Annotated in this window: 51 protein-coding genes and 3 pseudogenes (1 of these 54 running past the window's edge); 21 read left to right on the top strand and 33 right to left on the bottom strand. The window is 73.8% G+C overall.

Features of this window, described 5'->3' with window-relative positions; translation table 11 throughout:
* The 15 genes from AB0M97_RS02075 to AB0M97_RS02005 all read right to left on the bottom strand — a co-directional run.
* Positions 1 to 255, bottom strand: the 5' end (the start) of a protein-coding gene (locus AB0M97_RS02075) for a sirohydrochlorin chelatase (RefSeq protein WP_365958755.1). The gene continues 483 nt to the left of window position 1, outside the view; only the first 255 of its 738 coding nucleotides appear in the window; the start codon lies at positions 253 to 255; the stop codon falls past the left edge of the window.
* Positions 256 to 263: 8 nt separating this feature from the next.
* Complete coding sequence (locus tag AB0M97_RS02070; RefSeq protein ID WP_365958754.1) at positions 264 to 1160, bottom strand: ABC transporter permease; 897 nt, start codon at positions 1158 to 1160, stop codon at positions 264 to 266.
* Positions 1147 to 1935 carry an ABC transporter ATP-binding protein gene (locus tag AB0M97_RS02065; protein WP_365958753.1) on the bottom strand — a complete coding sequence of 263 codons (789 nt, stop codon included), beginning with the start codon at positions 1933 to 1935 and terminating at the stop codon, positions 1147 to 1149. The genes AB0M97_RS02070 and AB0M97_RS02065 overlap by 14 nt, the downstream gene beginning before the upstream one ends.
* A 36-nt stretch (positions 1936 to 1971) precedes the next feature.
* Positions 1972 to 3075 (bottom strand): aliphatic sulfonate ABC transporter substrate-binding protein, encoded by a 1104-nt coding sequence (locus tag AB0M97_RS02060; protein WP_365958752.1) that lies wholly within the window; start codon positions 3073 to 3075, stop codon positions 1972 to 1974.
* Positions 3076 to 3325: 250 nt separating this feature from the next.
* Positions 3326 to 4660, bottom strand: coding sequence for a GTP-binding protein (locus AB0M97_RS02055; RefSeq protein ID WP_365958751.1), 1335 nt, complete (start codon positions 4658 to 4660; stop codon positions 3326 to 3328).
* A 2-nt stretch (positions 4661 to 4662) separates the two neighbouring features.
* A complete protein-coding gene (gene cysD / locus AB0M97_RS02050) occupies positions 4663 to 5601 on the bottom strand; it encodes a sulfate adenylyltransferase subunit CysD (RefSeq protein ID WP_365958750.1) in 939 nt (312 codons plus the stop codon).
* Positions 5598 to 6134 carry an adenylyl-sulfate kinase gene (gene cysC, locus AB0M97_RS02045; protein WP_365959023.1) on the bottom strand — a complete coding sequence of 179 codons (537 nt, stop codon included), beginning with the start codon at positions 6132 to 6134 and terminating at the stop codon, positions 5598 to 5600. The genes cysD and cysC overlap by 4 nt, the downstream gene beginning before the upstream one ends.
* Positions 6135 to 6157: 23 nt before the next feature.
* Positions 6158 to 6868: a phosphoadenylyl-sulfate reductase gene (locus AB0M97_RS02040; RefSeq protein ID WP_365958749.1), complete on the bottom strand. Its 711-nt coding sequence runs from the start codon at positions 6866 to 6868 to the stop codon at positions 6158 to 6160.
* Positions 6865 to 7047, bottom strand: a complete 183-nt coding sequence (locus AB0M97_RS02035) for a hypothetical protein (RefSeq protein ID WP_365958748.1) — start codon at positions 7045 to 7047, stop codon at positions 6865 to 6867. The genes AB0M97_RS02040 and AB0M97_RS02035 overlap by 4 nt, the downstream gene beginning before the upstream one ends.
* Entirely contained in the window at positions 7044 to 8741 is a 1698-nt protein-coding gene (locus AB0M97_RS02030) for a nitrite/sulfite reductase (RefSeq protein WP_365958747.1), read from the bottom strand. The genes AB0M97_RS02035 and AB0M97_RS02030 overlap by 4 nt, the downstream gene beginning before the upstream one ends.
* 150 nt (positions 8742 to 8891) lie before the next feature.
* Positions 8892 to 8975, bottom strand: coding sequence for a putative leader peptide (locus tag AB0M97_RS02025; RefSeq protein ID WP_310591794.1), 84 nt, complete (start codon positions 8973 to 8975; stop codon positions 8892 to 8894).
* 127 nt (positions 8976 to 9102) lie between these two features.
* Positions 9103 to 9675 (bottom strand): GNAT family N-acetyltransferase, encoded by a 573-nt coding sequence (locus AB0M97_RS02020; RefSeq protein ID WP_365958746.1) that lies wholly within the window; start codon positions 9673 to 9675, stop codon positions 9103 to 9105.
* Between the two features lie 156 nt (positions 9676 to 9831).
* A complete protein-coding gene (locus AB0M97_RS02015; protein ID WP_365958745.1) occupies positions 9832 to 11139 on the bottom strand; it encodes a hypothetical protein in 1308 nt (435 codons plus the stop codon).
* 405 nt (positions 11140 to 11544) lie between these two features.
* The gene (locus tag AB0M97_RS02010) at positions 11545 to 12834 is read right to left on the bottom strand and encodes a GAF domain-containing protein (protein ID WP_365958744.1); all 1290 of its coding nucleotides are present in this window, start codon (positions 12832 to 12834) and stop codon (positions 11545 to 11547) included.
* A 344-nt stretch (positions 12835 to 13178) separates the two neighbouring features.
* Positions 13179 to 14813, bottom strand: coding sequence for an acyl-CoA dehydrogenase family protein (locus AB0M97_RS02005; RefSeq protein ID WP_365958743.1), 1635 nt, complete (start codon positions 14811 to 14813; stop codon positions 13179 to 13181).
* A gap of 145 nt (positions 14814 to 14958) precedes the next feature.
* Here AB0M97_RS02005 and AB0M97_RS02000 point away from each other — a divergent pair, with 145 nt between their 5' ends.
* Positions 14959 to 16095 carry a YihY/virulence factor BrkB family protein gene (locus tag AB0M97_RS02000; protein ID WP_365958742.1) on the top strand — a complete coding sequence of 379 codons (1137 nt, stop codon included), beginning with the start codon at positions 14959 to 14961 and terminating at the stop codon, positions 16093 to 16095.
* A 99-nt stretch (positions 16096 to 16194) separates the two neighbouring features.
* Here the strand turns inward: AB0M97_RS02000 and AB0M97_RS01995 are convergent, their stop codons facing one another.
* Positions 16195 to 17037, bottom strand: a complete 843-nt coding sequence (locus AB0M97_RS01995) for an NAD(P)H-binding protein (RefSeq protein WP_365958741.1) — start codon at positions 17035 to 17037, stop codon at positions 16195 to 16197.
* A gap of 82 nt (positions 17038 to 17119) precedes the next feature.
* Between AB0M97_RS01995 and AB0M97_RS01990 the strand changes: the two genes are divergently transcribed.
* A complete protein-coding gene (locus AB0M97_RS01990) occupies positions 17120 to 18049 on the top strand; it encodes an AraC family transcriptional regulator (protein WP_365958740.1) in 930 nt (309 codons plus the stop codon).
* Positions 18050 to 18110: 61 nt separating this feature from the next.
* Positions 18111 to 18797 (top strand): helix-turn-helix domain-containing protein, encoded by a 687-nt coding sequence (locus tag AB0M97_RS01985; RefSeq protein ID WP_365958739.1) that lies wholly within the window; start codon positions 18111 to 18113, stop codon positions 18795 to 18797.
* On the opposite strand, the gene AB0M97_RS01980 is transcribed toward AB0M97_RS01985, so the two are convergent.
* Positions 18780 to 19181, bottom strand: a complete 402-nt coding sequence (locus AB0M97_RS01980) for a VOC family protein (RefSeq protein ID WP_365958738.1) — start codon at positions 19179 to 19181, stop codon at positions 18780 to 18782. The two genes, AB0M97_RS01985 and AB0M97_RS01980, sit on opposite strands and share 18 nt — an antisense overlap.
* 205 nt (positions 19182 to 19386) lie before the next feature.
* Positions 19387 to 19893, bottom strand: a pseudogene (locus AB0M97_RS01975) (VOC family protein); the annotation flags it as partial.
* A gap of 117 nt (positions 19894 to 20010) precedes the next feature.
* On the opposite strand from AB0M97_RS01975, the gene AB0M97_RS01970 reads away from it, so the two are divergent.
* Positions 20011 to 20655: a ThuA domain-containing protein gene (locus AB0M97_RS01970; protein ID WP_365958737.1), complete on the top strand. Its 645-nt coding sequence runs from the start codon at positions 20011 to 20013 to the stop codon at positions 20653 to 20655.
* A 37-nt stretch (positions 20656 to 20692) separates the two neighbouring features.
* Here the strand turns inward: AB0M97_RS01970 and AB0M97_RS01965 are convergent, their stop codons facing one another.
* On the bottom strand, positions 20693 to 21208 hold the full coding sequence (locus AB0M97_RS01965; RefSeq protein WP_365958736.1) for a DUF3515 family protein: 516 nt from the start codon (positions 21206 to 21208) through the stop codon (positions 20693 to 20695).
* 86 nt (positions 21209 to 21294) lie between these two features.
* Positions 21295 to 21930: a helix-turn-helix domain-containing protein gene (locus tag AB0M97_RS01960; RefSeq protein WP_365958735.1), complete on the bottom strand. Its 636-nt coding sequence runs from the start codon at positions 21928 to 21930 to the stop codon at positions 21295 to 21297.
* Positions 21931 to 22055: 125 nt separating this feature from the next.
* On the opposite strand from AB0M97_RS01960, the gene AB0M97_RS01955 reads away from it, so the two are divergent.
* Entirely contained in the window at positions 22056 to 23444 is a 1389-nt protein-coding gene (locus tag AB0M97_RS01955) for an MFS transporter (protein ID WP_365958734.1), read from the top strand.
* A gap of 25 nt (positions 23445 to 23469) precedes the next feature.
* Positions 23470 to 23574 (top strand): hypothetical protein, encoded by a 105-nt coding sequence (locus AB0M97_RS01950; protein ID WP_365958732.1) that lies wholly within the window; start codon positions 23470 to 23472, stop codon positions 23572 to 23574.
* A 50-nt stretch (positions 23575 to 23624) separates the two neighbouring features.
* On the opposite strand, the gene AB0M97_RS01945 is transcribed toward AB0M97_RS01950, so the two are convergent.
* Positions 23625 to 24662, bottom strand: coding sequence for a substrate-binding domain-containing protein (locus tag AB0M97_RS01945; protein ID WP_365958731.1), 1038 nt, complete (start codon positions 24660 to 24662; stop codon positions 23625 to 23627).
* A gap of 298 nt (positions 24663 to 24960) precedes the next feature.
* A complete protein-coding gene (gene mmuM / locus AB0M97_RS01940) occupies positions 24961 to 25899 on the bottom strand; it encodes a homocysteine S-methyltransferase (protein ID WP_365959022.1) in 939 nt (312 codons plus the stop codon).
* Between the two features lie 193 nt (positions 25900 to 26092).
* On the opposite strand from mmuM, the gene AB0M97_RS01935 reads away from it, so the two are divergent.
* The 4 genes from AB0M97_RS01935 to AB0M97_RS01920 all read left to right on the top strand — a co-directional run bounded on the left by AB0M97_RS01935 (position 26093) and on the right by AB0M97_RS01920 (position 30121).
* Complete coding sequence (locus AB0M97_RS01935; protein WP_365958730.1) at positions 26093 to 27226, top strand: glycoside hydrolase family 43 protein; 1134 nt, start codon at positions 26093 to 26095, stop codon at positions 27224 to 27226.
* 1 nt (position 27227) lies between these two features.
* Positions 27228 to 28637 (top strand): RICIN domain-containing protein, encoded by a 1410-nt coding sequence (locus tag AB0M97_RS01930; RefSeq protein WP_365958729.1) that lies wholly within the window; start codon positions 27228 to 27230, stop codon positions 28635 to 28637.
* 166 nt (positions 28638 to 28803) lie between these two features.
* Positions 28804 to 29847 (top strand): rhamnogalacturonan acetylesterase, encoded by a 1044-nt coding sequence (locus AB0M97_RS01925; RefSeq protein WP_365958728.1) that lies wholly within the window; start codon positions 28804 to 28806, stop codon positions 29845 to 29847.
* Between the two features lie 82 nt (positions 29848 to 29929).
* Entirely contained in the window at positions 29930 to 30121 is a 192-nt protein-coding gene (locus tag AB0M97_RS01920; RefSeq protein ID WP_365958727.1) for a hypothetical protein, read from the top strand.
* A 149-nt stretch (positions 30122 to 30270) separates the two neighbouring features.
* Here the strand turns inward: AB0M97_RS01920 and AB0M97_RS01915 are convergent, their stop codons facing one another.
* The gene (locus AB0M97_RS01915) at positions 30271 to 30846 is read right to left on the bottom strand and encodes a WHG domain-containing protein (protein WP_365958726.1); all 576 of its coding nucleotides are present in this window, start codon (positions 30844 to 30846) and stop codon (positions 30271 to 30273) included.
* 634 nt (positions 30847 to 31480) lie between these two features.
* Between AB0M97_RS01915 and AB0M97_RS01910 the strand changes: the two genes are divergently transcribed.
* Both AB0M97_RS01910 and AB0M97_RS01905 read left to right on the top strand, forming a co-directional pair.
* A complete protein-coding gene (locus AB0M97_RS01910; protein WP_365958725.1) occupies positions 31481 to 33190 on the top strand; it encodes a PHP domain-containing protein in 1710 nt (569 codons plus the stop codon).
* A complete protein-coding gene (locus AB0M97_RS01905; RefSeq protein ID WP_365958724.1) occupies positions 33187 to 33699 on the top strand; it encodes a hypothetical protein in 513 nt (170 codons plus the stop codon). Before AB0M97_RS01910 ends, AB0M97_RS01905 begins: the two co-directional genes overlap by 4 nt.
* A 46-nt stretch (positions 33700 to 33745) precedes the next feature.
* Here AB0M97_RS01905 and AB0M97_RS01900 read toward each other — a convergent pair whose 3' ends face one another.
* The 3 genes and pseudogenes from AB0M97_RS01900 to AB0M97_RS01890 all read right to left on the bottom strand — a co-directional run bounded on the left by AB0M97_RS01900 (position 33746) and on the right by AB0M97_RS01890 (position 38416).
* Positions 33746 to 36622: a glycoside hydrolase family 2 TIM barrel-domain containing protein gene (locus AB0M97_RS01900; RefSeq protein ID WP_365958723.1), complete on the bottom strand. Its 2877-nt coding sequence runs from the start codon at positions 36620 to 36622 to the stop codon at positions 33746 to 33748.
* Positions 36623 to 36968: 346 nt separating this feature from the next.
* Positions 36969 to 37157, bottom strand: a pseudogene (locus AB0M97_RS01895) (transcriptional regulator); the annotation flags it as partial.
* 5 nt (positions 37158 to 37162) lie between these two features.
* On the bottom strand, positions 37163 to 38416 hold the full coding sequence (locus AB0M97_RS01890; RefSeq protein ID WP_365958722.1) for an FAD-binding protein: 1254 nt from the start codon (positions 38414 to 38416) through the stop codon (positions 37163 to 37165).
* A gap of 214 nt (positions 38417 to 38630) precedes the next feature.
* Between AB0M97_RS01890 and AB0M97_RS01885 the strand changes: the two genes are divergently transcribed.
* Positions 38631 to 39950, top strand: a complete 1320-nt coding sequence (locus tag AB0M97_RS01885) for a radical SAM protein (RefSeq protein ID WP_365958721.1) — start codon at positions 38631 to 38633, stop codon at positions 39948 to 39950.
* 384 nt (positions 39951 to 40334) lie between these two features.
* On the opposite strand, the gene AB0M97_RS01880 is transcribed toward AB0M97_RS01885, so the two are convergent.
* Together AB0M97_RS01880 and AB0M97_RS01875 are read right to left on the bottom strand one after the other, a co-directional pair.
* Positions 40335 to 40637: a hypothetical protein gene (locus tag AB0M97_RS01880; RefSeq protein ID WP_365959039.1), complete on the bottom strand. Its 303-nt coding sequence runs from the start codon at positions 40635 to 40637 to the stop codon at positions 40335 to 40337.
* A 206-nt stretch (positions 40638 to 40843) separates the two neighbouring features.
* Positions 40844 to 41281, bottom strand: a complete 438-nt coding sequence (locus AB0M97_RS01875) for a hypothetical protein (RefSeq protein WP_365959038.1) — start codon at positions 41279 to 41281, stop codon at positions 40844 to 40846.
* Between the two features lie 45 nt (positions 41282 to 41326).
* Between AB0M97_RS01875 and AB0M97_RS01870 the strand changes: the two are divergent.
* A pseudogene (locus tag AB0M97_RS01870) lies at positions 41327 to 41575 on the top strand (cellulose binding domain-containing protein); the annotation flags it as partial.
* A 12-nt stretch (positions 41576 to 41587) separates the two neighbouring features.
* On the opposite strand, the gene AB0M97_RS01865 reads toward AB0M97_RS01870, so the two are convergent.
* Positions 41588 to 42799 (bottom strand): cysteine desulfurase-like protein, encoded by a 1212-nt coding sequence (locus AB0M97_RS01865; protein ID WP_365958720.1) that lies wholly within the window; start codon positions 42797 to 42799, stop codon positions 41588 to 41590.
* Positions 42800 to 42913: 114 nt separating this feature from the next.
* Entirely contained in the window at positions 42914 to 43591 is a 678-nt protein-coding gene (locus tag AB0M97_RS01860) for a helix-turn-helix transcriptional regulator (RefSeq protein ID WP_365958719.1), read from the bottom strand.
* A gap of 275 nt (positions 43592 to 43866) precedes the next feature.
* Here AB0M97_RS01860 and AB0M97_RS01855 point away from each other — a divergent pair, with 275 nt between their 5' ends.
* The 4 genes from AB0M97_RS01855 (at position 43867) to AB0M97_RS01840 (ending at position 48839) form a co-directional block, all read left to right on the top strand.
* Positions 43867 to 45312 (top strand): NCS2 family permease, encoded by a 1446-nt coding sequence (locus tag AB0M97_RS01855; protein ID WP_365958718.1) that lies wholly within the window; start codon positions 43867 to 43869, stop codon positions 45310 to 45312.
* A 379-nt stretch (positions 45313 to 45691) separates the two neighbouring features.
* Positions 45692 to 46771: a ribosome small subunit-dependent GTPase A gene (gene rsgA / locus AB0M97_RS01850; RefSeq protein ID WP_365958717.1), complete on the top strand. Its 1080-nt coding sequence runs from the start codon at positions 45692 to 45694 to the stop codon at positions 46769 to 46771.
* 86 nt (positions 46772 to 46857) lie between these two features.
* Complete coding sequence (locus AB0M97_RS01845; RefSeq protein WP_365958716.1) at positions 46858 to 48255, top strand: AlkA N-terminal domain-containing protein; 1398 nt, start codon at positions 46858 to 46860, stop codon at positions 48253 to 48255.
* The gene (locus AB0M97_RS01840; protein ID WP_365958715.1) at positions 48255 to 48839 is read left to right on the top strand and encodes a methylated-DNA--[protein]-cysteine S-methyltransferase; all 585 of its coding nucleotides are present in this window, start codon (positions 48255 to 48257) and stop codon (positions 48837 to 48839) included. The genes AB0M97_RS01845 and AB0M97_RS01840 overlap by 1 nt, the downstream gene beginning before the upstream one ends.
* Here AB0M97_RS01840 and AB0M97_RS01835 read toward each other — a convergent pair.
* Entirely contained in the window at positions 48787 to 49269 is a 483-nt protein-coding gene (locus tag AB0M97_RS01835; RefSeq protein ID WP_365958714.1) for a DUF456 domain-containing protein, read from the bottom strand. The genes AB0M97_RS01840 and AB0M97_RS01835 overlap by 53 nt on opposite strands.
* Before the next feature lie 143 nt (positions 49270 to 49412).
* Here AB0M97_RS01835 and AB0M97_RS01830 point away from each other — a divergent pair, with 143 nt between their 5' ends.
* Both AB0M97_RS01830 and AB0M97_RS01825 read left to right on the top strand, forming a co-directional pair.
* The gene (locus AB0M97_RS01830; RefSeq protein WP_365958713.1) at positions 49413 to 50720 is read left to right on the top strand and encodes a protein phosphatase 2C domain-containing protein; all 1308 of its coding nucleotides are present in this window, start codon (positions 49413 to 49415) and stop codon (positions 50718 to 50720) included.
* A gap of 274 nt (positions 50721 to 50994) precedes the next feature.
* The gene (locus tag AB0M97_RS01825; protein ID WP_365958712.1) at positions 50995 to 51426 is read left to right on the top strand and encodes an ATP-binding protein; all 432 of its coding nucleotides are present in this window, start codon (positions 50995 to 50997) and stop codon (positions 51424 to 51426) included.
* Positions 51427 to 51602: 176 nt separating this feature from the next.
* Here AB0M97_RS01825 and AB0M97_RS01820 read toward each other — a convergent pair whose 3' ends face one another.
* Both AB0M97_RS01820 and AB0M97_RS01815 read right to left on the bottom strand, forming a co-directional pair.
* A complete protein-coding gene (locus AB0M97_RS01820; RefSeq protein WP_365958711.1) occupies positions 51603 to 52646 on the bottom strand; it encodes a DUF2637 domain-containing protein in 1044 nt (347 codons plus the stop codon).
* Between the two features lie 347 nt (positions 52647 to 52993).
* Positions 52994 to 53842 carry a (2Fe-2S)-binding protein gene (locus AB0M97_RS01815; RefSeq protein ID WP_365958710.1) on the bottom strand — a complete coding sequence of 283 codons (849 nt, stop codon included), beginning with the start codon at positions 53840 to 53842 and terminating at the stop codon, positions 52994 to 52996.
* Between the two features lie 197 nt (positions 53843 to 54039).
* Here AB0M97_RS01815 and AB0M97_RS01810 point away from each other — a divergent pair, with 197 nt between their 5' ends.
* Entirely contained in the window at positions 54040 to 54858 is an 819-nt protein-coding gene (locus tag AB0M97_RS01810) for a GntR family transcriptional regulator (RefSeq protein ID WP_365958709.1), read from the top strand.
* Positions 54859 to 55112 lie beyond the last annotated feature (254 nt).

Here is a 55112-nt window from a genome sequence, read left to right as displayed (position 1 = left end):
GACGGCCGGGATGTCGGCCTTCGCGTGGAAGGCGCGGGTCAGCAGCAGGGGGAGCGCGACGACGTCGCGGACGCCCTGCGCGTCCAGCGACTCCAGGACGCCCCGCACGGACGGCACGTTGAAGTCGAGGAAACCGGTCTCCACCCGCAGCCCCGGACGCAGCGCCCGCACCCGCCGCACCAGGGCGTGCACGGTCGCGGCGTGCCGCGGGTCGCGGCTGCCGTGGGCGATGACCAGCAGGACCGGTTCGCTCATGACGTGCCTCAGCTCTTGACCATCAGGCCGCGGCTGCGCAGCACCCAGCGCTCCAGCGGGCTGAAGATCAGCAGGTCGATGGCGATGCCGACGATCAGGATGAGCAGGATCGCCTCGAACACCATGGCCATGTCGGAGGCGTTGCGGCCGTTCTCCAGCAACTGGCCCAGACCGACGCCGAGGTCGGGGAAGGACGCGATGATCTCGGCGGCCATCAGGGACCGCCAGGAGAACGCCCAGCCCTGCTTCAGACCGGCCACATAGCCGGGCAGCGCGGCCGGCAGGGTGATGTGCCAGGTGCCCCGCAGACCGGTGGCGCCCAGCGTGCGGCCCGCCCGCAGGAACAGCGGCGGCACCTGGTCGACACCCGACACCAGGCCGTTGGCGATGGACGGAACCGCGCCGAGCAGGATCACCGCGTACATCATCGAGTTGTTCAGGCCCAGCCAGATCACGGCCGGCGGCACCCACGCCACCGACGGCAGCGACTGCAGGCCGGACAGGATCGGTCCGATGGCCGCGCGCACGAACTTCACGCGCGCCACGATCAGGCCCAGCGGCGTGCCGATGGCCAGCGCGAACAGGAAGCCGAGCAGACCGCGCGAGACGCTCGTCCAGATGTAGCCGAGCAGCTCGCCCTGGAGCCAGGCGTCCCGGACCACGTGCCACACGTCGGCCGGGGCGGGCAGCTTCGACGGGTCGTCGACGACCTTGAAGGAGACCAGGCCCTGCCACACCACCAGCACCAGCACCAGGGCGGTGACCGGCGGCAGGACCTTCTCCTTGAGGGTCTGCCGGAACGGCTTGCGGCCCTGCTGCACCGTCTCCAGTGCGTCCAGGCCCGCCTCCAGGCCGGCGAGATCGCTCCCGCCGTCGTGCGCGGTCGTCGTGTCAGTGCTGGCCATGTCGGCGGATCTCCCCCCGCAGTTCTTCGGTGATCTCGACGGACAGCTCCGCGACCGCGGTGTCCTCGATGCGGCGCGGCTGCGGGATGCCGACGGTCCACTGGCGCGCGATGCGTCCCGGGCGGGACGACAGCAGCACCACCCGCTGCGCGAGGCGGACGGCCTCGCGCACGTTGTGCGTGACGAACAGGACGGACAGCTGCGTCTCGCGCCAGATCCGGGTCAGCTCGTCGTGCAGCACGTCGCGGGTGATCGCGTCGAGCGCCGCGAACGGCTCGTCCATCAGCAGCAGCCTGCTCTCCTGGGCGAGCGCCCGCGCCAGCGCGACCCGCTGGCGCATACCGCCGGACAGCTCGTGCACCCGCTTGCCGTACGCGCCCTTGAGCCGGACGAGTTCCAGCAGCTCCTCGGCGCGCTCGCGCCGCTCCGCCTTGGGAACGCCCCGCAGCCGCAGGGCGAGTTCGATGTTCTTGCCCGCGGTCAGCCACGGGAAGAGGGCGTGCTCCTGGAACATCAGCGCCGGCCGGCCGTCCGTCGTGATCGTGCCGGCGCTCGGCCGGTCCAGGCCCGCCACCAGGTTCAGCAGCGTGGACTTGCCGCAGCCCGAGGCCCCCAGGAGGGTGACGAACTCGCCGGGCGCGACATCGAGGGTGATGTCGTCCAGCACGAGCTGCTGCCCGGCGGGGCCCGCGAACGACTTGGATACGTGCTCGATCCGGGCGGCGTGCGTGACCGCCTCGGTGCCGTCGGCGGCCTTGGCGAGGGTCGTGGCCATGGTCGTCACCTCCTGGGGACTCATCGGGATCCGGACTCAGCCGACGCCGAGATCGGCGTCGTCGACCTTGCTTCCGCCTTCGGCCGCGAGGACCTTGTTCAAGAGGGTGAGGTCGTAGATGCCCTTCAGGTCGGGCTTCTCCAGCAGGCCCGCCTTGACGGCGTGTTCCGCCTGGGTGCCGAGCGTGGCGGCCAGCGGGTCGTCGGTGAACCGGATCGACTTCCACGCCGGGTCCAGGACCTCGGCGGGCAGCGCCTTGCCCGAGTCGATCTCCAGCTGCGCGTTGGCCACCGTCTTCGCCTCGTCCGGGTGGGCGTTGATCCACTTGTTGGTCCGCACGGAGGCCGTCAGCACGGCCTCGACCGCCTTCGGGTGCTCCTTGAGGAACTTCTGCGACACGATGATGTTCGTGATCACGAACTTCTCGTCCGGCCACAGCGTCGCCTCGTCGAGGAGGACCTTGCCGCCCTCGGCGACCAGCCTCGACGCGGTCGGCTCCGGCACCCAGGCGCCGTCGACCGACCCGGCCTTGTAGGCGTCCGGGGTGACCTTGTTGTCGCTGCGGACGACCGTGACGTCGCCCTTGCCGCTCGCCGCGTCGACCTTCCAGCCCTGCCCGGCCGCCCAGTTGAGGAACGCCACGTCCTGCGTGTTGCCGTGCTGCGGCGTGGCGATCCGCTTGCCCTCGACGTCCTTGAGGGACTTGATCTTCTCCGGGTTGACCACGAGCTTCACGCCGCCCGACGCGGAACCGCCGATGATCCTGAGGTTCTTGCCGAGGGACTTGGTGTAGCCGTTGATCGCCGGGGACGGGCCGATCCAGCCGATGTCGATGGAGCCAGCGTTGAGCGCCTCGATCTCGGAGGGCCCGGCGTTGAAGGTGGCGTACTTCGCCTCGGTGGCGCCCAGCTCCTCCTGGAAGAAGCCCTTCTGGCGGGCGACGAGGGCGGTGCCGTGGGTCAGGTTGCCGAAGTACCCGATCCTCACGGAGTCGAGGCCGTCGATCTTCTCCGCCCCGGCGGCGACCTTCGCGGTGTCGTCGTCCTTGGCCTCGGAGCCGTATCCGCAGGCGGCGAGGGTGAGAAGGGGGAGCGCGGCGATCACCGCCAGGGCGCGGCGGACGGCTTGGGTGGCAGGCACGGGAGGTGTTCCTCTCGTTGGCCCGGCGGTCACGGTCTCTCAGGTCGTGGCCGGGAGGTCGGCAGGTCGGGTTCTACGGCGGTGGGGGGTGAGGGCGCGCGAGCGGTGCGCGTACGTCAGCGCACACATCGGGCCACTCCGCCCTGCCCGCTGCCCAGAGCGCCTCCCCCAGACTTCGTCCGGGGGTACCCCCAGCCGACGCGGCCGCCCTCTTTGGCGAACGTGGAATAGACGTCGGGGGAGTTCATGGTCAGAAGTCCCACCCGTCGTCGCCCGTCTCGTCCTTGACGGGTTCCGGCGAGGCGAACGACTCTCCGACCATGCCGGCGGTCAGGGTGGTGCCGTCGTGCGGGTCGATCAGGATGAACGAGCCGGTGCGGCGGGAGTCGGCGTAGGAGTCCACGGGCAGCGGCTCGGCGGTGCGGACCTTGACCCGGCCGATGTCGTTGGCGGCGAGCTGGCCCGGGTGCGGGTGCAGGGACAGGTCGTCCAGCGTCAGCCGGGACGGGATGTCCTTGACGATCGCCTTGACCGTGCGCGTGCCGTGCTTGAGCAGCACCCGGTGGCCGACGGTGAGCGGGGCGTCCGCGACGTGGCAGACGGTCGCCTCGATGTCCTGCGTGGTCGGCGGCGCGTCCTTGCTGGGCACGATCAGGTCGCCGCGCGAGATGTCGATGTCGTCCTCCAGCAGGAGCGTCACCGACTGCGGCGTCCACGCCACGTCGACGGGCTCGCCCAGCAGGTCGATGCCGGCGATCCGCGTGGCCCGCCCGGACGGCAGGACCGTCACGGACTCGCCGACGCGGAACGTGCCCGCGGCGATCTGTCCCGCGTAGCCGCGGTAGTCGGGGTGCTCGGCGCTCTGCGGCCGGATCACGTACTGCACGGGCATCCGGGCGTGGCAGTGCGTCAGGTCGTGCGCGGCCGGCACCGTCTCCAGGTGCTCCAGCACGGTCGGCCCCGCGTACCAGTCCATGTGGGACGAGGGGTCCACGACGTTGTCGCCGGCCAGCGCCGAGATGGGGATCGCGGTGACGTCCGGGATGCCCAGCTCGGTGGCGTACGCGGTGAACTCCTCGGCGATGGCCGCGAACACCGGCTCCTGGTAGCCGACGAGGTCCATCTTGTTCACGGCGAGCACGACGTGCGGGACCCGCAGCAGCGCCGCGATGGCCGCGTGCCGGCGGGTCTGCTCCACCACGCCGTTGCGGGCGTCGACCAGGATCACCGTCAGCTCGGCGGTGGACGCACCCGTGACCATGTTCCGGGTGTACTGCACGTGGCCCGGGGTGTCGGCGAGGATGAACCGGCGGCGCGGGGTGGCGAAGTAGCGGTAGGCGACGTCGATGGTGATGCCCTGCTCGCGCTCGGCGCGCAGGCCGTCGGTGAGCAGCGCCAGGTCGGGGGTGTCCTGGCCGCGGCCTGCCGAGGCGCGCTCGACGGCCTCCAGCTGGTCCACCAGGACCGACTTGGAGTCGTGCAGCAGCCGGCCCACCAGCGTGGACTTGCCGTCGTCGACGGAGCCGGCGGTGGCGAACCGCAGCAGGGTGGTGGCCGAGAGCTCCTCGGTCGTGGTCGTGCTCATGTCTAGAAGTACCCCTCGCGCTTGCGGTCTTCCATCGCGGCCTCGGAGAGCTTGTCGTCGGCGCGGGTGGCGCCGCGCTCGGTGAGCCGGGAGGCGGCGATCTCCGTGATCACCTTCTCGATGGTGTCGGCGTCGGAGTCGACGGCGCCGGTGCAGGACATGTCGCCGACGGTGCGGTAGCGGACCTGCCGCTTCTGAACCGTCTCGCCGTCCTTCGGGCCGCCCCACTCGCCGGCCGTCAGCCACATGCCGTCCCGCCGGAAGACCTCACGCTCGTGCGCGTAGTAGATCCCGGGCAGCTCGATGTTCTCGCGGGCGATGTACTGCCACACGTCCAGCTCGGTCCAGTTGGACAGCGGGAAGACCCGGACGTGCTCACCGGGCGCGTGGCGGCCGTTGTAGAGGTTCCACAGCTCGGGGCGCTGGCGCCGCGGGTCCCACTGGGAGAACTCGTCGCGCAGCGAGAACACCCGCTCCTTCGCGCGGGCCTTCTCCTCGTCGCGGCGCCCGCCGCCGAACACCGCGTCGAACCGCTCGGCCTGGATCTTCTCCGTCAGCGGCAGGGTCTGCAGCGGGTTGCGGGTGCCGTCCGGGCGCTCCTTGAGGATGCCGCGGTCGATGTAGTCCTGCACCGACGCGACGTGCAGCCGCAGCCCGTGCCGGGCCACGGTCCGGTCGCGGTAGTCGATGACCTCGGGGAAGTTGTGCCCGGTGTCGACGTGCAGCAGCGCGAACGGCACCGGCGCCGGCGTGAACGCCTTCAGCGCCAGGTGCAGCATGACGATGGAGTCCTTGCCGCCGGAGAACAGGATCACCGGCTTCTCGAACTCGCCCGCCACCTCGCGGAAGATGTGCACCGCCTCGGACTCGAGGGCGTCGAGGTGGGAGAGCGCGTACGGGCTGCCCGTCTCCTCGGAGATGCTCGCGACGGTCGTCGTCATGCCAGTCCCCTTTCACTGAGCAGGGCATGGACCGCCGCGGCGGACTCCTGGACGGTCTGGTGCTGCGACTCGATGCGCAGATCGGGCGACTCGGGTTCCTCGTACGGGTCGTCGACCCCGGTGAGCCCCGTCAGCTCACCCGCGGCCTGCTTGGCGTACAGGCCCTTCACGTCCCGCTCGCTGCACACCTCGACCGGGGTCGCCACGTGCACCTCCAGGTAGCCGGTGCCGTTGGCCTGGTGACGCTTGCGGACCGCCTCGCGGCTGTCGGCGTACGGCGCGATCACCGGGACCAGGACCGTGACGCCGTTGCGGGCGAGCAGTTCGGCGACGAAGCCGATGCGCTGCACGTTGGTGTGCCGGTCCTCGCGGCTGAAGCCGAGGCCCGCCGAGATGAACTCGCGGATCTCGTCGCCGTCGAGCACCTCGACGCGGCGGCCCTCCTCGCGCAGCCGCCCGGCCAGCTCGTACGCGATGGTGGTCTTGCCGGCGCTCGGCAGACCCGTGAGCCAGACGGTGGCTCCGGTCGTCACGTCGGTCTCCTGAATCGTCGTCGTCATCCGTGCAGCCCGCACTCGGTCTTGGCGCGGCCCGCCCAGCGGCCGGCGCGCGCGTCCTCGCCCGCCAGGACCCGGCGGGTGCAGGGGGCGCAGCCGACGGAGGCGTAGCCGTCCGTCAGCAGGGGGTTGGTGAGCACGCCGTGCTCGGTGACGTAGGCGTCCACGTCGTCCTGCGTCCAGCGGGCGATGGGGGAGATCTTGACCTTCTGCCGCTTGTCGTCCCAGCCGACGACCGGGGTGTTCGCCCGGGTCTCGGACTCGTCGCGGCGCAGGCCGGTCGCCCAGGCGAGGTAGCCCTTCAGGCCCTCCTCCAGCGGCCGCACCTTGCGCAGCTTGCAGCACAGGTCGGGGTCGCGGTCGTGCAGCTTCGGGCCGTACTCGGCGTCCTGCTCGGCGACCGTCTGGCGCGGGGTGAGCGTGATGACGTTGACGTCCATCACGGCGTCGACCGCGTCCCGGGTGCCGATGGTCTCCTCGAAGTGGTAGCCGGTGTCGAGGAACACCACGTCGACGCCGGGCATCGCGCGGGAGGCCAGGTGGGCGACCACCGCGTCCTCCATCGAGGACGTCACGCAGAACCGCTTGCCGAACGTCCTGGCCGCCCACTGGAGGATCTCCAGCGCGGAGGCGTCCTCCAGGTCGCGGCCCGCCTGCTCGGCCAGCGCCTTGAGCTCCTCGGCCGTGCGTTCTTCCTGAGTCACCGTCATATCCGCTGTGCCCCTCCCGAGTCGGGTCGCCGAAGTCCCTGGGCCAGCAGCCCGCGGAACGTCAACTGAAAGGCTCGATTGCACGCCGCGCATTCCCAGGCGCCGTGGCCCTCCGCGCCGGGACGCAGGTCCTCGTCGCCGCAGTAGGGGCAGTAGAAGGGCGCCGCACGCTCGCTCATGACAGCGACTCCTCGCCGGCCCGCGCCGCCCAGGCGGCGAACCGCTCGCCCTCTTCGCGCTCCGCCTGGAACCTCTTGAGCACGCGCTCCACGTAGTCCGGCAGGCCCTCGGCGGTGACCTTCAGACCGCGCACCTTGCGGCCGAAGCCGGCCTCCAGGCCGAGCGCGCCGCCCAGGTGCACCTGGTAGCCCTCGACCTGCTCGCCCCGGTCGTTGACGACCAGCTGGCCCTTGAGACCGATGTCCGCCACCTGGATACGGGCGCAGGCGTTCGGGCAGCCGTTGAGGTTGATGGTGATCGGCTCGTCGAAGTCCGGGATGCGGCGTTCGAGTTCGTCGATGAGCGAGGAGCCGCGCGCCTTCGTCTCGACGATGGCGAGCTTGCAGTACTCGATGCCGGTGCAGGCCATCGTGCCGCGTCGGAACGGGGACGGCCGGGCGGTGAGGTCCAGCGCCTCCAGGGCCTCGACCAGCGACTCGACCTGCGGCTCCTCGACGTCGAGGATGATCATCTTCTGCTCGACGGTGGTCCGCACCCGGCCCGAGCCGTGCGCCTCCGCGAGGTCGGCGATCTTCGTCAGGGTGGTGCCGTCGACGCGGCCGACGCGCGGGGCGAAGCCGACGTAGAAGCGGCCGTCGCGCTGGCGGTGCACGCCGACGTGGTCGCGCCAGCGCTCCACGGGCTGCGCGGGCGCCGGTCCGTCGGTCAGCTTCCGCTTGAGGTACTCGTCCTCCAGCACCTGGCGGAACTTCTCCGGGCCCCAGTCGGCGACCAGGAACTTCAGCCGGGCGCGGGTGCGCAGCCGCCGGTAGCCGTAGTCGCGGAAGATGGCGACGACGCCCTCGTGGACGTCCGGGACCTCGTCCAGCGGCACCCAGGCGCCGAGCCGCACGCCGATCTTGGGGTTGGTGGACAGGCCGCCGCCGACCCACACGTCGAAGCCGGGGCCGTGCTCGGGGTGGACCACGCCGACGAACGCGACGTCGTTGATCTCGTGCGCCACGTCCAGCAGCGGCGAGCCGGAGACCGCCGTCTTGAACTTGCGCGGCAGGTTCGAGTAGGCCGGGTTGCCGATGACCCGGCGGTGGATCTCCTCGATGGCCGGGGTGCCGTCGATGATCTCGTCCTCGGCGATGCCGGCCACCGGCGAACCGATGATCACGCGGGGCGTGTCCCCGCAGGCCTCGGTGGTGGACAGGCCGACCGCCTCCAGGCGGTTCCAGATCTCGGGCACGTCCTCGATCCGGATCCAGTGGTACTGGACGTTCTGCCGGTCGGTGATGTCGGCGGTGCCGCGCGCGAACTCCTGCGAGATCTCGCCGATCACGCGCAGCTGCCGGGTGGTGAGCCGGCCGCCGTCGATCCGGACGCGCAGCATGAAGTACTTGTCGTCCAGCTCCTCCGGCTCCAGTACGGCCGTCTTGCCGCCGTCGATGCCGGGCTTGCGCTGGGTGTAGAGCCCCCACCAGCGCATGCGGCCGCGCAGGTCGTTCGGGTCGATCGAGTCGAATCCGCGCTTGGAGTAGATCGTCTCAATGCGTGTCCGCACATTGAGACCGTCGTCGTCCTTCTTGAACTGCTCGTTGCCGTTGAGCGGGGTGAAGTGCCCCGCGGCCCACTGACCCTCACCGCGGTGACGGCTCACCTTGCGGCGGGGAGTCGCGGCGGCAGGGTTCTGCGGGGTGGCGGCCATGGTGGATACGTCCTTCGGGACAGCGGGGAAAGAGGCTGTGACCTGCGCACGGGCGCGCATGGGCACAGGTGCGCTTCCTTGCGCGGGGATGAGGCGGAAAGAACTGTCGGCGCTGCTGGAACCCGTGACCCGAAGGGCCGGGGCGGTGCGTCAGCGCGCCGGACAGATGGCGCTGGACATGCGGCCGAGGTCGACGTGCCGCCGACTCACCAAGGCGATCCCAGTTCCAGACATGACGGAAGCGTGTCACGGCGATCTGGACACAGTCCAGCTTCGTCCGACATTCGGACATCCTTGTCTCGAACAATGAGACATGGGTGTTGTTGGTCACATGCGGTGCGAGCGGTCTTGTCGGCGCAGGTCAGGCCGGGTAGGCGCCCGGCCACGGGCCCGGACTGGGACCGTCCGCTTCTTCTTCGACCTTGGTGTCGAACAGCTTGAAGCCGCGGCGCTGGTAGTTCGCCATCGCGTGCTCGCCGTCCTTGCTGCACGTGTGCAGCCACACCCGCTTCGTCGCCGCCAGCCCCGGCCAGCGGTCCGCCAGGTCCCACGCGCGCGCGGTGCCGTACGACAGCAGGTGCCCGCCGATGCGGCGGCCCCGGAAGGCGGGGATCAGGCCGAAGTAGACGATCTCCACGGCACCGTCGTCCTGCGCCTCCAGCTCCACGTACCCGGCGGGCGTGCCGCGGTCATAGGCCACCCATGTCTCGACGCCGGGCCGGTCCAGGTACTCCTGCCACCGCGCGTACGTCCAGCCCAGCCGGTCGATCCAGCGGATGTCGCCGCCGACCGACGCGTACAGGAAGCGGCTGAACTCGGGGGAGGGCACCTCGGCGCGCACGATCCGCACGTCGCTCTCGGGCGCCGGGGCCGGCAGGAGGTCACGGGGGGTGGTCTGCTCCAGGGACCAGGTGGTCACGGCGATGTTGGTCATGCCGGCCAGGGAATCATCCCGCTCGGGAATCTGTCGATCGGGGACCTCGGTGCACGCGGGCAGAGGGGTCCGGCTGGTCCCGTGGTTCGACGGCGTGCGAGGGGCAGGGGGTCCGGCTGGTCCCGTGGCTCGGCGAGCGAGGGCCGAGGGGTCCCGCTAGTCCCCTGGCTCGGCGAGCGAGGCCAGTGGGACCGCGAACAGGGTGCGGGACGACTGGGACCAGACCTCGCCCGTCGCCGTCCAGTGGGAGAGGGAGGCGGCCGGGCCGCTCCAGCAGCGGCGGGTCCGGTCCGTGCCGCAGCGGGTCGGGGCCGCGCCCCCGGTGTCCTGGCGCCACAGCGCGCCGTGGCCCTCCCCGGTGCCGGCCGGGCGGCCCAGGTACCAGGCGGCACGGTACGACAGCACGCTCTGCACGCCGGTCACCTTGCTCTCGTACGCCTCACCGGCCCGCACGTGCCCGGCCGCGTCGGTGTCCAGCAGTCCGGCGCGGGCCGGGTCGCTGCTGAACGGGTAGCGCCACAGCCGGGTGCGGCCGTCGCCGTCCGAGGGGACCCAGTCGCTCACCGCCAGGCTGTCCGGGGCGGTGCTGCGGTCCAGGGAGACACTGCCGGGCCGCGGGGCGCCGCCCCCGCCGGCCGGCCGGTAGGAGGCGACCGGCGTCATCACGTACCGGCAGCCGTGCGCGGACCGGCCGCCGGCGGCCCCGACCACGGCGCCGGGGGCGGTCCGCCGGATGCGGTCCACGTCGTACACGTACAGCGCGGTGCGGTCCGCGCGGCCCGCGGTGACGAGCAGCTTGTCCTGGTACCAGACCATCCCGGTCACCGGCGAGCCGAGGCCTCGCAGGTCCCGCCCGTCGTGGGAGGGGACGGCGAGGAGCACCCAGGTGTAGGCGAGGCGCTCGGGGTCGCCCGCGTCGACGAAGGCGACGCGGGCCGGGCCGTCGGCCGCCGGGGTGCCCCGGTCGGGGTCGCGGCCCGCGGGCGCCTCCCGGCTCCAGGCCGACAGGATCACGCGGTGGGCGCCCCAGCGGCCGTCGTCGTCGGCGTCCCCGGAGGTGGTGACCGCGCCCGGCCGCCAGCCCGCCGTGTCGGCGCCGTCCCAGCAGTAGGCGCGGGTGGCCGCCGGGGACACGGGCAGGGCCGCCCGCTCCCGGGCCGTGCAGCGGGCCCGGTCGCGCAGCGTGCGGTCGGCGTCGGCGAGGACGGTGGCCACGCCGACGGGGCGGCCCAGCGCGGCGGCGAGGCGGTCGGAAGCGGGTGCCGCCGGATGCTCCGTGAGCCGCAGCCTGCCGGTCTCGGCCGCCGAGGTGAGCGGCTTCAGGGCGCCGGGATCGCCGGCCACCGTGGCCTGCGAGGCGCTGATCATGGTCGCCGCGGCCGTCAGCGCGAGCGCGGCACCCGCCAGGGCACCGCGCAGCACCCGGCCGCGTCTGCGCCGGCGGTGTCTGCCGCGTTGCTTCATGCCGTCCTCCCGAGCCGGGTCAACTGCGCCGGGTGCTCCACCAGTTGGTCGAGGAGCAGATGGTGTGACCCGAAGACGGATGCTACGGCAGACGGCGCCGGTCGGGGACGAGACCCGGCAAATGCGCGGCGGGGCGGGGAGTGGCGGGCCGGGGTGCCGTGGCGGCGGGTGCGCGGGGGTGCGCCGGGCGTGAGGGGTCCGGGAGGTGCGGGGGACACGGGGGTGCGCCCGGCGGATGAGGTGCGAGGGTTGCGGGGGTGCGCCCGGCGCGCGAGGTCCGCGGGTGCGGGGTGGGCGGGGTGCCGGCGCGTGGGGCGCGAGGGCGGCTTCCGCCCGGAGCCCGCCGATCGCCCACGGCCCCCGCCCGCCGGACCGCCGGGCCCTCGGACGCCGGCGCCCGCCGGCTCACGGCCGCGTCACCGGCACCCGATGCCGTTCCACCCCCGGTGCCGTCGAGTGCGGCAGCAAATCGGTCAGGTCGTCCGGGAACAGGATCTCGACCTCGGCCGCGTCGCAGAAACGATACGGCCGATGCTCCAGAAACCCCCCGAGATACCGCCTGACCCGCGACATCTCGGCCCGCACCGTCACCCTGCGGGCCGGGTCGCCGAACATGTCCCCGGCGAGTTCCGACGCGCTGCGCCCCGCCGGATGCACCGCCAGCAGGAACAGCAACTCGGCGTGCCGGGGGCTCAGTTCGTGACGGAAGGAGCCCGCGCCGCCCACCACCTCCAGCGACCGGCGGCGCGGCCCGCGCAGGTCCAGCACGATCCGGGTGACCCCGTGCCGCACCGGCCGGTCCTCGACCCGCACCAGCCAGCCCCCGCCCATCGGCTCCACCGAGCACAGCCCCAGCGCCGGCAGCCACCGCATGCCCGCCGTCAGCGACTTGGGCAGCGCGACCCGGTCCGTGTACGGCATCCCGGTCACCGCCGCCGTCCAGCCGTCCCGGTCCACGACCAGCGCACGCCCCCCGATGCGGGCCAGCGCCGGAGCCGCCACCGCCCGCAGTCGCTCCAGCGAACGCGTGTGCATGTCCCGCAGCCGCGCCTCGGCGAGCTTGGCCACCGAGTCGACCCAGGCGAGCGTGGCCGGGTGCATGGTGTCCAGAGGCCCGCTCACGTCCACCACGCCGAGCAGCCGGCCGTCCCGCGGATCGGTGATGGGCGCGCCGGCACAGGTCCAGCCGGTCTGCGAGCGGGAGAAGTGCTCGGAGGCGAAGACCTGGACCGGGCGCCGGATCGCCGCGACAGTGCCCACGCCGTTGGTGCCGACGACGTCCTCCCGCCAGTCCGCGCCCACCTCGAAGCCGATCCCGTCGGCCTTGCGCAGCACCGGCGCGCTGCCCTCCCGCCACAGCACCCGGCCGTCCGCGTCGGCCACCACCATGATGTGCCGGGTGACGTCCGCGATCGACACCAGGCCCTCGCGCAGTACGGGCATCACATGGCGCAGCTCGGAGACCTCGCGCCGCCGCCGCACCTCGTCCGCGTCCAGCGGCGCGGCTCTCGACTCGCGCTCCGGGTCGAGGCCGCCGCGCAGCATCCGCTTCCAGGACTGCCCGATCACCGGGCGCGGCGGCAGCGGGGTCGGCCGGCCGGAGAGCGCCGCGGAGCGGATCTCGCTGAGTACCCGCGCCGCGCGCGTCGCGTCGACGACGGCCAGTTGGGTCACGTCCATCGGCGAGAGCGCCACTGGTCCTCCCGGTGGTAGTGCGAGGAAGAACGGCACGGAAGAGGGAGGGCGAGCCTGCCCCGGCTCCTGACTGCCGACTGCTGACTGTTTGTCTCATAGTGCCGTCCGGTGCGAACGGACGGGTCCACTCCGCTCACAGTGACCGGCAAGTTGCAACCCCCCGCAACCCTGGTGGGACCCCCTCACGGTGGTTGAAACTTGAGCGACGTCGCCCCGGGCGGCGCGCATGGCCTGAGAAGGCCGGTGCGGCGGGGGTGGTGCCGTGTCGGCGCAGCACCACCCCCGCGTCGCACCCGTACGGCGGCCCCGCGCAGGGCCCGCCGGGACCGTGCCTGCGGCCGGCTCTACGCCTCCGGCCGGGCCCGCTCCACCACGGACGCCAGGTCCAGGGTGTGCGGCAGTGTCCCGAAGGCCGCTCCGCCGTCGCCGCCCAGCCGCGCCGCGCAGAACGCGTCGGCGACCTCCGGCGGCGCGAACCGCACCAGCAGCGAGCCCTGCAGCACCAGCGCGAGCCGCTCCGCGAGCCGCCGCCCCCGCGCCTCGACACCCTCCAGGTCGGCGAGTTCCGTCAGCAGGTCCTTGATCGCCCGGTCCAGGCGGTGGTCCGCGCCACGCGCCAGGCCCACCTCCCGCAGATACGCGTCGAGGGCGCCGGGCTCCCGGCCGAGCGCCCGCAGCACGTCCAGTGCCTGCACGTTCCCGGCGCCCTCCCAGATCGAGTTCAGCGGCGACTCCCGCACCAGCCGCGGCAGCCCCGACTCCTCGACGTACCCGTTGCCGCCCAGGCACTCCGCGGCCTCGACCGCGACCGGGGCGCAGCGCTTGGTCACCCAGTACTTCGCGGCCGGGAGCGCCAGCCGCAAGAACGCCCGCTCCTGCTCACCGCCGTCGTCGTACGCGGCGGCCAGCCGCAGCGCGAGCGTGGTGGCCGCCTCCGACTCCAGCGCCAGGTCGGCGAGCACATTGCGCATCAGCGGCTTGTCGACGAGCCTCCCGCCGAACGCCTCCCGGTACGTGCAGTGGTGCACCGCCTGCGCGACGGCCTGCCGCATCAGGCCCGCCGAGCCCAGCACACAGTCCAGGCGGGTCGCCGCCACCATCCCGATGATGGTGCGCACCCCGCGCCCCTCCTCGCCGACCCGGCGCGCCCAGGTGCCGTCGAACTCGACCTCCGCGGAGGCGTTCGACCGGTTGCCCAGCTTGTCCTTCAGGCGCTGGATCAGGAACACGTTGCGCGAGCCGTGCTCCAGCACCCGCGGCACCAGGAAGCACGTCGGCCCGCCCGCCGCCCGCGCCAGCACCAGGAACGCGTCCGACATGGGCGCCGAGCAGAACCACTTGTGCCCCGTCAGCTCGTACGTGCCGTCCTCGGCGAGCGGCCGGGCGGCCGTCGTGCCGGCCCGGACGTCGCTGCCGCCCTGCTTCTCCGTCATGGCCATCCCGAACAGGGCACCCGCCTTCTGCCGGGCCGGCCTCAGCTCCCGCTCGTAGATCGTGGACGTCAGCCGCGGCTCCCACTGCGCGGCGAGCGCCGGGTCGGTGCGCAGCGCGGGCACCGCCGCGTGCGTCATCGACAGGGGGCAGCCGCTGCCGGCCTCGGCCTGCGTCCACACCAGGAACCCGGCGGCGCGCCGCACATGCCCGCCCGGCCGGGTCCACGCCGAGGTCAGGCCCGCCGACACGCCCTTGCCGAGCAGCCGGTGCCACGCGGGGTGGAAGTCGACCTCATCGAGCCGGTTGCCGTACCGGTCGTGGGTGCGCAGCACGGGCGGGTTCTCGTTGGCCTGCGTGGCCCACTCCTGCAACTGCGCCGACCCCGCCGACCGGCCCAGCGCCGACAGCTCGCCGCGCGCCTCGTCCAGGAGCGCCGGGTCCAGATGCCGTTCGACCGCCGCCGCCAGGGCCCGGTCGGCGGTGAAAACGTCGTATCCGACCAGCGGTGGAGCCTGGTTGGTCACGCTGTGGGTGCTGCCTGACATGTCTGCGAACCTACCCCTCGGCACGGCGGAGGTCACCAGAGTGACACGACGGGCCGGGCGGGGCGGACGGCGGTGGGGCGACCGGGGCGGACGGAGGCGGGCCCGGTGGATGAGCGGGGCCGCGCGCGGCGGATACCTTTAGTGCGTGCAGCCAGCAAGCGACACCCCCGACGGGCCCTCCGGGCGACTCCATCGCGCCCGCGCGCTCTACCGGAACGTCTCCAAGCGCCGGACCGCCTGGCTGCTGCTCAAGGACACCGTCAACTCCTGCATCGAGTACCGCATCCTGGGCCTGGCGGCCGAGGCCGCGTTCTTCACGCTGCTGTCCGTGCCGCCCCTGCTGCTGAGCATGATCGGCCTGCTCGGCTACGTCGACGCCTGGACCGGCGCCGACACCATCGAGAGCCTCCAGAAGAACCTCCTCGACGCCGCCCGCACCGTGCTGTCCGACCGGGGCGTCGCGCAGATCGCCGAGCCGATCCTGCACGACGTGATGAAGGGCGGCCGGCCCGACATCATCTCCCTGGGCTTCCTGTTCGCCCTGTGGTCCGGCTCGCGGGCCGTGAACGTCTTCATCGACACCATCACCGTCATGTACGGCCTCGACGGCGTCCGGGGCATCGTCAAGACCCGCCTGCTGGCCTTCCTGCTGTTCGTCGTGGCGCTGCTGATCGGCTCCGTCGCGCTGCCGCTGATGGTCGCCGGGCCCGACGCGGTCGTGCGGATCGTGCCCTGGTCGACGACCGTCGTGCAGATCCTGTACTGGCCCGTGGTGATCCTGCTGTCGATCGCCTTCCTGACCACGCTCTACCACGTGTCCGTGCCGGTGCGCTCCCCGTGGATCGAGGACGTGCCCGGCGCGCTCGTCGCCCTCGGCATGTGGGTGCTGGGCAGCTTCCTGCTGCGCATCTACCTCACCAGCACCGTCGAGGGCCCCACCATCTACGGCTCGCTCGCCGCGCCCGTCGCCGTGCTGCTGTGGATCGGCGTGTCCGCGTTCGCCGTGCTCGTCGGGGCCGCCGTCAACGCCGCGATCGACCGGGTGTGGCCGGCCGCCGCCACCGCGGCCGCCCGCGAGGCGAACGAACGGCTGCGGCAGGCGCAGGTCGCCGAGTACGTGGCACGGACGGCGGCCGGCGGAGAGGCCGACCCGGACATGCCGTCCGAGTTCCCCGAACGCTGGTCCCGCTTCCTGCCCCCCGAGGACGTCACGGCCCGCCTGCGCACCCACGCCAAGAGCGCCCCGCGACAGGGGGAGGGGCCGCCGCCCGAGGAGAAGTGAGGAAGCGCCGGGTGCGCTGCCGCACGGCAAGCGGGGACGCGGCGCCGGCCGGCGAGAAGCCTCCCGCGCCGCGGCCCCGCGAGCCGGCGCCCCGCCGTCTCACACCTTCCACGTGCCCCGCGCCGCCGCGTCCCGGGCGAACTCCGTGAAGTCCCTCGGCGGGCGGCCGAGCACCCGCTCGACGCCGTCCGACACGTACGCGTTGCGGCCGTCCAGCAGCGACGCGAACAGCTCGACCAGGAACGCCGCCTCCCCGTCCGGCACCCCGAGCGACGTCAGCACCTCCCCGTACGCACGCGGCGGCACCGGCCGGTACACCAGCGCGCGGCCCGCCGCCGCGCCGATCTCCGCGACCGCCGCGCCCCAGGTCAGCAGCCGCGGCCCGGACACCTCGACGTTCCGCCCGGCGTACGCGCCGTCTCCCAGCACCGCCACCACGACGTCCGCGATGTCCCGCGCGTCCACGAACGGCTCCGGCACCTCACCGCCCGGGAACACCAGCTCCCCGCCCAGCCGCAGCCCTTCCACCAGCGGGCCCTCGCTGAAGTTCTGCGCGAACCACGACGCCCGCACCACCGTCCAGTCCGCGCCCGACGCGCGCAGCGCCTCCTCGGTGGGCAGCGCCCGGTCCTGCCCCCGCGCCGACAGCAGCACCAGCCGCCGCACACCGACACCGGCCGCCGCCCGCGCCAGCTCGCCCACCTCCTCGGCCGCGCCCGGGGCGCCGACGTCCGAGGGGTGCACCAGATAGGCGGCGTCCGCGCCGCGCAGCACGTCCGCCCACGTCGAACGGTCCCGCCAGTCGAACCCCGTACGCCGCGACGCACCCCGCACGGTCATCCCCGCCGCGCGCGCCGCCTCGGCCACCCGCCGCCCGGTACGCCCCGAAGCGCCCGTCACCACAACCGTCATGTCCCGCGTGCTCTGCTCGTTCTCCGTCATGGCAGCGAGTCAACTGCCGCGCCGGGCCCCGGAACCATCGCCGAGCGGCTCATCCCCATACGCCCGCGTCTACGCTTGGCCCATGGATCCACTCGCGGGCCTGCTGGAAGGCCCCCGCGCGCGGGGCGCGTTCATGATCCGGGCCTGCTTCGACCCGCCGTGGGCGGTCCGCGTCGAGGACCGGGCGCCGCTGTCGGTGATGCTCATGGTCCGCGGCGACGCCTGGATCCTGCCCGAGACGGGCGAGCCGGTGCGGCTGCGGGCCGGTGACCTCACCGTCGCGCGCGGCCCCGGCGCCTACACCTGCGCCGACCACCCGGACACCGAGCCGCAGGCGCTGATCCTGCCGGGCGGCGAGTGCAGCTACCCCGACGGCCGCTCGCTCAACGGCTCCATGGACCTCGGCGTGCGCACCTGGGGCGACCGGCTCGACGGCGGCACCGTCGTGCTCATCGGCACGTACCTCATGCGCGGCGAGATCGGCGGCCGGCTGCTCGACGCGCTGCCGCCGCTGCTCACGCTCACCTCCGACACCTGGGACTGCCCGTTCACGCCGCTGCTCGCGGCGGAGATCGTGCGCGACGAACCCGGCCAGGAGGTCGTCCTCGACCGGCTGCTCGACCTGCTGGTCATCGCCGCGCTGCGCGCCTGGTTCGCCCGGCCCGAGGCGGCGGCGCCCGCCTGGTACGTCGCCCTCGCCGACCCGGTCGTCGGCCGGGCGCTGCGCCTGATCCAGGACGACCCCGCCCACCCCTGGACGGTCGCCGCGCTCGCCGCCAAGGCCGGGGTGTCCCGCGCCGCGCTGGCCCGCCGCTTCACCGCGCTGGTGGGCAGGCCGCCGGTGACGTACCTCATCGGCTGGCGCCTCGCCCTCGCCGCCGACCGGCTCCGCGGCACCGAGGACACCGTCGCCGCCGTCGCCCGCCAGGTCGGCTACAGCACCGCGTTCGCCCTGTCGACCGCGTTCAAACGCGTGTACGGGGTGAGCCCGCAGGTGTATCGGGCGGGATGACGCCAGGCGTCCGCCGAGGAGCGCTGGCGGGACCGGCCGCGGGCGGCGTAACCTGGCTGGCGTGTACGTGGAACGGGCGGCCCGGCTGGCCGACGCGGTCGTGTGGAGCACCACCCCGGCCGGTCCTGGGCGCGTCCTGCCCGACGGCTGCATGGACCTGCTGTGGCGCGAGGGCACCCTGCTGGTCGCCGGTCCCGACACCCGCGCCCACGTCACCGGCGGCCCGCCCGCCGCCTGGGCCGGCGTCCGCTTCTTCCCCGGCACCGCGCCCGCCCTCCTTGGCGTGCCCGCCCACGAGCTGCGCGACCGGCGCGTCCCCCTCGCCGACCTGTGGCCGGCGCCCCTCGTACGGCGCCTGACCGCGCAGGTCGACGCGGCCGGCGACCCGGCGGCCGGCCTGGAGGACCTCGCGCTGCGCCGGGCCGCCGAGACCGGGGCCGGCGCGCCCGACGCGCTGCTGCGGCACCTGGTGACCGGCCTCGCCGCGGGCCGCCCCGTGGGCGCGGTCGCCGGCGAACTCGGCCTCACCGCACGCCAGCTGCACCGCCGCGCGCTGACCGCCTTCGGCTACGGCCCCAAGACGCTGGCCCGCGTGCTGCGCCTGCAACGCGCCCTCGCGCTGGCCCGGTCCGGTGTGCCCCTCGCGGCGACGGCCGCCCGCGCCGGATTCGCCGACCAGGCCCATCTGACGCGCGACGTGCGGGACTTGACGGGGCTCACGCCGAGCGAGCTACTGGGCCGCCGGTAGCGGCGCGAACAGGTCCACGCCGTTGCCGTCGGGGTCCAGCAGCACGGCGTACCGCTGCCCCCACACGGCGTCCCACGGCTTGAGCTCCCCGTGACAGCCGGCGCCCACCAACTCCTCGTACAGCGCGTCCACTTCGCCCGGGCCGTCGCAGCGCAGGGCCAGCGAGGTGCGACCGCCGTCGGCGGGCGGCTGCCAGCCGGGGTGGAAGGACCGCACGGTCTCCTCGGTGTCCAGCAACAGCCGCAGCCCGCCCGGTAGTTCGGCCTCGGCGTGCGGCAGCCGCTCGGCGCCCTCCGGGAAGGCGAACCCGAGCCTGCGGTAGAAGGTGACGGAAGCGGCCATGTCGGAGACGACCAGGCCCACGGCATCGAATCGTGCACTCATGCGGCCACCGTAGGCAGCACCGCCGCGGCCGGTCTTGAAGGAATCGGACGCCACTCCCTGCCGGGGGCGGGGGGATGCGCCGAGAGGCCCGGGCGAAGGTCACCGGCCCCCGGCGCGTCCCCACGGTGCAGGCGGGACCGGCCGGGCCGGTGGTCAGCGGCGGGCCGACGCCGAGCGCGGACAGCGGGGGACGGACCCGGTCCGGTGGGGGCGCGCTCGCGGACAGGGACCTCGGCGGTGTGACGGGCGGCCCCGTCGCCGGGTGGGCGGAGGCGCCCCGGTCGATGCGGAGCGGCACAAGACCCGAGGGGTGCGAGCCGTCCGTCAGCCGCCACCGCGGCAGCGTGCCGTCCGGCCGGCGGCGGCTCGTCGGCCGCACCTCGCCCCGATCGTGCCCCAGCGCCCGTGCCGCCGCGCCCGCCGCGCCCGGGTCCGGTGGGCGTGCCGCCCAGGTCAGCGTCCGCGGCGCGGTCGGCCCGTCCACCCCGAAGGGACGGGGCCCCGGCGGAGCGGGCTGCTGCGGGTCCGGGCCGATGACCCCCAGACAGCGGTCGCCGCCCGGACCGGCCAGGTGGTCGCGGGTGCCGAGCCCGACGTGCGCGCCATCCGGCACGGGCCCGACCCCCGTACGGCGGGCGAAACCGGCGACCGTCGCAGCCAGGTCCGGGATCCCGAGGACGGGACGGTCCAGCAGCGCGGTAACCGTCTCCATCGCCGCCGAGGCCACGCAGCCCGGGTGCGCCCACGGAGCGCTCGCTCCGAGCCGCCGAAAGATTTCGGCATGATCCACTCCCTGGGCCAGGCCGCGTCACCGGCATAGGCTCGGCGCATGGCGCCTCGACTCCTCGTCTTCACCCGCACCACGGACTACCGGCACGACTCCATCCCGGCCGCCGTCGCCGCCCTGCGCACCCTCGGCGACTTCGACGTCACCGCCACCGAGGACCCCGCGGTCCTCGAAGCGTCCCTGGACGACTTCGCCGCCGTCGTCTTCCTCTCCACCAGCGGCGAGGTGCTGACCCCGGCGGGCCGCGACCGGCTCGCCGCGTACGTCGAGGCGGGCGGCGGCTTCGTCGGTGTGCACGCCGCCGCCTGCACCGAGTACGACTGGCCCTACTACGGCGAACTGCTCGGCGCCCGCTTCGACCGCCACCCCGCCCTCCAGCCCGGCAGGGCCGTCGTGGAGGACCGGGACCACCCGGCGACCCGGCACCTGCCGGCCGTCTGGCACTTCACCGACGAGTGGTACGACTTCCGCACCAACCCGCGCCCCGCGGTACGCGTCCTCGTCAGCGCCGACGAGACGTCGTACGAGGGCGGCGGCATGGGCGAGGACCACCCCCTCGCCTGGTGCCGCGAACAGGGCCGGGGCCGGGTCTTCTACACGGCCCTGGGCCACACCCCGGAGGCGTACCGGGATCCGGACTTCCGGTCCCACCTGCTGGGCGGCATCACCTGGGCCGCACGCCTCTAGACCGGGGACAGGGGCCGGGGTACGGCTGCGGCAGCGCCTACAGGGCGTCCTGGAGGCCGACGCACCGCCGCTTCTGCGGGAGCCAGTCGACGGCGCGGTTCAGCTCGGTCAGGATGCCGCCCACCTCGGAGCGCGGACCCGTGTACGTGAACTCGACGGCGGGGGAGCGGCCGTAGGTCCTCAGGACGCTCACGCCGTCCTCCTTCAGGCGCGTCTCGTCCAGCACCCAGTCGACGCCGTTGGCCGTGACGCACAGATTGACGTTCGGGGGGAGTTCCTCGGCGCCGCAGCGCAGCACGGCCGCCCGGCCGCCCCAGGAGGCGACGGCTTCCCCGATCGCCCAGTCGCGCGACATGCCCGGTATGTCGTCGGGGGCGCGCGAGACGACCTTCTCGCACCGGGGGTCGCCGGCGTGCGGGGCGGCGGAGATCCGGTGGGCGTCGACGAACAGCAGACCGGCGACCGCCGCGGCCACGGCCACGGCGAGGGCGATCCACGTGCCGAGGCCGGGCCTCCTGCGCCACCTGCTCGTTTCAGGGCTTCCGGCCTGCATGTTCCGATCCGCTGTCGAGGAAGTCCGTGCCGCCCGTCACCGGCTGCCGTGCCCGGCCGGGCGACTGCCAGCCTAGCTGTTGCGGGTCATGACGCTGGTGGCGGAGGGTTCGGGGCGGTCGGCGGGGCGGGATCGGTCGTGGGCGGTCTGGCCCGGACGACGGCTTGGTCTCCTCGCGGACCGAACAGGTGCAGGATCTCCACGGCGGTGGTGTCCGCGGGGCCGAACCAGTGCGGCTCGGTGGTGTCGAACTCGGCCACTTCGCCGGGCCGCAGCGTGAAGTCCTGCGCCCCGAGGATGAGGCGCAGCCGACCGGCGAGGACGTAGAGCCATTCGTAGCCCTCGTGGGTGACCAGTTCAGGCCGGCGCGGTGCCAGCACCTGCTTGAAGACCTGCACGCGGCCCGGGTACTGCGTCAGGGGCACCAGGACGCTGCCGCGCCCCTTGTTCAAGGGCCGCAGGTGCACCCGAGGGTCACCGCTGGCCGGCGCCGCCACCAGCTGGTCGAGTGCGACGCGGTGCGCCCGTGCCAGCGGGATGAGCAGGTCCAGAGTCGGGCGCCGCCTGCCCGATTCCACCCGGGACAGCGTGCTGACGGAGATCCCGGTCGTGGTGGCGAGTGCCTCGAGTGTGAGTCCCCGTTCCCGGCGCAGCCTGCGCAGCCGGGGCCCGATGCCGTCGAGGATCTGCTCCAGCTCCGCGTCCCCGGATTCTGTGTTCATGGACCCAGTTTTGCAGTGTTCGCAAAACTGCTGGGCCGCGGCCGTGACTCGGCGCGAGCCTTGCCGGGCATTGTTCCCGGACATCAGAGGTAGACGTGACCGCGACGACACACCCTGTTCACCCCATGCTCAGTGCGCGCAGACGCTGGACGGTACTGGCCGTCTGCTGCCTGAGCATGTTCCTGGTGGGCCTGGACACCACCATCGTCAACGTGGGTCTGCCGGCGATCGGGCGCGGCCTGGACGTCGAAACGCGCGGTCTCGAATGGATCGTGGACGCCTACACCCTCGTCCTGGCCAGTCTCCTGATCTCCTCCGGCGCACTGGCGGACCGCTTCGGACGCCGCCGGGTCTTCCAGTGCGGGCTGGCCGTGTTCGGCGCGGCCTCACTGGTCTGCGCGCTCGCCCCGTCGGCCGGCGTACTCGTCGCGGCCCGCGCCCTGCAGGGCATCGGCGCCTCGATGCTCAGCCCCGTGGCGCTCGCGATCGTGGTGAACGCGATGCCCGACCCGAAGGAACGGGCGCAGGCGATCGGCATCTGGGCGTCGGTGTTCGGACTGAGCATGGCCGCCGGACCCGTCACGGGCGGCGCGCTGCTCGCCTGGCTCGACTGGCGGGCGCTGTTCTGGATCAACGCCCCCGTCATCGCGGCCGCTCTGCTGCTCAGCGCGGTGTTCGTGCCGGAGTCCCGGGCACCGCGGGCCCGGCGGCTCGACCTGCCCGGCCAGGTCCTGCTGACCGTGGTCCTCGCCGTCGTGGTCGGCGTCCTGATCGAAGGGCCGCGCATCGGCTGGACGTCGCCCGCGGCGCTGGCCGGATACGCATGCGCTGCCGTGGCGGCAGCCGCATTCGTGCGGGTCGAGTCCCGCCGACGTGAGCCGCTCATGGATCTGCGGCTCTTCGGGCGCCCGGCCTTCAGCGGTGCCGTCGTGGGCGCGGTGGCGGTCTTCGTCGCCCTGAACATGACGCTGCTGCTGAACACCCTCTACCTGCAGCACACCCGGGAATGGACGCCGCTGGCCGCCGGCCTGGCGACCTTGCCCCTGGCCGTCGGAGCGATCGTCTGCGCCCCCTGGTCCGGCCGCATGGTCGGCCGCACGGGGCCGCGGCTGCCGCTGCTCCTGGCCGGCGGGTTCATCACGGTCGGCGCTCTGTGCCTGGTCCGGCTCACCCCGCACACGAGCGTGCCCCTGCTGTTGGCCGCGTACTCACTCATCGGCATCGGGTTCGGCTTCGCCAACGCCCCGATCACCAACACCGCGGTCAATGGACTGCCACCCGCCCGTGCCGGCGTGGCCGGGGCGATCACCTCCACCGCACGGCAACTCGGCGCCGCCGTCGGCATCGCTCTCGCCGGCGGCCTGGTCACGGCCACCAGCCCGACGGGGCTCGCACACGCGTCCCGCCCGGGCTGGATCCTGGTCGCCGCCTGCGGCGTACTGCTCTTCCTCGTCGCCCACACCTCACGGGCGAAGGGAGCCTCCACGGGCCCCGCCCCCTCGCCAGCGCGGTGAGCCGCGTGACACACCCTCGCAGTGGGTGAACCGCTACCGCGGACGCGGCGAGATCGGCCCCCTGGACCGCTCCTCGACGCCGAGAACAGGCCCCCGGCAGCTCAACCACGTCGTCGGCGTCATGGCCTAGGGCACCTGGCTCCGCCCCGGAAACGCCCTGGCTCCGCCCCGGGACGCCTCTCAGGGGCGGGCCGTGCTCGCCCGTTCCACCAGCCGGGTCGACAGCTCGGTCCGGGTGCCCTCCGGCCGGTCGCCGTCCATCATCCGGACCAGCAGCCGCAGCGCCGTGGCCGCCATCTCCGCCAGCGGCTGGCGCACCGTGGTCAGGGCCGGGCGCACCCAGCGGGCCTCGGGCAGATCGTCGAAACCCACCACACTCATGTCGTCCGGCACCCGCAGGCCCCGCTCGGCCAGCGCCTCGTACACCCCCAGCGCCATCCGGTCCGAGCAGGCGAACACGGCCGTCGGCGGCTCCGGCAGATCGAGCAGCTCCAGCGTCCGGCGCCGCGCCACGGACCCGTCGAACCCGGCGTGCCGCACGTACTCCGGGCGGTGCCGCACGCCCGCCGCGGCCAGCGCCGAGCGGTACCCCGCGACCCGCGCGCTGCTGCACATCCTGCGCCGGTGCCCGGCGAGCACGGCGATCCGCTCGTGCCCCAGCGCCAGCAGATGCTCCGTCGCCGTCACCCCGCCCTGCCAGTTCGCCGCGCCCACCGACACCACGCCCGCCGGCGGCTCCACGACGGGATCGATCATCACGAACGGGATGCGGTGCTGCTCCAGCCACGCGTACTGCGACTGGCTCAGCTCGGCCAGCGTGAACAGTACCCCGGACGAACCGCGCGCCACCAGCTTGTCCAGCCAGCCCCGCTCCGGCCGCCCGCCCCGGGTCCGGCCCAGGCCCGCGCAGACCACGACCTCCAGCCCCGCGTCGTACGCCGCCTCCTCCACGCCGTGCAGCACCGCGCCCGACCAGGAGGTCTCCAGTGAGTGCACGACGAGATCGACGAGCCGGGGCGCCTTCGCCAGGTCGAACCGGGGGCGGCGCACGTAGCCGAGCCGCTCCAGCGCCTCCGCGACCCGGCGGCGGGTCGCGGGCGCGACGTCCTCCCGGCCGTTGACCACCTTGGACGCGGTGGGCACGGACACGCCCGCCTCGCGCGCCACGACCGCGAGGGTCGGCCCCGCCGCCATGCTCGCACTCCCCGTACGGACCATCGGGAAACCACCTCTCCGGCCCGCCCGAGGGCCTGGGGAGAAACAGAGCCGCCACTGACGCCGCAGACGCCAGGAACGACTGGGACGGACAGACGATAGAAAGCGCTTCCTAATGTAGGTGGGCGGAAACCCGGCGGGAAGACGGGGAGCGCCACGTGGATCCACCGGAACGCGGCGGGCAACACTGCCGGAACCGCAACGGCGTGGGCGAAGGAGGCCGGCGGGGACGTTGCGGCGGCCTTGAGGGCGGGGTCGGGTGCGGGCGGCCGGGCGGGCGCCGGTGAGTGCCTGGCGCCCGTTACGCGCCGCACCCCCCGTCTCCTGCCCTCACCGTCCGCGCGATCCCCGCGACGGTCTCCGGCCCCACCCGGCAGCAACCGCCGATCAGGCGGGCCCCGGAGGCGTGCCAGGCCCTGACCCGGTCAGGGGTGAAGGTGGTGCGGCCGGTCCAGGCGCGGGCCGCGGGGTCCCAGGTCTCACCGCTGTTGGGGTAGGCCACGACCGACTTGCCGGTGACGCGGGCCGCGGTCTCGATCGCGGCCCGCGCGTCCTCGGGCGCGCAGCAGTTGACGCCGACCGCGATCACCTCGTCCGCGTCGGCGGCCAGGCCGAAGGCCTCCTCCAGCGGCTGCCCGGCGCGGGTGCGGTCCCCGGCGACGCTGTACGACAGCCAGGCCGGCACCCCCACCCCGCGCACCGCCCGCAGCAGCGCCGCGGCCTCGTCCGCGTCGGGCACCGTCTCCAGGGCGAGGACGTCGGGCCCGGCGGCGGCCAGCGTCTCGACGCGGGGGCGGTGGAAGCGCTCCAGCTCGGCGACGGTCAGGCCGTACCGGCCCCGGTACTCGGAGCCGTCCGCGAGCATCGCCCCGTACGGGCCGACCGAGGCGGCCACCCACAAGGGCCGCGTGGCGCCGCCCGACCGGGCCCGGCGGGCGGCCTCGCGGGCCGACTCGACGCTGAGGGTGAGGAGTCCGGCGGCGTGGGCGCGGTCGATGCCGCGGCGCGCGAAGCCCTCGTACGTGGCCTGGTAGCTGGCGGTGATCGCCACGTCCGCGCCCGCCGCGAAGTAGGCCAGGTGCGCCTCGGTGATCGCCTCGGGCCGCTCGGCGAGCAGCCGGGCCGACCACAGGTCGTCACTGAGATCGTGCCCGGCCGACTCCAGCTGGTTGGACATCCCGCCGTCGAGGACGACCGTCCCCGTGGTGAGGGCTTGAAGGAGGGAGGGCGTGCCGGTCATGCGCCGACGGTAGTCCACGACGGCCGCGGGGACGGCGGCCCGCCCCCGCCCCGCACGCCCGCCTCGGCGCACCCCGTTGACCTCCTCCCGCCCCGGCCGTACCTTTTCGGCGTTCGTCATGTCAGATGTTGTCCGAAATAACGGACGTGGAGATGGTGAACGGGTCCGCACGCCCCCACGAGAGGCAGGCCGCATGAGCCGCGAGCACGATCTGCCCCAAGTCCCCGAAATCCCCGAAGGCCGCGAAGTCCCCAGCCGCAGAACGCTGTTGAAGGGTGCCGCGGCCGCCGGCGCCCTGGCCGCCGTCCCCGGAGCCGCCCAGGCGGCGTCCCCGTCCCCGAAAGCAGCCCCGTACGTGAACCCGCTCGTCCGCAACCGCGCCGACCCGCACATCCACCGCCACACCGACGGCTTCTACTACTACACGGCGACCGCCCCCGAGTACGACCGGATCGTGCTGCGCCGCTCCCGCACCCTGAACGGCCTCGCCACCGCCGGGGAGTCCGTCATCTGGCGCAAGCACGCCACGGGCGCCATGGGCGCCCACATCTGGGCGCCGGAGATCCACCGCGTCGACGGCAAGTGGTACATCTACTTCGCCGCCGCGCCCGCCGAGGACGTCTGGGCCATCCGCATATGGGTGCTGGAGAACGCCAACGCCAACCCCTTCCACGGGCGTTGGGTGGAAAAGGGCCAGGTCAGGACGGCATGGGAGACCTTCTCCCTCGACGCCACCACCTTCACCCACCGCGGCACCCGCTACCTCGCCTGGGCCCAGCACGAGCCCGGCATGGACAACAACACCGCCCTGTGGCTGTCGAGGATGGCGAACCCCTGGACCCTGACCGGCCCCCAGGTGCGGCTGTCGACACCGGAGTACGCCTGGGAGTGCGTGGGCTACAAGGTGAACGAGGGCGCGTCGGTCATCGCCCGCAACGGCCGCCTCTTCATGTCGTACTCGGCGAGCGCCACCGACGCCAACTACTGCCTCGGCCTGCTCACGGCCGACGCCGGCAGCGACATCATGAACCCCGCCAACTGGTCCAAGTCGCCCACCCCGGTCTTCACCAGCAACGACACGACCAGGCAGTACGGCCCCGGCCACAACTGCTTCACCGTCGCCGAGGACGGCCGCACCGACGTCCTCGTCTACCACGCCCGCCAGTACAAGGAGATCAACGGCGACCCGCTGCACGACCCGAACCGTCACACGCGCGTGCAGACACTCGGCTGGAAGCCCGACGGCACCCCGGACTTCGGCGTCCCCGTCGCCGACACGGCACCCGTGGGCACGCCGTCCGCCGGCGCGGCGGAAGGGGGCGTGTGACATGAGGCGTGCCCATGCGTTACTGCTCGCCCTGTGCCTGGCCCTGTCCGGCGCCCTCGCCGGTGCGGGCCCGGCCCAGGCGGCGCCCCAGACGGTCACCAGCGGCACACAGTTCACGGACACCTCGGGCAACCCGGTCCACGCGCACGGCGGCGGCATCCTCAAGGCCGGCTCGTACTACTACTGGTTCGGCGAGCACCGCAACGCCGACAACACCTTCCGCTACGTCGACGCCTACCGCTCCACCGACCTCAAGAACTGGGAGTTCCGCAACCACGTCCTCACCGAGTCGAGCGCGCCCGAGCTGGCCACCGCCAACATCGAGCGCCCGAAAGTGATGTACAACGCGTCCACCGGCAAGTTCGTCATGTGGATGCACAAGGAGAACGGCACCGACTACAGCGAGGCCCGCGCCGCCGTCGCCGTCTCCGACACCGTCGACGGGAACTACGCCTACCGGGGCAGCTTCCGGCCGCTCGGGCAGCACATGTCCCGCGACATCACGGTGTTCACCGACACCGACGGCGCCGGCTACATGGTGTCCGCCGCCCGCGAGAACTACGACCTGCACATCTACCGGCTCACCGCCGACTACACCGGCGTGGCGAGCCTGGTCGCCAACCCCTGGCCGGGCGGCCACCGCGAGGCACCGGCCCTCTTCAAGCGCGACGGCGTCTACTTCATGCTGACCTCGGGGGCCACCGGCTGGAACCCCAACCAGCAGCAGTACGCCACGGCCACCTCGCTCGCCGGCCCCTGGTCGGCGATGCGGAACACCGGCGACTCCACGGCCTACGGATCGCAGACCGCGTACGTGCTGCCGGTGCAGGGATCCACGGGCACGTCGTACCTCTACGCCGGCGACCGCTGGGGCAACTCCTTCGGCGGCACCGTCAACGACTCCCGCTACGTGTGGCTGCCGCTGACGTTCCCCAGCTCGACCACGATGTCCCTGTCCTGGTACCCGGAGGTCACCGTCGACACGGCCGCCGGAACCGTCGTCGGCACCGGCGCCACCTACCAGACGCTGACCGCCCGGCACAGCGGCCGGTGCGCCGACGTCACGAGCCAGTCGCTGTGGCAGGGCGCGCAGATCAAGCAGTACGACTGCAACGGCGGCGGAAACCAGAGGTACTGGTTCAAGCCCGTCGCCGGCGGCCACCACCAGCTGATGGTGCGCAACAGCTCCCTGTGCGTGCAGGAGAACGCGCACACCGTCACGCAGGAGAACTGCACCACCTCGGCCGCCCAGCAGTGGACCGTGACCGCCACCGGAAGTCACGTGACCGTCCGGTCCCGCGCGACCGGCGAGTGCCTGGACGTCTCCGGCGGCTCCACCGCCAACTCCACGCCGCTGATCACGTACGCGTGCAATGGCGGGACCAACCAGCAGTGGACCCGCGGCAGCTGACGCCGCACAGTCGGTGCCACACGCCGGCCGGTACCCGCGGGACGGATACCGGCCGGCGCGGTCGCGGTCGAGGGGCGATTGAATCGTTTTGCCGACAAGGGCTGGAAGCGCTTCGCATCCGGCGATACGGTCCGGCTGCACGCCCCTCGCCCTCTGGAGCAGTCATATGAGACGTTTCAATAGCGCCGTGCCGGCGGCGATCGCCCTGAGCACCGCCCTGTCCGTCGCCCCCGCCCACGCCGACGCGAACGCCCCGTCGCCCGGCACGGCCCACTGCACCGTCACCGCCTGCCACTTCGACGTCCCGCCGGGCACGTACGACGTCAAGGTGCTGCTCGGCGGTGACGCCGCGTCCAGTACCGCCGTCGGCGGGGAGGCCCGGCGCGCCCTGCTTCCGGAGACGCCCGTCCCGGCCGGGGAGCGCGTCGCGCGCAGCTTCACCGTCGACGTCCGCGATCCCGAGGGCGAACCGACCGGCGCCGGGGGAACACCCGGCCTCGACCTCACCCTCGACGGCGCCGCGCCCGCGCTGGCCGACATCCGGGTCAGCCCCGCCCGGCACGCCCGGCGGATCTTCCTGGTCGGCGACTCGACGGTCTGCGACCAGTACCTCGGCCCCTACGCGGGCTGGGGCCAGCAGCTGCCGCAGTACCTGCGCAAGGGGCTGTCCGTCGCCAACCACGCCGACTCGGGCGAGAGCACGGTCAGCTATCTGAAGGACCCGAGGCTGTTCGCCACCGTCCGGCCGCTGATCCGCCCCGGTGACCTGGTGCTGATCCAGCTCGCCCACAACGACAAGACCACCGACGGGCCGACGTACCGCGCCAACCTGGAGGCGCTGGTGGCGGGCGTGCGCGAGAAGGGCGGCGAGCCGGTCCTGGTCACGCCGATCGTGCGCCGCTGGTTCAACGCCGACGGCACCCTGAACAACGGCACCGCCCTGCTGGTGAACGGCCTCGGCGTCGACCACCCGGCCGTCGTCCGCGAGGTCGCCGCCGCCGAGGGCGTACCCCTGATCGACCTCACGGCGAAGACCAAGGCGCTCGTGGAGTCCCTCGGAGTGGAGGCGTCCAAGGCGCTGTACCTGTACAACGAGAAGCGCGACAACACGCACACCTCGGTGCGCGGCGCCACGGCGTACGCGGATCTGGTCCGCGACGAACTCGTCGCCCAGGGGCTGGTGCCGGGCGGTCTGACGCGCGGGGAGTGAACGCGGCCGCCGGGTGCGCGTACGGAGCAGCGCGGCGGCGGCGCGGGTGTGACCGCCCCCGCTCCAGGTCGTTGAGCCGGGCATGGACAACACCAGGCGCGCACTCGCCGCCGTCATTCTCACGGTGGTCGTACTGGCCACCGGTGCCGCCCAGGCCGTCGCGCTGCCGGACCCGAGCACGCTGCTCCCCAACACGTCGGGCCCCTTGGTCCACACGGAGTTCGGCGTGGAGGGCCCGCTGCTCAACAACCTCGTGCTGCCGAAGGCCGTCTAGGGGGTGCCTGCCACAGCGCCTCGGCATGCCCGTCCGGTCAGGCGCCGGGCGCGGCCCTCGCCGCGACGCACGACGTGCGGGCGGGCCGGACACCGGTCGGGCCGGCACCCCCGTACGACGACGTACGCGCGCTGAGCCGGGGCTGACGGTTACGCGCGGGGCCGGGTCGGCCAGTTCTCCAGGGCGACGTGCAGCGCGTCCACGATCCGCTCCCACGACGCCCGCACGTCACGCGGGGCGCCGAAACCGCCGCCTGCCTCCAGCGAGCAGAAGCCGTGGAAGGCGCTGCGCAGCAGCCGCACGGCGTCCGTGAGGTCGGGTTCCTCGAGGCCGTACGTCCGCAGCAGGCCGTAGGTGACCTCGACGGTCCGGGCCATCACCGGGCTCGTGGCGACGTCCTGGTCGATGCGGATCTGCGTGGCCGCATACCGCCCCGGATGCTGAAGGGCGTACGCCCGGTAGGCGTCGGCGTACGCCGCGAGCGCGTCCCGGCCCGAGCGACCGGCGACGCCTGCCGCGATCCGCTCGATCAGTTCGGCACCGGCGAGCAGCGCCATCCGCGTCCGCAGGTCCCGCAACCCCTTGACGTGCGAGTAGAGGCTGGCGTCCTTCACGCCGAAGTGCCGTGCCAGCGCCGACAGGGTGACGTTCTCGAAGCCCGTCTCGTCGGCCATGGCGACGGCGGCTTCGGCGAGTCGGTCGGCGCTGAGACCGGCGCGGGGCATGGGCGGGAGTCCTCCGGGAGCGGCGGGCAGAGTGGGGTCACAGCCTTCGACCGTGGGGTGGGAGCGAAGTTTCCCACAGTGCGGCGGCCCGTGCCCGGCAGGGCCGGAATATCGCGGATCGGCATTCCGGTGGTATGCGTGGCGGAATTCCGTCTTGGGCGGGGGTGTTCGCGCGCCTAGTATTCGGTGTGGCACGGGAAATCGTCGCATCCGCCGAGAGAGAGGAGTGTGAAATCTCGAATATTGAATTCTGCTCCGTTCGGCTTCTTTCCGTGGTGGCGCGAGTCCCCGACAGCCAGCCCTGATCAGCGCGGATCTCGAACGCGTCGTCGGTGAGCTGTCGGAGCCGGTGCGTCTGTTTCGGGAATCCGTGCATTGCGCCGGGTGCGCTGTATTCGGGGTTCCCGGTGCGTCGCGTCACACCTCTGTGAATCTCCGGTTTTCGCGGGTGAACCGGTCGTGGTGGCCGGGGCGGAGCGGCTCCCGCCCCGGCCTCTCACGTGCCGACGGCATTTCGCGTACCACCCACCCAAGGGTCGTTCAACGTTCATCTTCCCCGTCGATCCTCCCCACGCGGCCACCACGCGCCGCGCACGGCAGCCGCGAGAAGGCCGCGGCACTCGGGAGGCACAGCATGGGGCACGGTCATCACCACCACGGGCATCACCACCACGGGCACGGGCACGGCCATCACCACGGGCACGAGACGACGGCACCCCTGCCCGCCGCCTTCGACACCTCCGTGCCCGACGAGGCCCTGACCCCCGAGCAGCAGTCGCGCCGCTCCCTGCTGCGCCGCGCCGGTCTCCTGGGCGCCGGGCTCGCCACCGGCAGCGTGCTCGGCACCGGCGCCACCCCGGCCGCCGCCACCGACGGCCGCCGCCCCAAGGGCTTCCTGTGGCTGGCCGGTGACCACCACATCCACACCCAGTACAGCAGCGACGGCAAGTACCGCGTCGTCGACCAGGTACGCCAGGGCGCCCGGCACGGCATGGACTGGCTGGTCATCACCGACCACGGCAGCGCCACCCACGCCAGGATCGGCGTCGAGAAGGTCAACCCGGACATCAAGGAGGCCCGCGCCGCCCACAAGGACACCCTCGTCTTCCAGGGCCTGGAGTGGAACATCCCCGCCGCCGAGCACGGCACCGTCTTCGTGCACCCCGGCAGCAACGAGGTCTCCGTCCTCAAGCAGTTCGAGACCGACTACGACGGCAGCGTCAGGGGCGCCTCCGACTCGACCCCCGCCAACGAGGCCCTCGCCGTGGCCGGCCTGGCCTTCCTCGGCGAGCAGATCAAGCGCCGCACCATCAAGGACGCGCTGATGCTCGCCAACCACCCGGCGCGCCGCGGCGTCGACTCCCCGCACGAGATCCGCGCCTGGCGCGACGCCACCGGCACGGACCGCCAGATCGCCGTCGGCTTCGAAGGCGCCCCCGGCCACCAGGCCGCCGGCCTGCCCCAGCCGCTCGGCATGGGCCGCGCCCGCGGCATCTACGACAACAACCCCGGCGCCAACTCCTTCCCCGGCTACCCCCTGGAGAGCTACCGCACCTGGGGCGGCTTCGACTGGATGACCGCCACCGTCGGCGGCCTGTGGGACAGCCTCCTCGCCGAGGGCAAGCCCTGGTGGATCACCGCCAACTCCGACTCCCACCAGGTCTACGCCGACACCGCGGTGCGCGGCCCGGGCGGCGACTTCACCGCCAACGGCCGCTACGAGGACCCGGTCTACGGCGGCCGGATCGACCTCACGCAGGGCGACTACTGGCCCGGCCAGTACAGCCGCACCCACGTCGGCTCCGACGCCTTCACCTACGCCGCCGTCATGGACGGCATCCGCGCCGGCCGCATCTGGGTCGACCACGGCCAGCTCATCAGCGGCCTCGACGTGCGGGTCTCCGGCGCCGGCAAGTGGGCCACGCTCGGCGGCGCCCTGCACGTCAAGAAGGGCTCCCGCGTCACCCTCACCGCCGACGTAGCCCTCGCCGGCGGCCCCAACTGGGCCGGCTTCGTGCCGCGGCTGGCCCGCGTCGACGTCATCCGGGGCGACGTCACCGGCCCGGTCGCCGACCAGGACACCTTCACCGCCCCGACCGCCAGGGTCGTCACGTCGTACGAGGTGAACAAAGCCCGCGGTACCGTCCGCCTCACCTACGACCTCGGGCGCGTCGACCGGCCGCTGTACGTCCGGCTGCGCGGCACCGACGGCCGTCGCGGCGCCGTCGGCGCGATGGGCGCGGCCGTCGACCCGGCGGGCCCCGCGCTCGACGTCGTCGGCGACGCCGACCCGTGGCTCGACCTGTGGTTCTACTCCAACCCGGTGTGGGTCCTGCCGTCGTGACGCCGTACGCCCTCACCATCGACGCGGGGGCCCGGGAGCTGCGCGCCGCCGACCGTCTGCTGCACGCGCTGGCGGCCCGGCTCGCCCTCCCGGAGGACGTGTACGGCTGCACCCATCTGGTGCGCGGTGACCGCCCGCGCGTCGCCGTCTCCCTCGCCTGCGCGTCCGAGCCGCTCCTGCGCACCGCCCGGGAGCGGCTCACGGCCGACGGCCACCAGGTGACGCCGGGCGTGCCGGACGCGTACGGCAGAGCGGTGCTCTATCCGGGCGCCGCCGCGCTGACCGGCACGGTGACGGTCGCGGAGCTGCTGGACCGGTCCGCGATCGACCGCGTGGCCGTGCTCGGCTCCGCGCGGGCACCGGACGCGGATGCGCGCCTGGTCACCCGCGGGCATGTGCGGCCGCAGTGGCAGAGCGGCGAGTTGGTCCTCACCGCGATGCCCGCCTCGGGCGGTGTCCTCGTGCCCTTCGAGGTCCCGGACCCCACGCCCTGCTGCGCGGACCACTGACCGGCCGCGGCGGCCGGAGGCGCCCTGTCGCCCCCGGCCGCCCGGCTCAGTCCCGCGAGGCGCGGAACACGAACGAGAACTCGGCGGGCTCCGCCCCGAGGAAGTACCGCGGCAGCGGGCCCGGTCCGCACGACTGCGAGCCGATGCCGTGCTGGCCGTGGTCGAGATTCACCCAGACCGTGTCGCCCGGCACGAGATCGCTCAGGTGCGAGGCCGCGTCCAGTTGCTCGCTGGTCCAGCGGCGGGCCGTCAACCAGAACTCCGGTTCCCCCTCGACGCGCAGGCCGCCGAGCTCCGCCCAGCGGACGCCGGCCCGCGCGCCGTTCTCCTGCGGACGGACGTACGGCGTCTGCATGCCGTCGACCGTCGACTCCCAGCGGCCGAGCCTCGACGCGGACCGGCTGTCCGGGTACGCCTCGCCCGGGCCCCCGCCGAACCAGCGCACCCGGTCCGCGCCCCCCGGCAGCCCGAACCGGACGCCCAGCCGGGGCAGCGGAACCGCCCAGTCGCCCTCCGGCGTCACCGACACCGCCAGCCGCAGTCGGTCGCCGTCCGACGTCCAGCGGTACACCGCCGCCAGACCGGCCTCGGCCCCGGCCGGCGCCACCCGGGTACGCACGGTCAGCGCGTCGCCCGTCACCTCCACGGCGTCCAGCCGGTGCCGCATCCGGTGCAGGCCCAGCTCGCGCCAGAGCAGCCCGTACCGCGTGTCCGGCTGCCACGGCGCGCCCAGGTCGTTGTCGGTCGGCGCCCGCCACACGTCGAGCCGCATCCCGTCGACCGCCACACCATCGAGCGTCCGCGGCGCGCCCGTCCGAGGGTCGAACACCCCCGGGCCCAGCGTGATCGCGCGCTCGGCGGCCGCCGGCCGCCCGGCCGGGGCCACGGACGGCGGCCTCCGCCGGGTCGCGGCCATCTGTCCCCACGCCACCTCGTGCCCCGCGGGCGCCCACGCGGTGCCGGCCGCCAGCAGCGCCCGTACCGTCCACCCGGTCTCCGCGCCGCCCGCGTCGCCGCCCGGCCGTGGTGGCAGCCTCACCTCGGCCGACTCGCCCGGCGCGAGGGGCGGCACGGGCAGCGGGCCGGACTCCACGGTCTCCCCGTCCACCTGGTACGACCACGCGAAGGCCAGCGCGGACAGGTCCGCGAAGTCGTACCTGTTCGTGACGCGTACGGTGCCGTTCGCGCCGCCCTCGATGCGGACGGGTTGGATCACCTTCCGGTACTCGGCCAGCCCCGGCGACGGCTCCCGGTCCGGGAACAGCAGCCCGTCGCACACGAAGTTCCCGTCGTGCAGCTCCTCGCCGAAGTCGCCGCCGTACGCGAAGCCGAACTCCGGGTGCCGTACGCCGTGGTCGATCCACTCCCAGACGAACCCGCCCTGGAGCCGCTCGTACCTCTCGAACAGCCGTTGGTAGTCGGCGAGTCCGCCCGGCCCGTTGCCCATGGCGTGCCCGTATTCGCACAGCAGGAACGGCAGCGGGCGGCGCCGCCGCGGGCCGCCGTCCAGGCCCCTGCCGATCCGCTCGACCTCGGCGTGCGGCGTGTACATCCGCGAGTACACGTCCGTGTCGCGGCACGTGACGTCGCCCTCGTAGTGCAGGAGCCGGGAGGGGTCCCGGCCGCGGATCCACTCGGCCATCGCCGTCAGGCCGCGGCCGGTGCCCGCCTCGTTGCCGAGGGACCACATCACCACCGACGGGTGGTTCTTGTCCCGTTCGACCATGCGGGCGGCCCGGTCCAGCAGGGCCGGGGTCCAGCGGTCGTCGTCCACCGGGTTGTCCCGCCAGGCCTGCCCGGTGAAGCCGTGGGTCTCCAGGTCGCACTCGTCGATCACCCACAGGCCGTACTCGTCGCACAGGTCGAGGAAGGCCGGGTGCGGCGGGTAGTGCGCGGTGCGGACGGCGTTGATGTTGTGCCGTTTCATCAGCAGGACGTCCTGCCGCATGGTCCGAGGGTCGAGGGCGCGGCCCCGCTCCGGATGCCACTCGTGGCGGTTGACGCCCTTGAACAGCACCGCCCTGCCGTTCACCTTGATCAGGCCGTCCTCCAGCGCCACCGTACGGAAGCCGATCCGCAGCCCGACCCGCTCGCCCGGCGTGGCGAGCACACCGTCGTACAGGCGCGGCGTCTCCGCCGACCACGGCTCCACCGGGACGGTCACGGACTCACCGGTCGCGGTGTCGACGCCCAGTGCGGGCACGGTGACCCGGCCGGGGACGTCGGAGTCGACGCGCAGGGTGCCCTCGCCCGTGACGTGGTCGTAGGAGGCGTGCACGAAGAAGTCGCCGGCCGCCCCCGGCGGGCGGTGCAGCAGTGTCACGTCACGGAAGATGCCGGGCAGCCACCACTGGTCCTGGTCCTCCAGGTACGACCCGGCGGACCACTGGTGGACACGGACCGCCAAGGCGTTGCCCCTCGGCTTCAGCAGATGGCCGACCGCGAACTCGTGCGGCAGCCGCGAGCCCTTGAACTCGCCGAGCGCCGTGCCGTTCAGCCAGACCCGGGTGCAGGACTCCACCCCGTCGAAGCGCAGGACCGCGTCGCCCGCCGCCGTCGGGGCGGGCCAGTCGTCCGGCAGGTCGAACGCGCGCAGGTGGTCGCCGGTCGGGTTCTCCGTCGGGACGCGTGGCGGGTCGACGGGGAACGGGTAGCGGTGATTCGTGTAGGCGGGTGCGCCGAACGCGCCGTCGCCCTGGAGGACCCAGTGGCCGGGGACCGCGACCTCGGACCAGTCCCCGGCGTCGTACCCGGGCGCGGCGAACGCGTCGTCCTCGGCGCCGGCGGTCGCCGACAGACGGAAACGCCAACTGCCGTTCAGGGAGACAGACGTGGCGTCCGAGGAGGCGTACCAGGTGTGGGGCGGCAGCGCGCCGCGGCCCGGCGAGACGTCCTCGACGTAGGCGGGGGATCGGAAGGTCATCGGTCTCCACGTGAAGGGGGGCGGGGACGCCGTGCGGGCGTGCCGGGAGGAGATGCGGGCACCGGGTAGTGCGTACCCGCTCCTGGCCACCGGTTACCGGCTCCCGGCCACCGGTTCCGGCTCCTGGCCCCGCGCGGCTCCCGGCCACCGGCTCACGGGCGACCTGCCACCTGATGCCGGCCGTCTGCTCCCGGCCGTCTGCTCCCGGCCACCGGCTCCCCTCCGCGGCATCCGGCCTCGGCTCGGCATCCGGCCTCGGCTCGGCATCCGGCCTCGGCTCGGCCCCCGGCCTCGGCTCGGCTCCCGGCCACCGTCCACGGCCACCGTCCACGGCCTCGGCTTCCGGTCACCGGCTCCCACCCCCGGCTACCGAGCCACCCGCCCGCCCCCGTTCCGCTGCCGCCCGCCGCCCCCAGCGGCCCTCCAGCGCGAACGTCGCAGCCCCCAGGCACACCGGGTCCGTGGGGATCGGGGACAGGACGGTCTGGGTCGCGGCCGGCGGGCGCCGCAGCGCGTGCCGGGCGACGGCCTCGCGCCAGGTCAACCCTCGAGGACCGCCCGTACGAACGCGTTGGTGAAGGTGCCCGCCGGGTCCAGCGACCGCGCCAGCGCGCGGAAGTCGCCGAGCCGCGGATACAGGTCGCGCAGCGTCGCGGGCGGCGTGGTGAAGACCTTGCCCCAGTGCGGCCGTGCCTCGAAACCGGCCAGCGCCTCCTCCAGCCGCCGTACCACCGGCAGCACCGCGGCGGTGTCCTCGACCCAGGTGAAGTGCGCGGCCACGGTGTCCCTGCCGTGGGCCGGGCTCAGCCACTGCTCGTCGGCGGCGACCGTGCGCACCTCGCAGGTCTGCAGGACGGGGGCGATCGTGTCCCGTATCGCGTCGACGGCCGACAGCATGTCGACGGCGTACCGGCGCGGCATCAGGTACTCCGACTGCAGCTCCACCCCGCTGCTGGGCGTGAACTCGGCCCGGAAGTGCGGCAGCCGCTCGTGCCACGGCCCCGCCACCCCGAACTGCTCCGTGCAGTTCACGGCCGGCATACCCGGCACCGGGTGCATCTTCTCGGTGGCCGGGGCGGCCCACGGGAAGTCGGGCAGGGGCTGGTCGGTGCGCCGCTTGAGCCACACCTGCCGGAAGCCCGGCGCCCGCCAGTCGGTGAACAGGCTCACGCTGTACGCCGCCGACACCACCGTCTCGAACGTGGCGGCGTCCAGCCCGTCCAGCGGAAGCTCGGTGAACACGTGCTGCTCGACCTCGAAGGCCGGCTCCAGGTCGAGGGTGAGCGCGGTGACGACCCCGAGCGCGCCGAGCGAGGTGACCGCGCCGCCGAACCGCGCGTCGCCACGGCCGATGGTCTCCACGGCGCCGGACGCCGTCACCAGCTCCACCTCGCGCACGGCCGCGGCGAGCGAGCCGTTGCCGACGCCGGAGCCGTGCGTGCCGGTGGCGACCGAACCGGCCACCGAGATGTGCGGCAGCGACGCCATGTTGGGCAGGGCGAGACCCCGGGCGTGCACCTGGCGGGCCAGCTCCGCGTACCGGACGCCGCCGCCGACCCGCACGGTGCGGGCCGCCGTGTCGACGTCGACGCCGGCCGGCAGGTCCGCCAGCGACAGCAGGACGCCGTCCGCGCCGGGCTCGGCGATCTCGTTGAACGAGTGCCCGCTGCCGAGCACCCGCACCCGGGCGCTGTCCGCGACGAGCGCGCGCAGCGCGTCCAGGGAGCGCGGCCGGTGCAGTTCCTTGGCGCTGTAGGTGATGTTGCCGGCCCAGTTGGTCACGGTCTCGGTCATCCGTCGTCCTTCCCCGAGGCATGGAGAACCAGGAGGTCCCCGCGGGAACCTACCTCCCGGCTCCCGGCCGGCCGCGGCCGGGCCCCTCCCGCTGAGAGCGCTTTCCCGCGGCGGGTGCCGCCTCCCGGCGCCGTGCCGGGGACCCGGCGCAGGTCGCGTCCGGCGCGGGGCATACCGTGAGGAGTCGTACGTCCGAACCGGGAGGAGACACGCGATGGGCAGCCGTACCGCGCTGGTCGAGGATCTGATGGAGCGGTTCCCGCACGTGCCGCGGGAAGCCGTTTTCAAGGAGGACCTGCTCCGGGGCGGAGTCGCGTTCGACCCCTCGGCGCTCAGCGACAACGAGGGCGGCGAGGTCAAGCCGAAGTCGTACTTCATCTTCTCCTTCGACCACGGCACGCTGCCCGAGCTGGGCGAGGCGGCCCTCAGGCGCCCGCCCGAGGAGATCATCCTCACCGGCGGCCCGTACGACCTGCGCCGCACCGTCGTCTCCGTGCGGGTGAACCCGTCCTCGCCGTACCGCGTCGCCGCGAACGACGACGGCATGCTGGGCCTCTACCTCGACGGCGCGCGGATCGCCGACGTCGGCGTGCCGCCGATGCCGGAGTACTACCGGCACACCCTGTCCAACGGGAAATCCGTCATGGAGGTCGCCCCGACCATCCAGTGGGGCTACCTCATCTACCTGACGGTGTTCCGCGTCTGCCAGTACTTCGGCGCCAAGGAGGAGTGCCAGTACTGCGACATCAACCACAACTGGCGCCAGCACAAGGCGGCCGGCCGCCCCTACACCGGGGTCAAGGACGTCGAGGAGATCCTCGAGGCCCTGGAGATCATCGACCGGTACGACACGCAGAAGGCGTCCACCGCGTACACGCTGACCGGCGGCGCCATCACGTCGAAGGTCGCCGGCCGCGACGAGGCCGACTTCTACGGCCACTACGCCAAGGCCATCGAGGAGCGCTTCCCGGGCCGCTGGATCGGCAAGGTCGTCGCACAGGCCCTGCCGAAGCCGGACGTGCAGCGGTTCAAGGACTACGGCGTGCAGATCTACCACCCCAACTTCGAGGTGTGGGACCGCCGCCTGTTCGAGCTGTACTGCCCCGGCAAGGAGCGCTACGTCGGCCGCGACGAATGGCACCGCCGCATCCTGGACTCCGCCGAGGTGTTCGGCGCGCGCAACGTGATCCCCAACTTCGTCGCGGGCGTGGAGATGGCCGAGCCGTTCGGCTTCACCAGCGTGGACGAGGCCATCGCCTCCACCACCGAGGGCCTGCGCTTCTTCATGTCGCACGGCATCACCCCCCGGTTCACCACCTGGTGCCCGGAGCCCACCACACCGCTCGGCAAGGCCAACCCGCAGGGCGCGCCGCTGGAGTACCACATCCGCCTGCTGGAGGCCTACCGCGCCACCATGGACGACTTCGGGCTGTCCTCGCCGCCCGGCTACGGCCCGCCCGGCCCCGGCCGCGCGGTGTTCTCCGTCAGCTCCTTCATGGACAGCCTGTCGGCGACGGAACCCGTCGAGGTGTGACGGCGTCCGGTGGCCGGGGCGGCCCGGCCACCGGAGTGCCCGGCCGCGCTTGTCAGTGGCGCGGGCGGCGTGCAGGGCTTCGTGCCCTGCCGCGAGGTTTCTCTCAACTCCACCCCGTCTGCGGTGAGTCGGCCTCGCACGTGGACGCGGGAGACTCATGCCCGACCTGCCGATTCCCCGGGACGCGACCGAGGCCGCGCTGTTCTCCGAGTGCTGGGACGCCGTGCTCAGCTACGCCGAGCTGTGCACGGCGGGCCCCGGCGCGGTCACGGACCTGGCCACCGAGGCGTTCGCACGCGGGATGCGCGAGGCCCGCGCCGCCGAGCACACCGCACACGCCCGCCGCCCGCCCCGGCTGCCCCGCATCCCGCAGCTGCTGACCGCCTACGCGCCACGGCGCCGGCCCGCGAGGCCGACGGGCGCGGCCAGGGACTCGACCCGGACCTGCGGCGGTGGCTCACCTCGGGGCAGGCCGGCCGCTGGACGGGACCGCCGCCGCGGCGTCCGCTCGCGCTGCGCGCCCTGCGCGACCTCCAGGAGGCCGACGCCGCGCTGCTGTGGCTCGTGGAGGCGGAGGCGCTGCCGCTGCCCACGGCCGCCCGCCGGCTCGGCCTCGACCCGGCCGGCGCGGCCGGCGAACTCGCCCAGGTGCGCGGACTGTTCCGGGAACGCTGCCGCCGCAACCACCTCGACACCCCGATGGACGCCCACTGCCGCGGCTACGCCCGGCTCCTGGACGCCGTCACCCGCTCACCCGCCCAGGACGCCCCCGCCGACCTGACCCGGCACCTCGCCGGCTGCGCGCGCTGCGCGGAGGCCGCCGCCTGTCTGCGGCAGGGCTCGGCGCTGCCCGGCGCGCTCGCCCGGGGAGTGCTGGGCTGGGGCGGCCCCGCCTACCTGGAACGCCGCCGCCACGCGGCCGACGTACGGCACGGCGCCGGGCGGCCCGACGCGGCGGACACCGGGCTCGCGGGCCCGGACGACGGCTCGCCCAGGGAGCGCGTCGTGCGCGGCGGCCTGATCGCCACCGCCCTCCTGGTGTCGCTGCTGGCGCTCGCCGCCTCGCTGATGCCCTCGGGCGGGCCCACCGACACCGCCGAGGCCGGGGACAGCGCCGACCGGCCCCCGGCCGCCGTCCCCCCGGCCCCCGCGCCCGCCGCCACGTCACCGTCCCCCTCCCGGTCGGCCCGGCCGTCCCGGAGCGCCACGTCCCGGCCGCCCGGCAGGAGGAGCGGCCCCGGCCCCCGGGGCGCGCCGCGTCCGCCGCGCCCCGCGACCGCGGCACCCCCGCCCCCGGCACCGGCGAGCCGCCCCCGTGCCGGGTCCGCCACGACCTCGTCAACCAGTGGCCCGACGGCTTCCAGGCCACCGTCACCGTCACCACCCGAGGCCCCCTGGACGGCTGGCGCGTCGCCTGGACGTTCCCCGACGGCCAGCGCGTCGGCCGGATGTGGGACGCGACGTACACGCAGGACGGCGACCGCGTCACGGCGACCGCCGCCGGCCACAACAGGGCCGTCCGCGCGGGCGGCAGCCTCTCCTTCGGCTTCCTGGCCTCCTGGCGCGGCAGGAACGCCCCGCCGCCCGCCTTCACGCTGAACGGGCACCGCTGCGCGACGTCCTGAGCGCCGCGCCGGTCAGCGCACCACCGAGCCGAGCGCCGCCAGCAGCCGGTCGACGTCCTCGTCACAGGTGTACGGCGCGAGCCCGACCCGCACCCCGCCCTCGTCGCCGAGGCCGAGCCTGCGGGACGCCTCCAGCGCGTAGAACGATCCGGCCGGCGCGGCCACGGAACGCTCCGCGAGGAGCCGCGCGACCTCGGCCGGGCGCCGGCCCGCCACGGTGAACAGCAGGGTGGGCGTGCGCCGCGCGGCCCTGGAGGACACCGTGATGCCGCCCAGCTCCGCCAGGCCCCGCTCGATGCGTCCGCGCAGGGCGTTCTCGTGCTCCTCGACCGCGTCGAAGGCCGCCCGCAGCCGCGCCCTCCGGTCGCCGGAGGCGCCCGCCGTGCCCGGTGCCAGCCCAGCGAGGAAGTCCACGGCGGCGCGCGCCCCGGCCAGCAGCTCGTAGGGCAGCGTGCCCAGTTCGAAGCGCTCCGGGACGGTGTCGGCGGACGGCAGCAGCTTGTCGGGCCGCAGTGACTCCAGCAGGCCGAGCCGCCCCGTCAGCACGCCCAGGTGCGGTCCGAGGAACTTGTACGGCGAGCAGACCAGCGTGTCCGCGCCCAGCCCGGCCAGGTCGACGCAGGCGTGCGAGGCGTAGTGCACGGCGTCCACATGGCACAGCGCGCCCGCCTCGTGCGCCAGCGCGGCGAGGGCGGGTACGTCGGGGCGGGTGCCGATGAGGTTGGAGGCGGCGGTGACGGCGACCAGCCGGGTGCGCTCCGACAGCACCGCGGCGATGTGCTCCGGGCGCAGCTCACCGGTCTCGGGGTCGAAGTCGGCCCGGCGGACGGTGGCGCCCGCCGCCGTCGCGGCCTGGATCCAGGGCCGGATGTTGGAGTCGTGGTCGAGCCGTGTGACGACCACCTCGTCGCCCGGACCCCAGTCCTTGGCGAGCGTGCGCGCCAGGTCGTACACGAGCTGGGTGGCGCTGCGGCCGAACACGACGGCCCGGGGATCGGCCGCGAGCAGATCGGCCAGGGCGCTGCGGGCCTCCAGCACGATGGAGTCCGCGTTGCGCTCGCCCTCGGTGAGCTGCCCGCGGTTGGCCAGCGGGCGCGTGAGGGCCTCGGCGATCGCGTCGACGACCGGCTGCGGCGTCTGGGTGCCGCCGGGCGCGTCGAACCGGGCCGGGCCGGTCTTCAGGGCGGGGACCCGGGCACGGATCGCGGCGACGTCGAGGGCCATGTGAACTCCAGGGCGGTGCGAGTGCGGACGGGCCGAGAATACGGTCGCGACACCCTCGGGGACATGGGTGGTACCCCGTCTTCGCCGCACGTCACGCGGGCACGGCACCCGGGCTCAGTGTCCCGGCAGCCGCGACCAGAAGGTGTCGACGATGTCGTCGATGAACTGCCGCCCGGCCTCGCCGGAGGCGGTGGCGCCGCCGGCCCGGCTGAGCGTGGCGGCCAGCAAGGTCTGGTACTCCTGGTGCATCGCGCGCAGGGGCTCCTGCAAATCGCGGCGGTCGATGGAGACGAGCCGGGCGATGGCGCGGATGTGGGCCTGCCAGCGCGTGGAGACGGCCTCGGTCAGCAGATGGGCCAGCTCGCCCTCCAGGCCGGTGATGGAGACACGGTCGCGCGGGGGCAGTTGCAGGAGGTCGGCGAGCGCGGTGGCCTGCCCCTTGGTGCCGGTCCACCGGCCGGTCTCCTCCATGTGGAGGTAGGCGTCGAGGGGGAGCCCGGTGACGCGGGCGACGTCCTCGGCGGCCAGACCGCGGGCCAGACGGTGTTCCCGCAGGGTGCGGGGCGCGCCCATGAGTTCGCGCGGGGCACACCACAGCGCACCGGCCAAAGCGGTCAGCTCGCTCGCGGTCGGCACCGCGGTGCCGCGTTCCCATGCGGTGATGTGGTCGGGAGTGATGTGGGCCAGGCCGTAGGAGGCGCGCATGCCGTAGGCGACGTGGCCCGGGGCCATCCCGAGTTTCTCGCGCAGGATGCGGGCGGCGCGCGCGTTGAAGGGGAGTGGTGAATGCACGGAGCGAGAGTATGGAGTCGACCCGGGGCGAACTCCATGGCCGCTGTCGCCCGCATCCTGTTTTGGCGGGATAGGGCGGCGGACGTTTTGCAGGAACCGGCAGAAGTGGTGCCGGAAAGTCAAGGATGCGGCGGGGCAGGGGAATTGGGATCACCCCGCGCGTGCGTATGATCCGCCACCAAGGTGCCGCATGTGTGTTCGCACGATCGACTGCCACACTCTCCCGGCGGCATCATCAGGCTTTCCGCACACTTGCAGGTCCAGGAGACGCAGTCATGCAGACCAGCACGACGGGCCCGGCCGAGGCCCCACCCGTAAGAAGCAATGGCCCGCTCGACCAGTTCTTCCGCATCACAGAACGCGGTTCGACATTCGGCCGGGAGATACGCGGCGGATTCGCCACGTTCTTCACCATGGCCTACATCCTCGTGCTCAACCCGATCATTCTGGGTAGCGCCGAGGACAAGTTCGGCAATCAGCTGGATGCCGCCCAGCTCGCCACCGCCACCGCCCTGGTGGCCGCCGTGATGACCGTGATCATGGGTGTGGGCGGCAATCTGCCGCTCGCCCTGGCCGCCGGTCTCGGCCTGAACGCCGTCGTCGCCTTCCAGATCGCCCCGCTGATGAGCTGGGACGACGCGATGGGCCTCATCGTGCTGGAAGGCCTGCTGATCTGCGTCCTGGTGCTGACCGGTCTGCGTGAGGCGGTCATGCACGCCATTCCGCAGCCCCTCAAGCAGGCCATCAGCGTCGGTATCGGCCTGTTCATCGCTTTCATCGGCTTTGTGGACGCCGGATTCGTCACCCGGATCCCGGACGCCGCGAACACCACCGTTCCGGTGCAGCTCGGCACCGGCGCGCTCACCGGCTGGCCCATGCTGGTGTTCTGCCTCGGCGTATTGGTGACGATCGTCCTTCTGGCCCGCAAGGTGAAGGGCGCCATTCTCATCAGTATCGTGCTGATGACCCTCGTCTCCGTCGTCATCAATGAGATCGCCGACGTCAAGTCGTGGGGTCTGACCGAGCCCGCGCTGCCCGGCAACCCCGTCGCCAGCCCCGATTTCGGGCTGCTGGGCGAATTCGATCTGCTCGGCGCGTTCGGTCAGGTCAGTGTGCTGACGGTCGTGCTGCTCGTCTTCACGCTCATCCTGTCCGACTTCTTCGACACGATGGGCACCGTCGTCGGCGTCACCGCCGAAGCGGGCCTCCTCGACGAGCGCGGCCAGGTCCCGGGCCTCGGCCGTGTCCTGCTGATCGACAGCGCGGCGGCGGTCGCCGGCGGCGCCGCCTCCGCCTCGTCCGCCACCACCTACATCGAGTCCGCCGCGGGTGTCGGCGAGGGCGCCCGCACCGGCTTCGCCAACCTCGTCACCGGCGGCCTGTTCGCCCTCGCCCTGTTCTTCACCCCGGTGCTGACCATCGTGCCGCTGCAGGCCGCCTCCCCGGCCCTCGTCGCGGTCGGGTTCCTGATGATGACGCAGGTCAAGCACATCGACTGGGACCGCTACGAGCTGGCCGTCCCCGCCTTCCTGACCATCGTCGTCATGCCGTTCACGTACTCCATCACCAACGGCATCGGCGCCGGCTTCATCGCCTACGTCGTCATCAAGGCGTGCCTGGGCAAGGCCCGCGAGGTCCACTGGCTGCTGTGGGGCACCGCGGCGCTGTTCTTCGTGTACTTCGCGATCGACCCGCTGGAGCAGGTGCTCGGCATCAAGTGACCGCACCGCCGCCCGTCACCGGGGTGGTCTCGGCGTTGTCCGCCGAGGCCACCCCGACGACGTTCCCGGCCCGCCGCCGCACGGCGGGGAGCCGGTGCGCGGCCGGGCATCGGGAAATCCGGTGGCACGCGCGAGCGTGCGCCCCTATGGTGGGGGCGAATCGAGCGGTGGCCGACGGCCGCCGCGGCCGGACGAGTGATGAGCAGGAGGTGTGACCGATGGCTGTCTTCGCGAAGGGCGCTGCCCGCATCCAGTTCGTCGTCAAGTCCACCCCTGTGGCCACCGGCTGACCTTCACACCATCCGCGCCGACGCGCGCGTGCCGGGGCCACCCCTCTCGAAGGGTCACCCCCTTGAACTCCAGCTCATCCGTATCCCGCATGTCCCCCTCCCCGCTCGCCCCCTACGGCTGGGACGACGCCTGGGCCGAGGCGTTCGCCCCGTACGCGTCCGACGGGCTGCTGCCCGGGCGGGTCGTCCGGGTCGACCGCGGCCAGTGCGACGTCGTCACCGCGGGCGGGACCGTGCGCGCCGACACCGCGTTCGTGACCCCGCACGACCCGCTGCGGGTCGTCTGCACCGGCGACTGGGTCGCCGTCGAACCCGGCGGCAACCCGCGCTACGTACGGGCGTACCTGCCGCGCCGCACCGCCTTCGTGCGGTCCACTTCCTCCAAGCGGTCCGAGGGGCAGATCCTCGCGGCCAACGTCGACCACGCGATCGTCGCCGTGTCGCTCGCCGCCGAACTCCACCTGGGGCGCGTCGAACGGTTCCTCGCGCTCGCCTGGGAGTCCGGGGCGCAGCCGGTGGTCGTCCTCACCAAGGCCGACCTCGTGCCCGACGCGGCCACCCGCTCGCACCTCGTCCAGGACGTCGGGACCAGCGCGCCCGGCGTGCCCGTGCTCACCGTCAGCGCACGTGACGGGGACGGGCTCGACGTGCTCGCCGCCGTCGTCTCGGGCGGCACGGCCGTGCTGCTCGGGCAGTCCGGCGCCGGCAAGTCCACCCTCGCCAACGCGCTGCTCGGCGAGGACGTGATGGACGTGCGGACCGTCCGCGAGGTGGACGGCAAGGGCCGGCACACCACGACCACCCGCAACCTCCTGGTGCTGCCCGGCGGCGGCGTGCTGATCGACACGCCGGGGCTGCGCGGCGTCGGGCTGTGGGACGCCGGGACCGGCGTCGGGCAGGTGTTCGCCGAGATCGAGGAACTCGCCGAGGGCTGCCGCTTCCACGACTGCGCCCACGAGAGCGAGCCGGGCTGCGCGGTCCGCGCCGCCATCGACGCCGGTGACCTTCCGGAGCGACGCCTGGAGAGCTACCGCAAGCTCCTGCGGGAGAACCAGCGCATCGTCGCCAAGACGGACGCCCGCCTCAGGGCGGAGATCCGCAAGGACTGGAAACGCAAGGGCGCGATCGGCCGCGCGGCGATGGAGGCGAAGCGGGGGCGGATCCGGTAACCCGGCCACCCCCGTCGACGCCCCGTCGCAACGCCACGTCCGATTTCCGCCAGCCGGGTGCTCCCCGGGTGGCGGAGACTGGGCGTGTGAGGGACGACGACAGCAGGTTCGAGGCCGTGCGGAGCCGGGACGCCCGATTCGACGGGGCGTTCTTCTTCGCCGTCGAGACCACCGGCATCTACTGCCGCCCCAGCTGCCCGGCGGTCACGCCGAAGCGGCACAACGTGCGGTTCTTCACCACGGCCGCCGCCGCGCAGGGCTCCGGTTTCCGGGCCTGCCGGCGGTGTCGGCCCGACGCCGTGCCCGGCTCGGCCGACTGGAACGTCCGCGCGGACGTCGTCGGCCGCGCCATGCGGCTCATCGCCGACGGAGTCGTGGACCGGGAGGGCGTCGCCGGGCTCGCCGCCCGGCTCGGCTACAGCGCCCGGCAGGTTCAGCGGCAGCTCACCGCCGAACTCGGCGCCGGGCCCGTCGCCCTCGCCCGCGCCCAGCGCGCCCACACCGCGCGTGTCCTGCTGCAGACCACGGACCTGTCGATCACCGAGATCGCGTTCGCGTCGGGCTTCGCCAGCGTGCGGCAGTTCAACGACACCATCCGCGCCGTGTACGCGCAGACCCCCAGCGAGCTGCGCGCCGCCGCCCCGGGGGGCCCGGCCCGCCGCACCGCCACCCCGTCCGCGGGCATCCCGCTGCGCCTCGCCCACCGCGGCCCCTGCCGGGCCGGATACGTCTTCGACGTCCTGGCGCACGAGGCCGTCGCCGGCGTCGAGGAGGTCACCGGACCGGTCGGCGCCCGCACCTACCGGCGCACCCTGCGCCTGCCCCACGGCACCGGCATCGCCGCCGTCGGGGAAAGGCCCGGCACCGCGCGGACCGCCTCCGGCACCCATCCGGGCGGCTGGCTCGACGCCCGGCTGCACCTCACCGACCCGCGCGACCTGACCACCGCCGTGCAGCGGCTGCGCAGGCTGTTCGACCTCGACGCCGACCCGTACGCCGTGCACGAGCGCCTCGGCGCCGACCCCCGCCTCGCCCCGCTGATCGCCGCCCGCCCCGGCCTGCGCGCGCCCGGCGCCGCCGACCCGGAGGAGATCGCCGTACGGGCCCTGACCGGCACGGCACGGGCCGCACGGCTCGTCCGGCGCTACGGAAAGGCCCTCGACGCCCCCTGCGGCAGCCTCACCCACGTCTTCCCCGAACCGGCCGTCCTCGCCGAGGCCGAGCCGGACACCCCGCTCGGCACCCTCGCCGCCGCCCTCGCCGACGGCACCGTGCACCTCGATCCGGGCGCCGACCGCGACGACGCCCACGCCGCCCTGCGCGCACTGCCCGGCCTCGACGCCCGTACCGTGGCCGTCGTCCGCAGCCGCGCGCTGGGCGACCCCGACGTGGCGCCGCCCGGCGCCGAAGTCCCCGGCAGCTGGCGCCCCTGGCGCACCTACGCCCTGCACCACCTGCGCGCCGCAGGGGAGTTGGAGTTGTGATGACCCACCCGGCCACCGCCCCCGTGTACTGGACCCGGTTCGACAGCCCGGTCGGCCCGCTGCTGCTCACCGCCGACGCGTCCGGCGCGCTGACCTCGCTGACCGTGCCCGGCCAGAAGGGCGGCCGGAGCGTCCAGGAGGCGTGGCGCCACGACCCGGGCCCGTTCCGCGAGGCAGCACGGCAGCTCGCCGCGTACTTCGCGGGGGAGCTGAAGGAGTTCACGCTGCCACTGCGCACCGACGGCACCGCCTTCCGCGAGCGCGTGTGGGCCGCCCTGGACTCCGTGCCGTACGGGGCGACCACCTCCTACGGCGAGATCGCCGCGCGCGTCGGCGCGCCCCGGGCCGCCGTGCGGGCCGTCGGCGGCGCGATCGGCGCCAACCCGCTGCTGATCGTCCGCCCCTGCCACCGGGTGATCGGCGCCGACGGCTCCCTGACGGGCTACGCGGGCGGCCTCGACCGCAAGATCCACCTGCTCACCCACGAGGGCGCGCTCACGACCGGGGCCGTTCAGCACCCGCGCGGGCCGCTCAGCCCCACAGCACCGCGCCCAGCCAGGCCGCCGCGATCAGCAGACAGGTGAACAGCTCCGCGAGCACGCTGGAGCCGCCCGAGCGCATCGCCCTGCGCAGCGCCGCCCGCGCCTCGCCGTGCCCGCCCAGGCGCAGACGCTCGGACAGGTAGACGCCGCCGATGAACCCGGGGATCGCGCCGACCACCGGCAGCAGCAGGAACCCGAGGAACGCCCCGGTGCCCGCGTACACCGCCGTGCGGTGCGAGACGCCGCCCGCGCGCAGCCGGCGCGGCGGCAACGCCCAGCGGACCACCTGCGACAGGAACAGCAGCACCGTGGCGCCGACCAGCACCCACCAGGAGACCGCCCGCGGGTCCTGCAGCGCCCACCACAGGACGGCGGCCCACACCAGCCACGACCCCGGCACGCCGGGCACGAGCACTCCGTACAGCCCGAGCCCGATGACCAGGCCGACCAGCAGCAGGCCCCACGCTCCCATCTGTCCAGAGTGCCGGACCGGGACAGACACCGCAGGTCAGCCGGGCAGCCCCGGTCCGGCGCCGCACGCCGGGTGCCCCGGCGCCTGTCGCAATTTCGGCTTGTCCCGTTTTCACGAGGCCGGCGCGGTGGACAATTGGGGGCATGAGCCAGCAGGGGGGAAGTCCCACCGGTCACGAGGACGACTGGTGGCGGCAGTTGTACGACGACTCCACCGGTGACACGGGCCCCACCCGCGCGCCCGACTCACTGGACGACCGGTTCGCCTCGGCGGCCGGCACGGTCGGTCCCGGGGCGCGGGCGGTCGCGCGGGAGCCCGCGGCGGGAGCGGGCGCCGCGAGCGCGTCCCGGCCGCCCAGCGACCGCACGGCCGCGACGACCGGCGCCGTCCGGCCCGTCGCGGAGCCACCGGCCGCGGAGCCGCCGAGCGCGACGGTACCGCCGTCCCGCAGACCGCCCGCCGGGGAGGACACGCCGGCCGGCCGGCCCGGCCCGCACTACGTCGGCGCCCGCCCGCCCACCTACGACGCCGAGCCCTCCGCCCTGCCGCCCGCCGAGCCCGACGCCCTCGCCGACCTCGCCCCGGACACCGTGCTGGACGGCGCCCGGTACGGCACCTGCACGCTGCGCGCCGCGTCGGTGCGCGGGGACTCCGCCCGGTTCCGGGGCGAGCCGCGCCGCGACTTCCTGCTCACCGCCCGCTTCGGCACCGGCGAACGGGCCCTGGTGTTCGTGGCGATGGCCACCGGCGCCCGGGGCACACCGGTCGCGCACCGCGCCGCCGCCGAGGTCTGCCACTGGATCGGCCGGGCCGTCGGCCGCAGCCACGTCCGCCTCGCGGAGGACATGAGGGCGGCCCGGCGCGGCGACCTGAAGTCCGGGCTGCACCGGCTGACCGCCCGCAGCCTCGGCAGGCTCCGCGCGGGCGCCGCCGAGCAGGGCGTCGAACCCGAGGCGTACACGGCCAGCCTGCGCTGCCTGCTGCTGCCTGCCGACCCCGAGTGCCGTACGCGCGTGTTCTTCGGCGTCGGCGCGGGCGGGCTGTTCCGGCTGCGGGACGGGCAGTGGCAGGACATCGAGCCCCGGGTCACCGACGCGGCCGGCGAACCCGCCGTCGGCTTCGGCTCGCCGCCCGCCGAGCCCCCCGAGGGCGACCGCGTCACCCGGGACCTGGGCATACCCGCCCCGCCCAGCCCCTTCGAACCGGCGCCCGGACCGTCCCCCGAGCCCTTCCGCTTCCGCGCCTCCGTGGCCCGCCCGGGCGACACGCTGCTGATGTGCACCGCGGGCCTCGCCGAACCGCTGCGCGGCGAACCCGAGCTGGCCGCCTACCTCACCGAGCGGTGGTCCGGCCCGACCCCGCCCGGCCTCGCCGGATTCCTCACCGACACCCAGGTCCGGGTCAAGGGCTACGCCGACGACCGCACGGCCGCCGCGGTGTGGGAGGCGTGACGGCGCCCCCGGTCGCGCAGGACGGGCGGTCGCACCTCCGCGACCTCCGCGACGACGAGTCCGGCTACGACCGGATCAGCAGGCATCACTGGGCAGTTGGGCCGATGCCTGTCGGCGTTCACCATTCCGCATGACTGTCCCGTGCCCGATCGGGCAAGGATCCCCGTGTACGTGTTCGAGCAGGAGGGAACCCACCATCGTCGCGCGGGGGATCATGAAGAGGCAGCTACGACGGGGAGTTCCGGCGGCCGCCGGGGTCTCCTCGGCACCGACCATGGAGGAGACGACCGACGGCGACCCGGAGCGGACGTCGGCACCCCAGCTCAGGCGCAGGCTCGGACGCGCGGACCTGCGGGCCGTGCCCGAGGCCCGCAGGGCACTGCGCGAGCTGTTACGGCAGTGGGGGCGGCCCGGGAAATCCGAGATAGCGGAGCTGCTCACCAGCGAACTCGTCACCAACGCCCTCGTCCACACCGACGACGACGCGGTGCTGACCGCGACCGTCCGGCCGGGCGGGCTGCGCGTGGAGGTCAGGGACTTCGTGACCGGCCGGCCCAGGCCGTGCGCACCGTACGCCGACGACAGTGCGCAGCGGACCAACGGCCGGGGCCTGGTCCTCGTGCAGTCCCTCGCCGACGCCTGGGGGGTCCGGCCGCACGGCGTGGGCAAGGCCGTGTGGTTCGAACTCGACGCGGGCGCCGCCTGACACCGGGTCCGGGCCTGCCCGTCCGGGACGCTGGCGTGGGACGACGTCCGCTCGGCCGCGAGGTCCCGGCCGAGGATGCCCAACGGGGCGGGGCGCGGCCCGTACAGGCCGCGCCCCGCCCCGTGGGTGCTCGTTGCCGCCCGGAGCCGTGCAGGTCACCGCTGAGCCGCCCGGGCTCAGCCGAACTGCTGCTCCAAGTCCTTGAGTTTGCGCTCCAGGGAGTCGAGCCGCGGCAGGGCCATGGTGTCGTCCTCCGCCGTGAGGTCCACGGTCACGGGGTCAGAGCCGCTGCGCACGGGCTGCAGGGAGGGACGCGAGCGTACGGGCAACTGCTCCGGCGATGAAGCCGATATGGCAGGCTCCGCGGAAACCCGGTCGGATTCGCGCTCCACCTGCACCTCGACGTGGCGTCCGCCGCGGCCGGGGAAGCCGCGGTGACCCCTGCTGATCGCCTTCAGCTGGGCGCGCTCCATGCGCTGCGCCTCCCGGCGGCGCATGCGCTCCTGGTCCTTGCGGCGCTTGTCGTCGCGGACCTCTTCGACCGCCTCGTCCAGACTGCGCACGCCCTCCAGAAGCATCAGCGACCACGCCTTGTACGTCTCACGCGGCGCCCGCAGCCAGCGGACGACGCGGATCTGCGGCAGCGGACGCGGCACCAGGCCCTGCTCGCGCAGCGCGGCCCGGCGGGTCTGCTTCAGCGCGCGGTCGAACAGCACCGCCGCGGACAGGGACATGCCGGCGAAGAAGTGCGGGGCGCCGTCGTGGCCCATGCCACGGGGCGCGTGGACCCAGTTGAACCAGGCCGCGGCACCCGCGAACGTCCACACCAGTATCCGGGAGCCGAGCGCCGCGTCACCGTGGCTGGCCTCGCGCACCGCGAGCACGGAACAGAACATCGCCGCACCGTCCAGGCCGAACGGCACCAGGTACTCCCAGCCGCCGGACAGGTTCAGGTTCTGCCGGCCGAAGCCGACAAGGCCGTGGAAGGAGAGTGCCGCGGCCACCGCCGCGCAGCAGAAAAGAAGGACGTAGGAAGCGGTGCCGTACAGGGCCTCCTTGCGCCTGCGGCGCTCCTCGCTGCGCTCCCACGAGTCTTCCGTGCTCGTGTCCTTCCCCGAGGAGCGCTTGCCGTGCGCGAGCACCGCCACCGCCGCCAGCATGCCCAGGAGCAGCACGGCGCCCGGAAGCAGCCAGTTCAGCGATATGTCGGTCAGTCTCATCTGGGGGTCCCTTGCATTGGGATAGGGCGTAACGCCCGCCATAGTGGCCCAAACCCACCGGCCCTCAGGGGGTTTCGGGGCAAGAGGCCGCCAAGGAGTTGCAAGGGGATGCCCAGGGCAGCGATCTGCTCGAACTGCCGCTTGAGGGGCGGGAGTTGAGTTCGAATAAGACTACCCGTAGGGGTGGTTCCATGGAAACTTGCTGCGGTTGGTGAGGAACATGTGAAGCAGCCGTGACCATGGGACGCCCGGTGGTGGTGGCCACCGTGCCCGCGGTGATCTCATTCACGATGATCCTAGCGGTCCCCGCGGAGTGGTGACGGCCGGGCACGGCACCTGGCGGTGCCTCAGGCGGCCGTCGTCGCCAGGAGCTTGGTGACGCGGTCCGCGTCGCAGGTCCGCGGGCAGGTGACGCAGGTGTCCTCGGGGCGCACCGTGTAGAACATGCAGCAGCTCGCCCGGTCCCGGGTCGGCAGCGACTCGCCGTCCGGGCCGGTCAGCTCCCGGAAGCCCGCCGCGCCCGCGTACGGCTTCGTCGCGCCCGGCAGCAGCAGCTCCAGTTCGCGCATCGCCCGCCGCTCCTCGCCGAAGAGGTGCGCGACGTACCACAGGCCCTCGACGATCTCGTCGGTCGCCATGCCCCACAGGGCCCGGCCGCGACGGCGCATACGGGGGCCGAAGGCGGCCAGGACCGGTTCCAGGTGCTCCGCGATCGCGCCGCGCACCTCCGCGCGCAGCGCCTCCTCGTCGGGGACCACGCGGGCGCCGGGCAGCGCCGCCGCCGGGTCGCCGGGGAGGCAGGCGAAGTCCGTCGGCCGGACCGCCATGCGGCCGACGGACAGGCCCGGGGCGGTGCGGTCGTACGAGACGTGCGTCACGGGGTAGCGGGGGACGCGGCGGCTCAGGAACCACGGGGCGGTGATCAGCAGGCAGGCCGGCCAGGCGTAGCGGTGCAGTCCGAAGCCGGCGACCACGTCCGGGCGGGCGCGCCGGCCGTAGTCGCGCAGGATCTGGGCGTCGTCCCGGGCGAGGAAGGCGTCGAGCGCGGCGGGGTCGGTGGAGAGGTCGGCCGCGCGGAACCAGCCGTCGCCCGTGGGCAGGGGTGCGGAGGCGGGTTCTTCCGTGATCGCCAGGCCCGGGAACGCCTCGGTCAGGCGGGTGTACGCGTCCGTGAGGGGCGAACGGGACACGGGCATGCGGGACCACCGATCCGTGACGTCTGAGGCCTGCTGAAGGTAAGGCTTACCTTATCGAAGATCCGGGTCAAGGTCATGGGGGACCGCAGGGAAGATCGTGGGGATTTGAACTAGCGGCGTGTGCGCTTATCGTGCTCACGGGCGGGTCACATCCCGCCGCAATGACCCCAAGTGCCGACAAGTTCGCAGGAGGACCCGTGACACAGGGTGTGCAGGGCTCTGCCGAGGCCTCCGGCGCGTCGGCGGCCGGGCGTGGCGGGTTCGCGGGCGGGGCGCTGCGGGTGCCCGCCCAGCCGAGCGCGGCGGACGTGGACCGGGCCGCGGTACGGGGCGGCTCCGGGGGCGGCCCGGCCGCTGCCCGGGGTGAGCACACGCACGGTGCGCAGCCGGTGCCGCGGGTGCAGCGGTCCTCCGTGCGGGGGCAGATCCTCGACGCGCTGCGGACGGCACTGGTGTCGGGGGAGCTGCGGCCGGGGGAGGTGTACTCGGCGCCGGTGCTCGGGGAGCGGTTCGGGGTGTCGGCGACGCCCGTGCGGGAGGCGATGCAGCAGCTGGCCCTGGAGGGTGCCGTCGAGGTGGTGCCGAACCGGGGGTTCCGGGTCGTGGTGCGGGGGGCGCGGGAGCTGGCGGAGCTGGCGGAGGTGCGGGCGCTGATCGAGGTGCCGGTGATGCTGCGGCTGGCGCGGACGGTGCCGGTGGAACGGTGGGCGGAGCTGCGGCCGCTGGCGGAGTCGACGGTGCGGGCGGCGTCGTCGGGGTGCGCGGCGTCGTACGCGGAGGCGGATCGGGCGTTTCACCGGGAGGCGCTGTCCTTGGCCGGCAACGGCCAGCTGCTCCGGATCGCGGAGGACCTCCACCGGCGTGCGCAGTGGCCGGTGCTGAGCGGGACGACGACCCGGGGCCGGGCGGACCTGGTGGCGGACGCGGCCCAGCACACGGCACTGCTGGACGCACTGATCGCACGGGACCTGGACGTGGTGCGGGCGCTGGTGCGGGAGCATTTCGCGGGGGCGTGAGCCGTGCGGGGGTGCCTGCGGCAAGCCTGCGCGGGTTGGGCGGGGTGCGGGTGGGATGCGGTGGTCCGGTGGGTGCCGGGGGTGCGGCGGCCTTGTGGGTGCGGGTGGGGTGCCTGCGGCGGCCTGTGCGGGTTGGGTGGGGGTGCGGGTAGCGCGTTGCCTTCGGTGGGTGGGGCGGGGCCGCGCCGGGGGGTGTCCGTCCTCGGAACGGCGCGGAATCGGTGGGCCGTGAAGGGACCGGCGCGGACGCGCCA

Source organism: Streptomyces sp. NPDC051207 (assembly GCF_040682395.1).
In the GTDB taxonomy this organism is placed as follows: domain Bacteria; phylum Actinomycetota; class Actinomycetes; order Streptomycetales; family Streptomycetaceae; genus Streptomyces.
The sequence above is the reverse complement of the archived record's forward strand: the minus strand, read 5'-3'. Positions and strand labels throughout refer to the sequence as shown.

Excerpts from the sequence above, each read along its gene's own strand:
- AB0M97_RS02070 (WP_365958754.1), bottom strand. The coding sequence starts at position 1,160 with ATGGCCAGCACTGACACGACGACCGCGCACGACGGCGGGAGCGATCTC.
- AB0M97_RS02065 (WP_365958753.1), bottom strand. The coding sequence starts at position 1,935 with ATGGCCACGACCCTCGCCAAGGCCGCCGACGGCACCGAGGCGGTCACG.
- AB0M97_RS02055 (WP_365958751.1), bottom strand. The coding sequence starts at position 4,660 with ATGAGCACGACCACGACCGAGGAGCTCTCGGCCACCACCCTGCTGCGG.
- cysD (WP_365958750.1), bottom strand. The coding sequence starts at position 5,601 with ATGACGACGACCGTCGCGAGCATCTCCGAGGAGACGGGCAGCCCGTAC.
- AB0M97_RS02040 (WP_365958749.1), bottom strand. The coding sequence starts at position 6,868 with ATGACGGTGACTCAGGAAGAACGCACGGCCGAGGAGCTCAAGGCGCTG.
- AB0M97_RS02035 (WP_365958748.1), bottom strand. The coding sequence starts at position 7,047 with ATGAGCGAGCGTGCGGCGCCCTTCTACTGCCCCTACTGCGGCGACGAG.
- AB0M97_RS02030 (WP_365958747.1), bottom strand. The coding sequence starts at position 8,741 with ATGGCCGCCACCCCGCAGAACCCTGCCGCCGCGACTCCCCGCCGCAAG.
- AB0M97_RS02025 (WP_310591794.1), bottom strand. The coding sequence starts at position 8,975 with ATGTCTGGAACTGGGATCGCCTTGGTGAGTCGGCGGCACGTCGACCTC.
- AB0M97_RS02020 (WP_365958746.1), bottom strand. The coding sequence starts at position 9,675 with ATGACCAACATCGCCGTGACCACCTGGTCCCTGGAGCAGACCACCCCC.
- AB0M97_RS02015 (WP_365958745.1), bottom strand. The coding sequence starts at position 11,139 with ATGAAGCAACGCGGCAGACACCGCCGGCGCAGACGCGGCCGGGTGCTG.
- AB0M97_RS02005 (WP_365958743.1), bottom strand. The coding sequence starts at position 14,813 with ATGTCAGGCAGCACCCACAGCGTGACCAACCAGGCTCCACCGCTGGTC.
- AB0M97_RS01995 (WP_365958741.1), bottom strand. The coding sequence starts at position 17,037 with ATGACGGAGAACGAGCAGAGCACGCGGGACATGACGGTTGTGGTGACG.
- AB0M97_RS01990 (WP_365958740.1), top strand. The coding sequence starts at position 17,120 with ATGGATCCACTCGCGGGCCTGCTGGAAGGCCCCCGCGCGCGGGGCGCG.
- AB0M97_RS01980 (WP_365958738.1), bottom strand. The coding sequence starts at position 19,181 with ATGAGTGCACGATTCGATGCCGTGGGCCTGGTCGTCTCCGACATGGCC.
- AB0M97_RS01970 (WP_365958737.1), top strand. The coding sequence starts at position 20,011 with ATGGCGCCTCGACTCCTCGTCTTCACCCGCACCACGGACTACCGGCAC.
- AB0M97_RS01965 (WP_365958736.1), bottom strand. The coding sequence starts at position 21,208 with ATGCAGGCCGGAAGCCCTGAAACGAGCAGGTGGCGCAGGAGGCCCGGC.
- AB0M97_RS01960 (WP_365958735.1), bottom strand. The coding sequence starts at position 21,930 with ATGAACACAGAATCCGGGGACGCGGAGCTGGAGCAGATCCTCGACGGC.
- AB0M97_RS01955 (WP_365958734.1), top strand. The coding sequence starts at position 22,056 with ATGCTCAGTGCGCGCAGACGCTGGACGGTACTGGCCGTCTGCTGCCTG.
- AB0M97_RS01945 (WP_365958731.1), bottom strand. The coding sequence starts at position 24,662 with ATGGTCCGTACGGGGAGTGCGAGCATGGCGGCGGGGCCGACCCTCGCG.
- mmuM (WP_365959022.1), bottom strand. The coding sequence starts at position 25,899 with ATGACCGGCACGCCCTCCCTCCTTCAAGCCCTCACCACGGGGACGGTC.
- AB0M97_RS01935 (WP_365958730.1), top strand. The coding sequence starts at position 26,093 with ATGAGCCGCGAGCACGATCTGCCCCAAGTCCCCGAAATCCCCGAAGGC.
- AB0M97_RS01930 (WP_365958729.1), top strand. The coding sequence starts at position 27,228 with ATGAGGCGTGCCCATGCGTTACTGCTCGCCCTGTGCCTGGCCCTGTCC.
- AB0M97_RS01925 (WP_365958728.1), top strand. The coding sequence starts at position 28,804 with ATGAGACGTTTCAATAGCGCCGTGCCGGCGGCGATCGCCCTGAGCACC.
- AB0M97_RS01920 (WP_365958727.1), top strand. The coding sequence starts at position 29,930 with ATGGACAACACCAGGCGCGCACTCGCCGCCGTCATTCTCACGGTGGTC.
- AB0M97_RS01915 (WP_365958726.1), bottom strand. The coding sequence starts at position 30,846 with ATGCCCCGCGCCGGTCTCAGCGCCGACCGACTCGCCGAAGCCGCCGTC.
- AB0M97_RS01910 (WP_365958725.1), top strand. The coding sequence starts at position 31,481 with ATGGGGCACGGTCATCACCACCACGGGCATCACCACCACGGGCACGGG.
- AB0M97_RS01900 (WP_365958723.1), bottom strand. The coding sequence starts at position 36,622 with ATGACCTTCCGATCCCCCGCCTACGTCGAGGACGTCTCGCCGGGCCGC.
- AB0M97_RS01890 (WP_365958722.1), bottom strand. The coding sequence starts at position 38,416 with ATGACCGAGACCGTGACCAACTGGGCCGGCAACATCACCTACAGCGCC.
- AB0M97_RS01885 (WP_365958721.1), top strand. The coding sequence starts at position 38,631 with ATGGGCAGCCGTACCGCGCTGGTCGAGGATCTGATGGAGCGGTTCCCG.
- AB0M97_RS01865 (WP_365958720.1), bottom strand. The coding sequence starts at position 42,799 with ATGGCCCTCGACGTCGCCGCGATCCGTGCCCGGGTCCCCGCCCTGAAG.
- AB0M97_RS01855 (WP_365958718.1), top strand. The coding sequence starts at position 43,867 with ATGCAGACCAGCACGACGGGCCCGGCCGAGGCCCCACCCGTAAGAAGC.
- rsgA (WP_365958717.1), top strand. The coding sequence starts at position 45,692 with ATGTCCCCCTCCCCGCTCGCCCCCTACGGCTGGGACGACGCCTGGGCC.
- AB0M97_RS01840 (WP_365958715.1), top strand. The coding sequence starts at position 48,255 with ATGACCCACCCGGCCACCGCCCCCGTGTACTGGACCCGGTTCGACAGC.
- AB0M97_RS01835 (WP_365958714.1), bottom strand. The coding sequence starts at position 49,269 with ATGGGAGCGTGGGGCCTGCTGCTGGTCGGCCTGGTCATCGGGCTCGGG.
- AB0M97_RS01830 (WP_365958713.1), top strand. The coding sequence starts at position 49,413 with ATGAGCCAGCAGGGGGGAAGTCCCACCGGTCACGAGGACGACTGGTGG.
- AB0M97_RS01825 (WP_365958712.1), top strand. The coding sequence starts at position 50,995 with ATGGAGGAGACGACCGACGGCGACCCGGAGCGGACGTCGGCACCCCAG.
- AB0M97_RS01820 (WP_365958711.1), bottom strand. The coding sequence starts at position 52,646 with ATGAGACTGACCGACATATCGCTGAACTGGCTGCTTCCGGGCGCCGTG.
- AB0M97_RS01815 (WP_365958710.1), bottom strand. The coding sequence starts at position 53,842 with ATGCCCGTGTCCCGTTCGCCCCTCACGGACGCGTACACCCGCCTGACC.